The 57,671-nt window shown below is 43.1% G+C and carries 38 protein-coding genes and 1 pseudogene (1 of these 39 running past the window's edge); 28 read left to right on the top strand and 11 right to left on the bottom strand.

What is annotated here, in order from left to right; translation table 11 throughout:
• A protein-coding gene (gene fabD / locus QZ076_RS08265) for an ACP S-malonyltransferase (RefSeq protein WP_293712323.1) crosses the window boundary here: on the bottom strand, window positions 1-126 show its beginning. 756 nt of this gene lie to the left of the window's left edge; only the first 126 of its 882 coding nucleotides appear in the window; its start codon is at window positions 124-126; its stop codon lies off the left edge, out of view.
• Window positions 127-266: 140 nt separating this feature from the next.
• Between fabD and tatA the strand changes: the two genes are divergently transcribed.
• The 4 genes from tatA (at window position 267) to QZ076_RS08245 (ending at window position 4,730) form a co-directional block, all read left to right on the top strand.
• Window positions 267-461 carry a twin-arginine translocase TatA/TatE family subunit gene (gene tatA / locus QZ076_RS08260; protein WP_007652767.1) on the top strand — a complete coding sequence of 65 codons (195 nt, stop codon included), beginning with the start codon at window positions 267-269 and terminating at the stop codon, window positions 459-461.
• A gap of 3 nt (window positions 462-464) precedes the next feature.
• A complete protein-coding gene (gene tatC, locus QZ076_RS08255) occupies window positions 465-1,325 on the top strand; it encodes a twin-arginine translocase subunit TatC (RefSeq protein ID WP_293712319.1) in 861 nt (286 codons plus the stop codon).
• A gap of 99 nt (window positions 1,326-1,424) precedes the next feature.
• Window positions 1,425-3,641, top strand: a complete 2,217-nt coding sequence (locus QZ076_RS08250; RefSeq protein WP_293712316.1) for a GH92 family glycosyl hydrolase — start codon at window positions 1,425-1,427, stop codon at window positions 3,639-3,641.
• Window positions 3,642-3,731: 90 nt separating this feature from the next.
• Window positions 3,732-4,730 (top strand): isoaspartyl peptidase/L-asparaginase, encoded by a 999-nt coding sequence (locus QZ076_RS08245; RefSeq protein ID WP_293712315.1) that lies wholly within the window; start codon window positions 3,732-3,734, stop codon window positions 4,728-4,730.
• Window positions 4,731-4,737: 7 nt separating this feature from the next.
• Here QZ076_RS08245 and QZ076_RS08240 read toward each other — a convergent pair whose 3' ends face one another.
• Window positions 4,738-5,604: an alpha/beta hydrolase family protein gene (locus QZ076_RS08240; protein WP_293712314.1), complete on the bottom strand. Its 867-nt coding sequence runs from the start codon at window positions 5,602-5,604 to the stop codon at window positions 4,738-4,740.
• 135 nt (window positions 5,605-5,739) lie between these two features.
• Between QZ076_RS08240 and QZ076_RS08235 the strand changes: the two genes are divergently transcribed.
• The 12 genes and pseudogenes from QZ076_RS08235 to QZ076_RS08180 all read left to right on the top strand — a co-directional run bounded on the left by QZ076_RS08235 (window position 5,740) and on the right by QZ076_RS08180 (window position 32,693).
• Window positions 5,740-8,001 carry a cation:proton antiporter gene (locus tag QZ076_RS08235; RefSeq protein ID WP_293712312.1) on the top strand — a complete coding sequence of 754 codons (2,262 nt, stop codon included), beginning with the start codon at window positions 5,740-5,742 and terminating at the stop codon, window positions 7,999-8,001.
• Window positions 8,002-8,112: 111 nt separating this feature from the next.
• Window positions 8,113-9,747 (top strand): annotated as a pseudogene (locus QZ076_RS08230) (IS1182 family transposase).
• A 277-nt stretch (window positions 9,748-10,024) separates the two neighbouring features.
• A complete protein-coding gene (locus tag QZ076_RS08225; RefSeq protein ID WP_293712310.1) occupies window positions 10,025-11,446 on the top strand; it encodes a hypothetical protein in 1,422 nt (473 codons plus the stop codon).
• A 359-nt stretch (window positions 11,447-11,805) separates the two neighbouring features.
• The gene (locus QZ076_RS08220; protein ID WP_293712307.1) at window positions 11,806-12,630 is read left to right on the top strand and encodes a DUF5032 domain-containing protein; all 825 of its coding nucleotides are present in this window, start codon (window positions 11,806-11,808) and stop codon (window positions 12,628-12,630) included.
• 219 nt (window positions 12,631-12,849) lie between these two features.
• Window positions 12,850-14,016 carry an alginate lyase family protein gene (locus QZ076_RS08215; RefSeq protein ID WP_293712304.1) on the top strand — a complete coding sequence of 389 codons (1,167 nt, stop codon included), beginning with the start codon at window positions 12,850-12,852 and terminating at the stop codon, window positions 14,014-14,016.
• Window positions 14,017-14,066: 50 nt separating this feature from the next.
• Complete coding sequence (locus tag QZ076_RS08210) at window positions 14,067-15,311, top strand: glycoside hydrolase family 88 protein (protein WP_293712301.1); 1,245 nt, start codon at window positions 14,067-14,069, stop codon at window positions 15,309-15,311.
• Between the two features lie 29 nt (window positions 15,312-15,340).
• On the top strand, window positions 15,341-17,809 hold the full coding sequence (locus tag QZ076_RS08205) for a glycoside hydrolase family 2 TIM barrel-domain containing protein (protein WP_293712298.1): 2,469 nt from the start codon (window positions 15,341-15,343) through the stop codon (window positions 17,807-17,809).
• Window positions 17,810-18,007: 198 nt separating this feature from the next.
• Entirely contained in the window at window positions 18,008-22,126 is a 4,119-nt protein-coding gene (locus QZ076_RS08200; RefSeq protein WP_293712295.1) for a two-component regulator propeller domain-containing protein, read from the top strand.
• Between the two features lie 159 nt (window positions 22,127-22,285).
• Complete coding sequence (locus QZ076_RS08195; RefSeq protein WP_293712292.1) at window positions 22,286-25,423, top strand: TonB-dependent receptor; 3,138 nt, start codon at window positions 22,286-22,288, stop codon at window positions 25,421-25,423.
• 14 nt (window positions 25,424-25,437) lie between these two features.
• Window positions 25,438-26,919 carry a RagB/SusD family nutrient uptake outer membrane protein gene (locus QZ076_RS08190; protein WP_293712289.1) on the top strand — a complete coding sequence of 494 codons (1,482 nt, stop codon included), beginning with the start codon at window positions 25,438-25,440 and terminating at the stop codon, window positions 26,917-26,919.
• A gap of 220 nt (window positions 26,920-27,139) precedes the next feature.
• Window positions 27,140-31,129, top strand: coding sequence for an SUMF1/EgtB/PvdO family nonheme iron enzyme (locus QZ076_RS08185; protein ID WP_293712286.1), 3,990 nt, complete (start codon window positions 27,140-27,142; stop codon window positions 31,127-31,129).
• Window positions 31,130-31,169: 40 nt separating this feature from the next.
• Window positions 31,170-32,693: a hypothetical protein gene (locus QZ076_RS08180; protein ID WP_293712375.1), complete on the top strand. Its 1,524-nt coding sequence runs from the start codon at window positions 31,170-31,172 to the stop codon at window positions 32,691-32,693.
• A gap of 59 nt (window positions 32,694-32,752) precedes the next feature.
• Here the strand turns inward: QZ076_RS08180 and trmD are convergent, their stop codons facing one another.
• Window positions 32,753-33,433, bottom strand: coding sequence for a tRNA (guanosine(37)-N1)-methyltransferase TrmD (trmD, locus tag QZ076_RS08175; RefSeq protein WP_293712283.1), 681 nt, complete (start codon window positions 33,431-33,433; stop codon window positions 32,753-32,755).
• A gap of 169 nt (window positions 33,434-33,602) precedes the next feature.
• Between trmD and nrfA the strand changes: the two genes are divergently transcribed.
• Complete coding sequence (gene nrfA, locus QZ076_RS08170; RefSeq protein ID WP_293712280.1) at window positions 33,603-35,090, top strand: ammonia-forming cytochrome c nitrite reductase; 1,488 nt, start codon at window positions 33,603-33,605, stop codon at window positions 35,088-35,090.
• On the opposite strand, the gene QZ076_RS08165 is transcribed toward nrfA, so the two are convergent.
• On the bottom strand, window positions 35,062-37,353 hold the full coding sequence (locus QZ076_RS08165) for a sensor histidine kinase (protein WP_293712277.1): 2,292 nt from the start codon (window positions 37,351-37,353) through the stop codon (window positions 35,062-35,064). The genes nrfA and QZ076_RS08165 overlap by 29 nt on opposite strands.
• A gap of 286 nt (window positions 37,354-37,639) precedes the next feature.
• On the opposite strand from QZ076_RS08165, the gene pheT reads away from it, so the two are divergent.
• From pheT to QZ076_RS08150, 3 genes are all read left to right on the top strand, one after another.
• Window positions 37,640-40,102 carry a phenylalanine--tRNA ligase subunit beta gene (pheT, locus tag QZ076_RS08160; protein ID WP_293712274.1) on the top strand — a complete coding sequence of 821 codons (2,463 nt, stop codon included), beginning with the start codon at window positions 37,640-37,642 and terminating at the stop codon, window positions 40,100-40,102.
• A gap of 35 nt (window positions 40,103-40,137) precedes the next feature.
• Window positions 40,138-40,869, top strand: coding sequence for a YebC/PmpR family DNA-binding transcriptional regulator (locus QZ076_RS08155; RefSeq protein WP_028730397.1), 732 nt, complete (start codon window positions 40,138-40,140; stop codon window positions 40,867-40,869).
• A 148-nt stretch (window positions 40,870-41,017) separates the two neighbouring features.
• Window positions 41,018-41,755, top strand: a complete 738-nt coding sequence (locus tag QZ076_RS08150) for a hypothetical protein (RefSeq protein ID WP_293712269.1) — start codon at window positions 41,018-41,020, stop codon at window positions 41,753-41,755.
• A 128-nt stretch (window positions 41,756-41,883) separates the two neighbouring features.
• Here the strand turns inward: QZ076_RS08150 and QZ076_RS08145 are convergent, their stop codons facing one another.
• On the bottom strand, window positions 41,884-42,930 hold the full coding sequence (locus QZ076_RS08145; protein WP_293712266.1) for a 6-bladed beta-propeller: 1,047 nt from the start codon (window positions 42,928-42,930) through the stop codon (window positions 41,884-41,886).
• Window positions 42,931-43,010: 80 nt separating this feature from the next.
• Window positions 43,011-43,775, bottom strand: coding sequence for a peroxide stress protein YaaA (gene yaaA, locus QZ076_RS08140; protein ID WP_293712264.1), 765 nt, complete (start codon window positions 43,773-43,775; stop codon window positions 43,011-43,013).
• Window positions 43,776-44,025: 250 nt separating this feature from the next.
• Between yaaA and QZ076_RS08135 the strand changes: the two genes are divergently transcribed.
• On the top strand, window positions 44,026-44,664 hold the full coding sequence (locus tag QZ076_RS08135; RefSeq protein ID WP_293712261.1) for an HU family DNA-binding protein: 639 nt from the start codon (window positions 44,026-44,028) through the stop codon (window positions 44,662-44,664).
• Between the two features lie 191 nt (window positions 44,665-44,855).
• Window positions 44,856-45,284 carry a helix-turn-helix transcriptional regulator gene (locus QZ076_RS08130; RefSeq protein ID WP_293712258.1) on the top strand — a complete coding sequence of 143 codons (429 nt, stop codon included), beginning with the start codon at window positions 44,856-44,858 and terminating at the stop codon, window positions 45,282-45,284.
• Window positions 45,285-45,507: 223 nt separating this feature from the next.
• Here the strand turns inward: QZ076_RS08130 and QZ076_RS08125 are convergent, their stop codons facing one another.
• The gene (locus tag QZ076_RS08125; protein ID WP_293712255.1) at window positions 45,508-46,095 is read right to left on the bottom strand and encodes a DJ-1/PfpI family protein; all 588 of its coding nucleotides are present in this window, start codon (window positions 46,093-46,095) and stop codon (window positions 45,508-45,510) included.
• A gap of 86 nt (window positions 46,096-46,181) precedes the next feature.
• A complete protein-coding gene (locus tag QZ076_RS08120; RefSeq protein WP_293712252.1) occupies window positions 46,182-46,367 on the bottom strand; it encodes a hypothetical protein in 186 nt (61 codons plus the stop codon).
• 177 nt (window positions 46,368-46,544) lie between these two features.
• Between QZ076_RS08120 and QZ076_RS08115 the strand changes: the two genes are divergently transcribed.
• Both QZ076_RS08115 and QZ076_RS08110 read left to right on the top strand, forming a co-directional pair.
• Window positions 46,545-47,060 carry a phospholipase D-like domain-containing protein gene (locus QZ076_RS08115; RefSeq protein WP_293712249.1) on the top strand — a complete coding sequence of 172 codons (516 nt, stop codon included), beginning with the start codon at window positions 46,545-46,547 and terminating at the stop codon, window positions 47,058-47,060.
• Window positions 47,061-47,108: 48 nt separating this feature from the next.
• The gene (locus tag QZ076_RS08110; protein WP_293712246.1) at window positions 47,109-47,870 is read left to right on the top strand and encodes an ADP-ribosylglycohydrolase family protein; all 762 of its coding nucleotides are present in this window, start codon (window positions 47,109-47,111) and stop codon (window positions 47,868-47,870) included.
• Window positions 47,871-47,893: 23 nt separating this feature from the next.
• Here the strand turns inward: QZ076_RS08110 and QZ076_RS08105 are convergent, their stop codons facing one another.
• The 3 genes from QZ076_RS08105 to QZ076_RS08095 form a co-directional block, all read right to left on the bottom strand.
• The gene (locus QZ076_RS08105; protein WP_293712243.1) at window positions 47,894-48,760 is read right to left on the bottom strand and encodes a hypothetical protein; all 867 of its coding nucleotides are present in this window, start codon (window positions 48,758-48,760) and stop codon (window positions 47,894-47,896) included.
• Window positions 48,761-48,828: 68 nt separating this feature from the next.
• Entirely contained in the window at window positions 48,829-49,419 is a 591-nt protein-coding gene (locus tag QZ076_RS08100) for a hypothetical protein (RefSeq protein ID WP_293712240.1), read from the bottom strand.
• A gap of 6 nt (window positions 49,420-49,425) precedes the next feature.
• A complete protein-coding gene (locus tag QZ076_RS08095) occupies window positions 49,426-49,926 on the bottom strand; it encodes a sigma-70 family RNA polymerase sigma factor (protein ID WP_293712237.1) in 501 nt (166 codons plus the stop codon).
• 109 nt (window positions 49,927-50,035) lie between these two features.
• On the opposite strand from QZ076_RS08095, the gene QZ076_RS08090 reads away from it, so the two are divergent.
• The 4 genes from QZ076_RS08090 (at window position 50,036) to QZ076_RS08075 (ending at window position 57,090) form a co-directional block, all read left to right on the top strand.
• On the top strand, window positions 50,036-50,614 hold the full coding sequence (locus QZ076_RS08090) for a Crp/Fnr family transcriptional regulator (protein WP_293712234.1): 579 nt from the start codon (window positions 50,036-50,038) through the stop codon (window positions 50,612-50,614).
• A gap of 69 nt (window positions 50,615-50,683) precedes the next feature.
• On the top strand, window positions 50,684-53,056 hold the full coding sequence (locus tag QZ076_RS08085) for a TonB-dependent receptor (RefSeq protein WP_293712231.1): 2,373 nt from the start codon (window positions 50,684-50,686) through the stop codon (window positions 53,054-53,056).
• A 229-nt stretch (window positions 53,057-53,285) separates the two neighbouring features.
• The gene (gene clpB, locus QZ076_RS08080; RefSeq protein ID WP_293712228.1) at window positions 53,286-55,874 is read left to right on the top strand and encodes an ATP-dependent chaperone ClpB; all 2,589 of its coding nucleotides are present in this window, start codon (window positions 53,286-53,288) and stop codon (window positions 55,872-55,874) included.
• 649 nt (window positions 55,875-56,523) lie between these two features.
• Complete coding sequence (locus QZ076_RS08075; protein WP_293712225.1) at window positions 56,524-57,090, top strand: phage integrase SAM-like domain-containing protein; 567 nt, start codon at window positions 56,524-56,526, stop codon at window positions 57,088-57,090.
• The last annotated feature ends 581 nt before the right edge of the window (window positions 57,091-57,671 follow it).

Genomic DNA, 57,671 nt, shown 5'->3' with positions numbered 1-57,671 from the left:
GATGCGGAAACCAAGGATATCGTTTGCTTTCTCAAACAACTCTTTTGCAAGGGGATTGTTATCGTAAAGGTCTTTTCCCATTCCGACAAACTGTGCACCCTGACCGGGAAATACATAAGCTTTCATCTTTCTAATCTTTTTCTAATTTCAGTTTTTTAAGACGGTGCAAAGGTAATAAATTTAGAATAAGAGAGTGACTATTCGTTACAAATAGTATCTTTGCCCCATATAAAAGGTGAATATTTAATGACTAATATTATAATATCATGAATGAATTACTGTTTTTAGGAAATTTAGGTACGGGCGAAATTGTTATCATCGCCATTGTTGTGTTGTTACTTTTCGGTGGAAAGAAGATCCCTGAACTGATGAAAGGTATCGGTAAAGGCGTGAAGAACTTTAAAGACGGTGTAAAAGGATTAGAAGACGACATTAAACTCGACGACAACGATAAAAAGTAAGAAATGGAAGAACTGGAACAAGATGAAATGTCCTTTTGGGATCACCTGGAAGAACTTCGTTGGACTTTATTCCGTTCTATATTAGCACTCTTTGTCTTTGCTATCGGTAGTTTTGCCTTTATGCGTGATATTTTCGATCACGTCATCATGGCTCCCTGTTACTCCGATTTTGTTCTTTATAAATGGTTGTGTGAGTTAAATGTATGGCTTATCGGTATAAGCCCCTGGTTTGATGTTCTGCCTGACTTCTGTAACGATAGCTTTCACGTAGATATAGTCAACATTAAGTTGGCTTCCCAGTTTTTTACTCACATGTCAACCTCATTCTGGCTGGCCCTTGTACTGACTTTCCCTTACTTAATGTATGAGATCTGGAAGTTTGTAAGCCCGGCTTTGTACGAGAATGAAAAGAAGAACATCCGGTGGGTATTCTTTTTCGGAACGATTATGTTTTTCCTGGGTTGTGCCGTAGGCTATTTTATGGTATTCCCGATGACACTTCGTTTCCTGGCAACGTATCAATTGAGTGCTAACATTACTGAACAAGTCTCTCTGGATTCGTATATGGATAACTTCCTTATGCTGATCTTCGTGATGGGAATTGTCTTTGAGATGCCATTGGTATCCTGGTTGCTATCGAAACTGGGACTGTTGCACAGAGGATTTTTCCACAAATATAGACGACATGCTATCGTCGGATTATTGGTTGCTGCGGCATTCATTACTCCAAGTAGCGATCCGTTTACATTGAGCGTAGTGTTCTTCCCATTGTACGGATTGTACGAATTAAGTGCATTCTTTGTCAGAAAAGCTCCTGTAGAAGAGCCTGACGACGACGATGAAGATGAAAATAGTGGTCAGTAAACTATAAACACTGGAAAATAGTTATAGGAAGAGACGTACATGTTGAATGTTACGTCTCTTTTTTTGTATATTTGTCAAGACTTAAACAATTATAAGCAAATGAGGCACATATCATTATTGGCGGTCTCCCTGCTGGCTCTGGTAGCCTGCACGCCTGAGGAACCAAAGGAGGCAGATTATGCACAGTATGTTAATCCTATGATCGGTACCGATTTCACCGGGAATACCTATCCGGGAGCACAGGCTCCATACGGTATGGTGCAACTTAGTCCGGACAACGGATTGCCGGGGTGGGACCGTATCTCCGGCTATTTCTATCCTGACACGACGATTGCCGGTTTCAGCCATACCCATCTTTCCGGTACAGGGGCAGGAGATCTGTATGATATATCTTTTATGCCGGTGACACGTCCTTATAAGGAAGCTCCGGCTCCCCTCGGTATTTATTCTACTTTCTCGCATAATGAAGAAGCGGCTTCAGCCGGTTATTACCGTGTGTTGTTGCAGGACTATAATATTAATGTAGAGTTGACGGCTACCGAACGTTGCGGTATCCAGCGCTATACCTTCCCGAAAGCGGAAGCTTCCGTATTCCTGAATCTGAAGAAAGCGATGAACTGGGATTTTACCCTCGACTCTTATATAGAGGTGATCGACTCGGTTACTATCCGCGGATATCGTTTCTCACAGGGATGGTCGCCTAACCAGCATGTTTATTTCCAGACACGTTTCTCCAAACCGTTCGTAGCTTACCACATGGATACGACAGCTATCGTGACAAAGGATAAGGGGCAGATCGGAACCGCTTACATCGCCCGTTTCGATTTTAATACGGAGAAGGATGAGGAGATACTGGTTAATACTGCTATTTCGGGTGTGAGCATGGAAGGGGCAGCGAAGAATCTTCAGGCAGAAGTTCCTTTGAATGATTTCGACAAGTATCATAAAGAAGCGGTGGCCCGTTGGAACAAAGAACTGTCTAAGATAGAGGTGAACGGAAATAATACGGATGACCTCGTGAAGTTCTATACCGCAATTTATCACACGATGATCGCCCCGACCATTTTCAGTGATGTCGATGGTTCTTATTATGGCCCCGACAATCAAATTCATAAAACGGATGGTTGGAATAACTATTCGACCTTCTCTCTGTGGGATACTTACCGTGCAGCTCATCCGTTGTACACTTATACAGATCCGAAGCGTGTAAACGATATGATCCAGGGCTTCCTGAAATTCTATGAACAGAATGGCGCGCTTCCTTTGTGGAACCTCTACGGCCATGAAACAAATATGATGATTGGCTATCATGCTGTTCCGGTCATTGTGGATGCTTATCTGAAAGGTATCGCGACATTCAATCCGGAACTTGCTTTGCAGGCATGTGTTGCTACTGCCAACCGCGATGACTATCGGGGTATCGGAGAGTATAAGAAGTTAGGATATGTACCGGCTAACAGCGATCCGGCCAAATGGGAAAACTGGTCGTTGTCTAAAACAATGGAATATGCTTACGACGACTATTGCATTGCCCGTATGGCAGATAAGATGGGAAAGAAAGAGATAGCGGATGAATTCTACAAACGCTCACAGAACTATCGGAATGTGTACAACCCCGAAACAACCTTTATGCAGCCGCGTAATGAAAAAGGAGAGTTCGTAACTCCGTTCAATGCCAAAGACTATACCGAAGATATTTGTGAAAGTAATGCATGGCAGTATTTCTGGTATGTGCCGCAGGATTTGGACGGTCTGATCGGCTTGTTGGGCAGCAAAGAACGTTTTACGGAGAAACTGGACAGTATGTTTACCTATGCTCCGGATGCGAAAGAGGATCTGCCGATTTTCAGTACAGGTATGATCGGGCAGTATGCACATGGCAACGAACCGAGCCATCATGTGATCTATCTGTATAATAAGGTAGACCAGCCCTGGAAGACGCAGAAATATGTAGCCCAGGTATTACACGACTTGTATCTGAATGCCCCCGACGGAATTTGTGGTAACGAAGATTGCGGACAGATGTCTGCCTGGTTCGTATTCAGTGCGATGGGCTTCTATCCGGTCGACCCTGTAAGCGGGCAGTATGAGATCGGTACACCGTTATTCCCTGAAGTGAAAATGCACTTGGCAGACGGTAAGGTCTTCACGATCCTGGCTCCGGGTGTGAATGCGGAGAATATTTATATCCAGTCGGTTAAACTGAATGGCCAGCCTTATGATAAGAGCTATATCACTCACGAACAGATCATGGGTGGTGCGACGCTTGAATTCGAGATGGGTAACCAGCCGGGGCCGGTATGGTATAAGAAATAGATCTTTAAATTTAGAAATAATGGAATCTATGAAGGTGTGTCTTCTGACGCATCTTCATATTCTTTTTTGTAGACTTAACTTTATCGTATTATGTTAAAGAACTTCATTTTTATAACAAGCTTATTGACCTGTAGCTTTCTGGCGCAGGCACAAAACCGCGAATATGTAATCGTTGTACATGGGGGAGCGGGGGATGTCGCTAAAGTGGAAAGCGATCCTGTGCGTTCAGCCCAATATTATGCAGCCCTCGATTCGGCCCTGACGATCGGTGACCGTATTCTTGCCGCTGGTGGCGAAGGCCCCCAGGCTGTCATGGCTGTGATCAATTATTTTGAAAATAATCCGTTATTCAATGCCGGAAAAGGTGCCACCTGCACGGCCGACGGTACTTTTGAACTGGATGCCTCTATCATGGAAGGGAAAGACCTCTCTGCCGGAGCCGTTGCCGGGGTTAAGACGATAAAGAATCCGATCAATGCTGCTTATGCCGTCAAGACAAAGAGTCGCCATGTGATGCTGAGTGGCACGGGGGCGGACGATTTCGCTGCCGAACAGGGATTGGAGTTGGTCGATGATAATATGTATTTCGCCACTCCCAAGACGATGGAGTGGATCGATAAGCTGAAGAAGGAAAGCAAAAAGAACGGGACAGTCGGTTGCGTTGTCCTGGATAAACAGGGAAACCTGACGGCCGGAACCAGTACCGGCGGTACGTTTAAAAAGAAATGGGGACGTATCGGCGATTCTCCGGTGATCGGTGCCGGAACGTATGCCGATAATCAGAGTTGTGCCGTTTCGTGTACCGGTCATGGCGAATACTTCATCCGTCATGCCGTAGCTTTTAATCTGTGTGCCCGATATAAATACCTGAAAGAGCCTGTAGAACAAGCAGCCGATTACATTATCCATATGGAATTGAATGTCAATGCAGGCGAAGGAGGTCTGATTGCAGTCGATAAAGACGGAAATATCGCCCTGCCTTTTAATACTACCGGTATGTTTCGGGGGTATCTATATAAGGAAAAAGGCCGTTCCGGTATAGAAAAGAAGGTGGGCATCGGTAAAGCTATGGTTGGCTTTACCGAATAGGCTGTCTTTATTGTTGGTTTCTGCGGAATGCCCCGCTCACGAAACTGAGTACTTCCGGGAGGGCGGTGCGCCAGTATAACCAGGTGTGTCCGCCGCCGCGTACACGAAACTCGTGTTTCATCCCTTTCTCCTGCATAATCTTATGGGCCTGGAAATTACCTTCCAGCAGGCCGTCTTTATCACCGCAGTCGATATAATAACGGATACGGGGCAGATTGTCTTTGTCCAGTTCGGATAGCATTTTCAATACGCTGTTCTGATGCCAGTAATCGAGTCCGGGACCGAACAAGCGGCTGAACAGGTCTTTATGCGATTGGGCTTGACGTTTTTCCATTACGCTGTCGTCGAAAACTGCAGCGCTGAGCGGTGCACAGGCGGCAAACATTTCCGGGTGATGCAGCGAGTAGAGGAACGAACCGTAGCCACCCATCGAAAGTCCGGCAATGGCGCGGAACTCCTGACGGCTGCGGGCGCGGTAAGTCTTTTCGATATAGGGGATCAGCTCTTCAAAGAACATATCTTCGTAAGGTGCTTTGCCGTCGTATTGGTTGATGTACCAGGTATCCCAGGCATTGGGCATCACGATGATCATTTGTGAAGCGTCGCCGCTGCCGATCGCTTTGTCGGCAATTTCTTTCACTTCACCGGTCTGGATCCACATGGTTTCATCGTCGGTGTAGCCATGCAACAGGTAGAGCACCGGATAATTACGTTGCGAGGTGTTGTAATCTGACGGCAGGTAGATCGAGTAGGATACTTCTTTACCTAGTTTCTTACTATCGAATTTCAGCGATTCGAAAACAGCGCTCTGGGCCATTCCGTTCAGACTGAACAGGATGCACAGAACCAGACTGAGTAATAATTTGTTTTTCATATTGACAAGTATTAAATGAATAGTTCTTTGTTTGTAAATACGGAAAGCAAAGTTAGAAAAAACGGAGAGCTATGCTTGATAAAACGTCAGAAAATGTTATTTTTGTTTACGAAACTTACTAATCAATAATTACATATGTCGCATTTACCCGATTTGATTTCCGATCTGGCTTTGATCCTTATATCCGCAGGTGTAATAACCTTATTATTTAAATGGCTGAAACAACCGCTTGTGCTGGGATATATCGTAGCCGGGTTATTGGCCGGGCCTTATATCCATATCTTTCCGACGGTAGTCGATGTAGAAAATATTAATCTCTGGGCGGAGATGGGAGTCGTCTTCCTGCTGTTTGCACTGGGGCTCGAGTTTAGCTTTAAAAAGTTGATGAATGTGGGATCTACCGCTTTTATCACGGCGATGACGGAAGTGATAACGATGCTGATCGTGGGGTATCTGATCGGGCATTTGCTGGGATGGTCTACGATGAATTCTATCTTTCTGGGAGGAATGTTGTCGATGTCGTCGACTACCATAATTATAAAGGCGTTCGATGACCTGGGATTACGGAGCCAGCGTTTTACGGGAATTGTCTTTGGCACGTTGGTGGTGGAAGATCTGGTAGCCATCATCATGATGGTACTGCTTTCGACGATGGCAGTCAGCCAGGAGTTTGCAGGAGAGGAGATGATCGGTAGTATCCTGAAGGTCGCCTTCTTCCTGATCCTCTGGTTTCTGGTGGGGATCTTCGTTATTCCGGCTTTGCTGAAAAAGGTCAGGAAGCTGATGAATGATGAGACGTTGCTGGTAATAGCCCTCGGCTTGTGTCTGGGAATGGTGGTGGTGGCAACCAAGACGGGGTTCTCGGCTGCCCTGGGTGCTTTCATTATGGGATCGATCTTGGCGGAAACGATCGAGGCGGAACGTATCGAGCATATTATCAAACCGGTGAAGGATTTGTTCGGTGCTATCTTTTTCGTATCGGTGGGTATGCTAGTCGATCCGGCTGTCCTGGTCGAGTATGCATGGCCGGTTATTCTTATCACATTGGTTACTATTATAGGAAAGGCTTTCTTTTCTTCTTTTGGTGTCTTGTTATCGGGACAACCGCTCAAAACTTCTATACAATCGGGTTTTAGCCTGGCACAGATCGGGGAGTTTGCTTTTATTATTGCAGCCCTGGGCGTATCGCTTAAAGTGCTTGACGATTATGTGTATCCGATCATCGTGGCGGTGTCGGTGATAACTACATTTACTACTCCTTATTTCATTCGTTTGTCGGGGCCGTTTGCAGAATGGTTATACAATATACTGCCGGATAAGGCACGCGACTTCCTGGACCGGTATTCGTCGGGATCGAAAACGATCAACCATGAGAGCGACTGGAGAAAGCTATTGAAGATTTATGCCGGAAAGATATTGATCTATTCGGTCTTGTTAACGGCTATCCTGCTGTTGTCTACCCGGATTATTCATCCGTTGCTGGTGGAAAAGTTCCCGGCGATGGATATGTGGGGAAGCATTGTCATGAGTGTGCTGACACTTCTTCTGATGACTCCTTTCTTGTCGGGATTGGTGGCTAATAAGAATAATTCGCCTGAATTGTTTATGAGCTTGTGGAAGGATAACAAATATAATCATGGTAAGTTGGTGGCTCTTGTGTTGTTCAGGGTGTTTGTGGCTATTCTGTTCGTTTCGATCGTATTGATCAAGTATTATCATGTGCAGTATGGTATCGGTGCGATTATTGCTGTGGGAGTCATGATCCTGATCATTCTGTTCCGTCGCGATCTGAACCAGTATTCCAAGCTGGAAGCCCATTTCCTTACCAATCTGAACCGTCGCGAAGAGGTAGACAAGAAACGAAACCCTCTGAAGACCAGTTTTAACAAGCAGTTGAGCGATAAGGATATTCATCTGGCCATAGTGCCGGTTTCTCCCTGCTCTCCCTATGCCGGAAAAGCATTGGCCGAGTTGCCTCTCCGAAAGGATTTCGGAGTAAGTATCGTAGAGATTATCCGGGGTGATCATAAGATTTATATTCCCGGAGGTTCCGACCATATCTATCCGCAGGACAAGGTGGTTGTGGTAGGAACGGATGAACAGCTGAAAGCCTTTCAGGCTAAACTGGAGGATCAGGAATACGGTGATGATTGTTGCGGCAGGCAGCCGGAAGAGATTACGGTGAATTCATTTATTGTGGATGAGAATTTTCCGTTTCTTGGTCAAAGTATTACGCAGTCGAATGTCGGACGCCGGTATAATTGCCTGATCGTTGGCCTCGAGCGCAATGGCAATCCCCTAATAACACCGGACAACGATACGGTTTTCGAATCGGACGACCTGGTATGGGTTGTAGGGGATAAGAGTAAGATACAGGAGTTGATAAAAGGAGAATAACGGATATAGGTAAAGAAGAAAGGGGCTGTCCCAAAAGTCGGATAGCCCCATTCGCTATTGTTTATTTCGGTAAAAAGTATTATCTTACCGTTGCAAAAAAACATTATAGCAATGGCTAAGATAGTATTTAAAGAGTTTACTTCCAACCAAAATGTACTTTTTCCGGTTAGTTTATCGGAAAAGATAGATCCCAATCATCCCGTTCGTGTTGTAAACAGTGTTGTAGATGCCTTGGATATTAGCAGTCTACTCTCAGCCTATAAAGGAGGAGGCACCAGCAGCTACCATCCCCGTATGATGCTCAAGGTCTTGTTTTATGCGTACCTGAACAATATCTATTCCTGCCTCAAAATAGAAAAGGCCTTGCAGGAGAATATTCACTTCATGTGGTTGGCAGGTAATAGTACTCCCGATTTCCGTACTATCAATGATTTCCGTGGCAAACGTCTAAAAGAAGGTATAAAATCATTGTTTTCAGCCATTGTTCTGCTGCTACAGGAATCCGGCTATGTTAGTTTGAATGTACAGTATGTGGATGGCACCAAAGTGGAATCAGCATCCAACCGCTACATATTTGTCTGGCGTGGCAGCGTGGAAAAGAACAAGGCAAAACTGGAATCGAAAATACAGGCAATCCTTAGTGAGGTTGACAAACATATCGAACAGGACAAACAGGAAAGAGCACCGGATGCCTTACCCGATATGGATTCCTGTGGTTTACGAGAAAAGGTGAGTGCTTTAAACAAACAGCTCTCCGGGATGAACAAAGTTGAGCAAAAGCAAGTTAAAAAGCTACAGGAAGAATATCTGCCCCGGCTGGCTAAATACGAATCGCAATTGGAGAAATTAGCAGATCGTAATTCTTTCAGTAAGACAGATGAGGATGCGACCTTCATGCGCATGAAAGAAGATCATATGAAAAACGGACAATTGAAGCCCGCCTATAACATACAGATTGCTACAGAGAACTAGTTTATTACCAATCTTGGGATTTACAGGCGTGCCGGAGATACGGCAACTCTAATTCCTTTTTTGAAAGATTTTCGAGAGACTTATCATAGACAATCCTCTATATTAGTGGCCGATGCCGGTTATGGAAGCGAACAAAACTATGAGTTTATGGAGAATGTGGGTATAGAGGCCTTTGTCAAATACAATCATTTCCACAAAGAGCAGAAGCGAGCCTGGAAGAAGGATGCTTTTGCCATACAGAACCTTTACTACAACCGGGAACAGGATTATTACGTATGCCCGATGGGACAACATATGGAATGTACAGGCCAAAGGAAAAGTAAATCCGATTTAGGATATGTATTATCCGTACTGAAGCGTTATCAGACACAGAACTGCGAGGTGTGCCCGCTGAAATCCAGATGTCATAAATCTAAGAAGAACAGGATCATCGAAGTCAACTGTAATCTAAACAGGTACAAACAAAAAGTACGCGAAAGGCTCTTGAGCCAGGAGGGTATTTATCATCGGGGCAGACGATGTATAGAACCAGAAGCCGTCTTTGCACAAATAAAGCATAACTCAGCGTGGAATCGGTTTAGATTAAGAGGACTGGAGAAGGTAAAAACAGAGTTTACCCTGGTTGCTATTGCACATAATCTAAGGAAACTGGCTAAAATAGTCAGCTTTCTTTTGTTTTTTACTTATTTCTGTAGGATTACTTCTCTAAGAGAGATAATTGAGAAGGACAAAGATGTTTTTAAATTAAAAATGAATAATAAACTGGCTGCATAACAAAAAAAGAAGGCATTTTTTTCAGACACCTTCTTAACCTTTGTAAGAACTTTATTTATTATTTATTCCACCAGACACGTGAGGTCATCTTGTCGTCGCCATTTATGTGGCTGATTGTCTTGGTATAATATTAGACGAATGTGATTTGTTTTTATACATTAAATAATATACATATAAATAAACATGAAATATTTTCTGTTTTTATTATTTATTTAGTATATTGCGAACACTTGCTGATCAGTAGTATTATTTTGTGTATAATTTAATATTACAAGTTATGAAAAAAAAAATATTTTTAATATGCATTTTTTTATGCATGTTGTCTAATTTTATGCTTACAGCTCAGTCATATCCTTATCTTTCTGGCCCTGGAATAGATCAGGGAACAGTTGCAAAGGTTGGAGTGGAACAAACTTATAAAGTGAAATATAGTAGTGGGAGTACAACAGAATCTCAAAACCAACTGGTTCAATGGGAGATTGATTCTAATCAATGTGATATTGTTACAAGACATGGGACAACTGCTTCTATAACTCTGAAATGGAAGGTTTCAGGACAAAAAGGTTTTATCAGGGCCTATAATGTATATACTACGAATGTAGGCATGACAGAAGTTTCTACAAATGTGAATATTGAATCAACAACTGTGAGTGATATAATTATTTCTGCTCCTGATGGTGCAATAGTTAGCAGTTCAATAGTTATTAATGTTAGTTTGAAAGATGATCTTCCAGGTAATTATAGCGGAATTCTAACTGGGACCGATTTTATAAAAACAGAAGAAGGTAATAATATTATTAAAGGATATTTTACATCTTCAGGATTAAAAACTTTAACTGCAACAATTTATAATGAGAGCTCTGAAAAGGTGGCGGAAGCAAAAAAATCAATAGCTGTATTACCTAATAAAATAACAGGTGATGATGCCTTAGTCGCTAATGCTCGGGGAATATATAGTTTACTGAATGCCCCGAGTGGAAATTATACATGGACTGTTTCTAATAATTTGAGAATTGTATCAGGACAAGGTGGTCCTAGTATTACAGTAGAAGCAATTGGTTCTGATGCAAATGCTTCTATTTATGTTTCTGCATTTGGACTTTCTCTTTCCAAAAGAATAGCAGTGGGAGTTCCTGATATTAATTTGGTGAATGTAACATTAGGATCAAACAATACACTTTATGCTTATTTTACGAATCGAAATGAATGCCGTGCAACTTATAGTGGAAGTGGTACTATTTTAGAATATGAATGGAGTTCTACAAGTTGGGAAGTTTTTAACCCTCTTACTGCTAATAAATCCGTAGTGTTCTTAAAGTCTCTATATACTCCAGCATCTTCCACAGCTAATATTTTAGTTCGTGCGAGAAATGCTGCTGGTTGGAGTAATAAAGTGTTGCTTGGTGCTCAAGTTAATAATTCAACTTCAGGCTATTCTAGTTATAATATTAAGAACTTAAAAAATGGGACTATCGCAATTACGAAAAATGAGCAAGAGAATTCTCAAATTTTGAATAATAGGACAGATCCTATTTATGAGCTCTATAATCAATTTACTGGTATATTGGTAAAAAAAGGAAAATTAACAAATAGTGGAGGTGTAATTGATGTAAGTAGTTTACCAAATGGTATTTATGTTATTTCATTAATTGTAAATGCTTCAAATAAACAAACTGAAAAGGTTATAATACAACATTGATAATATCTTAATATAATATCAACCTTTCTATACAATGCTATGCTAATAACTTATTTAGCATAGCATTTTTAACTGTATCATGAATGGTAATTAATTGGATGGTGAAAATCTACGTAAGAGAAGTACTTTGAGTGTTCAATGTTTCATATCCTTATTGTTAAAATTTAGATATTGTTTATGATATGTTCTTTTTTGTAGTAAGCTATTTGTTTATAGTGTTTTATTCTGGAAATATCTTGGACATCTTTTGGGGAAATATAGGCTTTATTCATACATGATTGCTTAAAATTGGTTACTTCAGTCTTTATTTCTCCAAATGTTCTAATTTTGTCACGTTGAATAATAAAAACGGAAGAGAGATGAAAAAGTATGCATTTTTATTGATGATAATGACTATCGGATTATTATCATGCGGAGATGATGATAAACCTGTTGTTCCTAAATTAGACAAACTATCCCAAGTAATATGCTCAGAAGGGACGGATGTCGTATTTTTTAGCTATATCAATTATACAAGCGACGATAAAATTGCCTCTATCGATTTTGTTAAGGGTAATAAGATACCTTTTATATATGTAGATAAAAAGATTACAATGATAAATCCGGAAGACGGCATTGAACGGATTGAATATGATATGCGGGGTAGTGTCATTATCGAAAAATCCGTTAAAAAGGATAATCCTTATAATAAAGAAGTTTATGTAAGTGACAGATATGATTATACTTATAGTGGCTCCAGCCTGATTGGTGCTTCGCGGATAATGACATGGCCTAAAGAAAAGGGTGGATATGAATCGCAAACATTTGACAAAGAAGAAACTTATTCGTGGGAAAACGGGAACATTATCCTTTTTACTCAGGATAAGAAAAGAATTGAATATAAATATAGCACAGACTTGACTCCTTCCAATTTCCCCTGGCGTGTAATACCTTCTTTCAGACCGGTAAGTTTTGATATTGTTTCTCCGGTCAATCTGCTTTATGGCAATCCGAGCAAAAACCTACCCGAATCGGCTACTTATTACAGCCTTTCCGAAGATGATGATACAACTGCAAGTTACAAATATCATTTTACGACCACTGGCGATTATATTACCAGTATGACTATCGAAGAACAGATTACTTCGGGCGAAAAGGCGACAGAACAGCATACATATAATTATCTGTTTACCTATTCGAAGTAGTAAAAGATTCTTTCTGTACATTAAAAGACTGTTCATATAAGTTGTTAAACCGCATTTAATAATATGTGATGCGATTATCTGTCGGTATTGTATAAATATCTTACAAATATCCCTTTTGCAATAAATCTACAAGCTTTTGCGATAATATTAAAAACGATAAAAGAGGACAAACAGTATTTTTGAGCAAAAATACAAGTCTATCTATTGAGACCTCATGCCATGAATACAAAGTTTTTATTATTGATTTCAATTGTCGCATTTGCTTTTTGTTCCTGTTCTAATAAATCACGATTGAAGAAACAGGTATCTGACTTGTTGTGCTCTGAAGTTGTCCTTCGGGGAAATGAAGCGTTGGAAGAGGACCCTGTCACAGTGACTTCCTTTGTGGCTGAACGAAGTGTCGGTGGAATTCACGATTTTTATTCCGAAGGCGATTACTGGTGGCCGAATCCGGCCAGTCCGGATAGTGCTTACATCCGTCGTGACGGGGAAACGAATCCCAATAATTTTGTGGCCCACCGTCATGCAATGATACGCTTCAGTACTATCGTTGGCGATCTTACTTCTGCCTGGATCATTACCCAAGATAAAAAATATATTGAGCAAGCTCTAAAACATATTCATGCCTGGTTTATAAATCCTGAAACACGCATGAACCCAGACCTTCAATATGCTCAGGCTATCAAAGGAATCGCAACAGGTCGTGGAATCGGTATTATCGATACGATTCATCTATTGGAAGTCGTCCAATCCCTGATCGTGATGGAGCAGAATAACTTACTCCCGGAAGAAGATATAGTTGCAACAAAAGGCTGGCTTTCAGAGTATTTGTATTGGCTAACCAATCATCCCTATGGAAAAGATGAAATGAACGCAAAGAATAATCATGGTACTTGCTGGGTGATGCAGGCTGCCTTGTTTGCTAAATATACAGGAAATACAGAGGTCCTGGATTTTTGCAGAGATCGTTTTCAGACGGTTCTGTTGCCAGATCAAATGGATACGGATGGTAGTTTTCCGTTAGAATTGAAACGGACAAAACCATATGGATATTCCCTTTTTAACCTGGATGCGATGGCAACGCTCTGTCATATCCTCTCTGATGAGAATCATAATCTATGGCAATATACAACGGAAGACGGACGAAATATGCAGAAAGGGGTAGCGTGGCTCTTCCCTTATATAAAAGATAAATCAGTATGGCCTTTCGACAAAGATGTAATGTATTGGGATGAATGGCCTGTGGCACATCCGGCCTTGTTGTTCAGCTCTTACGATACACCGAATGAAAACTATGTGTCTACTTGGTCGACGTTAGAACATTTTCCGGTACATGATGAAGTCGTCAGGAATTTACCTATTCGTCATCCATTACTGTGGTTGTGAAAACAATGTCTTACACTATATAATCGATTTACTTTATTAGTTGAAAAAATATGAAGCTCAAAACTCCTGTCTTATTTTTATTGGTTGTCTTAGCCTCTTGCGGAACCGATAAACCTGACCTTGTTCAGGATAATTTTTCTTTTGCTTCAACACAGTTAAAGCAAGCTTTTGCAGAAATGGATGCTGTCCGTTCCGCAGAACCCAGAGAGAAGCAAGTCTTGCGTGATAAGCAGAATCAGGGTCCATTGGCCAGTCCGCGTAATGTTGAAGCCGACGGCACACTGCATATGGTAGTTTCCCGTGATTGGACCAGCGGATTCTTTCCCGGTGAACTTTGGTATATGTATGAATACACCAAAGATAACTTCTGGAAAGAAAAGGCCCGGGAACAAACCGCTTTGATAGAGCGTGAAAAGATGAACGGGGGAACGCACGACATGGGCTTTAAGGTATATTGCAGTTTTGGGAATGGCTATCGTCTGACTGGAGATGCTGCTTATAAAGATGTTTTGTTGCAGGCCGCTTATACATTGACTACCCGTTATAAAGAGAAAGTAGGAGCGATCCGTTCGTGGGACCATAGCCGGGATAAATGGGATTGCCCGGTTATTATTGACAATATGATGAACCTGGAACTTCTTTTCTGGGCATTCAGGACGAGTGGTGATTCTTTGTTTTATAACGTTGCTGTAAATCATGCCCGTACGACCATGAAGAATCATTACCGTAAAGATTATAGTTCTTATCATGTGGTTGATTATGATACGATTACAGGGGATGTGTTGCATAAACATACTCATCAGGGGTATGCACATGAATCAGCTTGGTCGCGTGGTCAGGCATGGGGATTTTACGGCTATACCATGTGCTACCGTGAAACAGGTTTACCTGAGTTTTTGGAACAGGCGAAACATATAGAGAACTATATCTTTTCACATCCGAACCTACCGGAAGATCAGATACCTTACTGGGATTTCAATGCGCCGGGAATACCAGCCGAACCTCGTGACGTATCGGCTGCAACCGTAACGGCTTCCGCTTTATACGAATTAAGTATGTATGATACCACCAATCGTCAAAATTATATCACAAAAGCAAATACGATCCTGGAGAACCTATCCTGGGAGTATCGTACTGCGCCCGGTAAAGACAGAGGTTTTCTGTTATTACACAGCACGGGCTCTAAAATGCATAATGTAGAAGTGGATGTCCCGATCGTATATGCCGATTATTATTATCTGGAGGCTCTTCTTAGAAAACATAAACTGGAAAAGGAGGGGACTGCGATATTATAAATGAGTAATCAATAAAACAAATAAACATAATGAGAAACATTCTTTATACCTGTCTTTTCCTGTTTTGCTGTTTGTCGATGGCAGGAAAAGTACCTACTAATCAGAAAATACGGTTAACGGAAAATTGGGAATACCTGAAAGGTGACCTGGGAGGAATCTGGGAGGCTGTACGCCCGGCTTCACCGGGAAATCCGGAAACCGTACCTGTCTGGCAGAAAGTTACGCTGCCCCATTGCTTCAACGCAGAAGATGCCGTAGATCCCGACGTCAATTATTATCAGGGTCCGGGTTGGTACAAGACATTATTGACCATTGATAATCCATATGCCGAAGGTCGTGTTGTACTCGATTTCGAAGGTGCCGGGCAGAAAACGAAAGTCTATATTTATACGACTTTGGTTGGCGAACATGTAGGTGGTTATGATGAATGGAGTGTCGATATAACCGACGCTGTAAAATCCTTTATGGCAGATGATCAGTTGGTGAAACGTTTCAAAGGGAAAGTGCCTTTATCTATCCGCTGTGATAATTCACGCGATTTGGAAATGATCCCGTCCGATCTGTCCGACTTTAACCTGTATGGTGGTCTTTACCGTTACCTGAATCTGGTCTATTTGCCGAAAACATCCTTTGAACTGATCCGGCTGGAACCGGAGCTTTCGGCCGGGTGGAAAGAGGGAACCGTTCGTATAAAAGCTTCTTTCTATAATCCGGAAGATATTCGGGATGCCGATGTCTCCGTAGCTATATATGATGCAGATCGTAAGCAGGTCTATTCACAAACGATTGACAATATCCTGCCCCTCGGAAATCAGTTGCTGGCAGAAGCAAAGATCAAAAATCCAGCTTTATGGGATGTCGACTCTCCGACTCTTTATACATGCGAACTGACTGTCAAGGCCGATGATCAAATCCTGACTGTCAGTGAACGTTTTGGCTTTCGCCAATTTGAATTCAAAGAGAAGGGTCCGTTCTTCCTGAATGGCCGGCAGCTTTTGCTTCGCGGAACTCACCGGCATGAAGATCATGCCGGAGTGGGACAGGCCATGACTGAAGAAATGATGCGAACTGAAATGCAGATGATGAAAGATATGGGTGTCAACTTTATCCGTCTCGGGCATTATCAACAATCGGATATAATCCTCCGGCTTTGTGATGAACTGGGTATTCTGGTCTGGGAAGAAATCCCCTGGTGTCGTGGTGGCCTGGGTGGAGATACTTATAAGGAGCAGGCACGTCGTATGTTGACAAATATGATCGACCAGCATCATAACCATCCGTCTGTTATTATCTGGGGATTAGGTAATGAAAACGACTGGCCGAATGATTTCAGTGAGTTCGATAAAGGAGCTATCCGTGCTTTTATGAAAGAGCAACACGACCTGTCACACCGTTTGGATGATACCCGTATGACCGCTATACGCCGTTGCGAGTTTTGCAGCGATATCGTCGATGTTTATTCTCCTTCCATTTGGGCGGGATGGTATCGGGGGATATTTACCGATTACAAATCTGTTTCCGAAGAAGAAATGAAGAAAGTAAAACATTTCCTGCATGTGGAATGGGGAGGTGACAGCCATGCCCGTCGCCATTCAGAGAATGTTTTTGCCAATCTGAAAGGCATTGAATCGGGAAAAGGAGCAGACGAACGCGAAGGCGACGCCTCTTTATACGGAGGAGCCGCCCGTGCTTCGAAAGACGGCGACTGGTCTGAAAGTTATATTGTCCGTCTGATAGACTGGCATTTGAAGGAACAGGAAACAATGCCGTGGCTAACCGGTACCGCCTACTGGCCGTTTAAGGATTTCTCGACACCTGTCCGTCCTGAAAATCCGGTTCCATACGTGAATCAAAAGGGTGTTGTCGAACGCGATTTTACGCCGAAAGAAAGTTATTATGTATTCCAGTCCTACTGGACAACCGAGCCGATGGTACATATCTATGGTCATAGTTGGCCGGTACGCTGGGGGAATAAAGGCGATCGTAAAGAGATTCTGGTTTACTCAAACTGCGAAGCTGTCGAATTATTTGTTAACGGCATCAGCCAGGGCGTGAAGAAACGCAACAGCCAGGATTATCCGGCAGCCGGACTGCGTTGGAACTGTGTATATGAAGAGGGAAAGAATGATATTCGTGCTGTTGCCGTGAAAGGAAAAACTGAGGTGACGGATGAGATCAGCCAGGAATATCAGACGGCCAAGTGGGGCAAGGAGACATACGTTACATTGTCTGTCGTTTCCCGTGAAGGCGATACCGTTCTATTGGAAGCGCAGCTTTTCGACAAAGATGGTGTTCGCTGTCTTGATTCAAAGGAATATATCGAGTTTGAAATAGCCGGTGACGGTTCGTTGATCCAGAATCAGGGAACATCTACCGGTAGTCGCAAGGTACAGGCTTATAATGGAAGAGCCCGGATTAAGGCGAATCTAAATAAAGGTAAGAGTATCGTTGCTGTAAAGTCGGATGGCACTCCTACTACTTTTATAGAGTTGATGTAGACGGAAAGGCACTAATACAATTGTGCATTTAAAACGCAATATTTTGCCTAAGGGAATGCAAACCTTTGCCATTACGGTGGCAAAGGTTTTTTATGCCATAAAACGATTCTTCAATAAAAATAAACCTATTCCCTTCTATCGGATTTTTTATTATATTTGTGGTTGATAACAAAAATCACTGTTGAAACTACTACATGTATGATCAGGATATTTTTACCTACACTATTCATAATCATTTCCGTATTAATTACACATGCCGAAAAGACAAACTATTTGTATTCTTTTAATTCGGATTTGAATGAAGGCATTTCTCAGCTTTCCGTCATGGATATATACCAGGATTCGAAAGGGTATCTGTGGTTTGCCACCAAGAACGGGCTGAACCGGTTTAACGGAAAGGAATATGTGATTTATCGCCGGGAAGACGGAAATGATCAAAGTTTATCCGGCAATTCCATCACTTCGATTACTGAAGACCGGGAAGGTTATCTTTGGGTAGCTACCAATAAGGGATTGAACAGGATAGATTTGAATACTGATCAGATTAAAAGATATACTTCGACAACTGACGGATTGACTCAGGGAGGTGTCACTAAAGTATATACCGATGCTGCCGGTGATCTCTGGGTTGAGATCAGAGGAAGTTTAAACCGTTATAATAGAGAAGAAGATCGTTTTGAACAAATCCTGTTGGACGATGAATTTAAAGGTACTACTCTATCCACTATCTTTGAAGACAGCTCGGGCAGGTATTGGATTGGAACGAGGGAAAAAGGTGTATACTTGTGTGATCATAATATGAATGTAATCAGCCATTTTACCCGTGAGTCGAAAAATATGTCGTTGAATAATAATGATATCACCTGTATATATGAAGATGTATATAAGCAAATATGGATCGGTAGCAAGTACGGATTAAATAAGATCGATTTACTTAATAATGATGTTCTCTCGTTTACAAGTGAAAATAGCGGGTTGAGCAATAATTCCGTCCGGTGCCTGATAGAGTGGCAAGGAAAACTGTTAGTAGGAACTTTCGACGGAATATTCTCTGTTGAACTCAAGTCCGGACAGGTAGTAAAAGTGTCCGGTTATGATGATGTTAACCATTCGTTGAGTCATTATTCCGTCTATGCTTTTTATGTGGACCGCGATCATACGTTATGGGTCGGCACATTTGCAGGCGGTATCAATTATCTGAATAAATTCACCAATCGTTTTGTGCTTCACAGACCTGAAGATGAATTGAATATCCGCACCGGTATTTATGGAGCAATAACCTATGAGTCTCCTTCGGATTTATGGATTGCCACAGAAGGATACGGGCTCTTGAATTATAATAACCAGACGGGGAAGTCACAATATTACCTGATAGATCCTTCGGCTAATTTTGCTTTTAATACGAATATCATCAAATCTGTTTTGTATGAAGACGGATATGTATGGTGCGGAACCACTAAAGGGGAGATCTATAAGTTTAATATCAAGACAAAGAAGTTTACTCTTTATTATCAATATCCGGTGGAATATTCCATCTACTCCATTATGCGAGACCATAAAGGGTATTTGTGGGTAGGAGGGGCATCGACGGAATTCGGCCTGACTTGTTTTGTGAACGATCAACTGGTAACGACTTTTACCAATAATCAAGATGAACCTTTTTATCTGTCAAATGTCCGTTGTATTCTGGAAGAGGAAGATGGCATTTTGCTGTTAGGCTGTACGGCGGATGGGCTACTCCGTTTCGATACGAATAAGAAACAGTTGATGAAATACTCCAACGAAGCATCGGTGGAAAGTTTCCGTATTCCCAATAATTATATATCAGCTATTATCCGTACAAAATCGGGTGAAATATGGGTATCTACTTATGGCGGTGGTATTTTTAAGTTTGACAAAACAAACCATATCCAACGGATCATGACCGCTAAACAGGGATTGCTGGATAATAACATCTGTACCTTGGTAGAGAGCAGCGACCAAAAACTGTGGATGAGCACCGTAAACGGATTAATCATGTTTGATCCCGCGGATGGAGAAGTCAGAAACTACCATCGTCATAACGGGATTGATATCCGCGAGTTTACATTGCATAGTGGAATTGCTTTGCCGGATGGTAATCTGTGTTTTGCCGGAAGCAATGGCTTCGTTACTTTCCAGGTGACAGCAATGGATAAAAATGAAAACATCCCGTCTGTGGTATTGGAACAACTTTCCGTCAATAACCAGCCGATAGCAGTGGGCGATGAATCGGATATTCTGGATAAAGTGCTGGATAGTATGGATACGATCCGTTTACATTATAACGAGAATAACTTTTCGATCGCCTACCAGGCATTGAACTATATTTATTCTACTCAAAATCAATATGCTTATAAACTGGAAGGATATGATAACGATTGGAATTATGTAGGAGGACGTCATTCGGCATTTTATACCAACCTGAGTCCGGGTAAATATGTCTTTCATGTGAAAGGCTCTAATAATGACGGGGTATGGAATGAACAAGGACGTTCGTTGACTATTATTGTTCAACCACCTTTATGGAGAACCTGGTATGCCTGCTTATTTTATATGATCGCATTGGCAGCCATCGGTTATGCTATCCTTCGTTATGTGAGCATCAAGCGTAACCTGGAAGCCGGCTTGAGAATGAAGCAGTTGGAGAAACAAAAACAGGAAGAGTTTCATGATGCCAAGATCCGCTTGTTCACGAACTTCTCCCACGAATTGCGTACCCCTTTGATGTTAATCATCACTCCGTTTGAAGAATTGGTCAAGCGTGTGGATATTCCGATGGAACTACATCAGAAACTTTCTATAATCTACAAGAATGCCCAGAAACTTTTACTTTTGGTGAACCAGTTGATGGATTTACATAAGAATCAGGCGGGAAGCCTTGAGTTGAAGGTCAGTGAAGGGGATGTTTGCGAATATATAAAAGAGATTTATTATGCTTTCAACCAGATTGCTTTAACTAATGAAGTTGCTTTCTCGTTGAACTGTACCCCTAAAACGATCCGGGCCTGGTTCGATAAGTCCCTTTTAGAGAAGGTAGTATTTAACCTTTTATCGAATGCGTTCAAATATACTCCGTCCGGTGAGACCGTCACGATGGAAGTTACGGAAACCTCATTGAGCGGATTGGACCCGAAACGTACCGATAGCTTGTATAAAGAAGAGAATGCGAACTATCTGGTATTGAAAGTAAAAGATTCCGGGAAAGGTATCGAAGAAGGGGAGCTAGATAAGATATTTACTCCTTTTTATCAGATCCCGGAAACATCCGGGATTAACCTGTCCGGTACGGGAATAGGCCTGAGTCTTGTATATACGATCGTACAGCTCCATCATGGGGTTATCTACGTGGACAATACTGAGCAGAAAGGGGCTTGTTTTGTTGTAATCCTCCCGATTTCCCGCTCAGCTTTCACGGAAGATCAGATTGAAAACATGGAGTTTGATAAAATATCGGAAGTAACGAATACGGAAGATGTATCTGCATCACTTCCAGCTCCTGAAAAAACGGAAAATACGAAATACAAAATCTTATTGGTCGAAGACGACAAGGATGTGCGTAGTTATTTGAAGAAGAGCCTCGAAACCGAGTACACCGTTATAGAAGCAGCGGACGGAGTAAAGGCATACGAAAAGGTGATCCAGGATTTTCCCGATCTTGTCCTCAGCGATATCATGATGCCGAAGCGTGACGGGCTGGAGCTTTGTACCATGATTAAGAACGACATCCGGGTAGGACATATCCCGGTGATCCTGATGACGGCACGTTCCATGGTGGTACATATAAAGGAAGGATTCCAGGCCGGAGCAGACGATTATATCGTCAAACCGTTCAATATGGATGTGTTGCAAACGCGTATCCGCAGCCTCTTGGCTTCCAGGGAGCAGTTGAAAAAACTGTACGGAAAACGTTTCTCTCCGGAAGTGATGGGGATAGAAGTCAAATCGGCCGACGAACGTTTCTCACAGAAATTGTTTGATGTGATTGAACGGAATATTTCCAACGAGAAGCTGGATGTGGAATTATTATGTACGGAGATCGGTATCAGCCGGGCTAACTTATACCGTAAACTAAAATCCATTACCGAGCTTTCCCCGATGGAACTGATCCGTAACAAACGTTTGGAAATGGCAGCCAGATTATTGAAAGAATCGGAAATGAATGTTTCCGAGATAGCGACTCATCTAGGATTTAACAGCCATTCTTATTTCTCGAACTCCTTCAAAGCTTTTTACGGTTACACCCCGACAGAGTTTGTACAGATGAAAGATAATGATAATCTGCAACAGGGCAGCTGATAAATTTGTATCACTTTCCTGTCACTTTTGTATCAATCTATTCATATAGAATAATTTAATATTAAATTGGAAGTCTGTTCTCTTTTGTAATAAAGGGAATACTTTTCTTTGTATCATTGAATTTGTTGAAATTTTAAGTCTAATTAAATCCATGAATGCATGAAAAAAGAAATCAAAAAGGCCACACAATCGTTTAGACGATTACTATTATTAATGGTGGCATTTACTTTAAGTCTAAGTTTGTTTGCGCAAACACAGACGGTCTCCGGAATCGTTTTGGATGAGTTCGGAGAACCGATGATCGGTGTATCTGTACTAGTGAAAGGAACAACCACAGGGATCATTACAGATGTAGACGGAAACTTTTCCGTTCCGGCTAAGATCGGAGATGTTATCTTGGTAAAGTATCTGGGATACAAAGACCACGAAGTGAAAGTGGCCAGTAATGCTCGTTTGAAAATTACTCTTCAGGAAGATACTCAGAATCTGGACGAAGTGGTTGTTGTAGGTTACGGTACGCAGAAGAAGGTAAACCTGACCGGTGCTGTTGCAGCCGTCACGGGTGAAGAAATATCCAAACGTCCGGTAGCTAATACCTCGACAATGTTGCAAGGACAGATGCCTGGGTTGCGTATCACTTCTGATAAAGGACAGCCGGGTAACGAAAACGTTCAGATCCGCGTGCGTGGACAGGGTACATATTCCAGTACCGGTTCTAACCCGTTAATCCTGATTAACGGTGTCGAGGGAGATCTTGCCTCCCTTGATCCTAACATTATCGAAAGCGTTTCGGTATTGAAGGATGCTGCATCGGCTTCTATCTATGGTTCGCGTGCTGCAAATGGTGTGATCCTGATCACTACAAAGAACGGTTCGGATGTGAAAGATCGCGTTTCTATCCGTTACAATGGAAACTTTGCCGTTCATACTCCGACCAACCTGTTGGATTTGATCTGGGACTCTCCTACCTATATGAAGTATTTCAATATGGCAAAAGATAACTCGAATGCTCCGGCAACCGACCGTTATTCACAGGAAATGATTGCGAACTATACGAATCCGTCCGATCCGAACAAGTATCCGAGTTTCGACTGGGTCGATTACATGTTTGATCCGGCTTTCGTACACCAGCACAATCTGAGTGTTTCCGGTACAAGCGGAAAGACTTCTTACAATGCTTCATTAAGTATGGTTAACCAACCGGGTACCATGAGAGGACAGGAGTTTCAGCGTTACAACGCAACACTTGACCTGACTTCAAAGATAAACGACTGGATGCGTTTCGGTATGTACTTTACTGGTAGCCGCAGTAACCGTCAGGAAACCCGTCAGGGTGATTCGGATGCTTATCTGTCGACGATTTCACAGGCACCGACTTATATGCCCTGGCTGCCGGACGACGGAACAGGCGTGAAACGTTATACTTCCAAAGCATTTACTTTTGAAAGCAATAACAAAAACATGGTGGCTATTGTAGAAACGGAGAACTTCAAAAAGTATGTCGATACCGATGTCAATGCGCAGGCCTGGCTGGAAGTAAATCCGATCAAAGGACTGAGCTGGTACACCAAAGGAGCTATGCGTTACAAACAGCAGCATGTAAAGGATTGGGGGGCACTTCCGACACCGGTTTACTATTATCACGACGGTGTTCAGAACGGTACCTTGAATACAAACGGTACAGGTCTGACCAGTACGATGGACAACAGTTCTTACTATAACTTATATACCTATTTGAAATACGACTGGACAACACCGAATAAAGAACATGATTTTTCAGTAATGGCCGGTTACAACCTGGAGTATTATAAGTTGGATAATCTGGAAGGTTATCGTCAGAACTTCGATTACCCGTTATATGAACTGAATGCCGGATCATCTGCAGTCCAGACAAATAAAGGTAAATCGGAAGAGTGGGGGATCATGTCTGTCTTTTTCCGTGCCAACTATGCTTTCAAACAGCGTTATCTGTTAGAGGTGAACGCCCGTTACGATGGTAGCTCCCGTATTGCTTCCGAAACTCGCTGGGGTCTGTTCCCTTCCTTCTCTGTGGGATGGCGTGTGACTGAAGAAGAATGGATGAAGGATCTGGACTGGAGTTGGCTGAATAGCTTGAAACTACGTGGTTCGTGGGGTATCTTGGGTAATCAGAATGTGGATCTTTATGCCTACTATGCATCGGTTACGACCGGTAAGGATTACAGTTTTGACAATTCGAACCTGCAATCGGGAGTGGCACAAACTAAGATCAGTAACCGCGACCTGAAATGGGAATCTACTTCTATCGGTGACTTCGGTGTCGATATTACGGCATTCAATGGTTTTAATATTACATTCGACTGGTATAAGAAAAGAGCTTACGATATTCTTCGCGAGGCACAGGGCAATTCGCTGTTGGGTTTGACTCCTCCGAATGTCAATATCGGGGAAATGGTAAATAAAGGTGTCGAAGTTACGTTGGCTTATAACGGATATATCCGGGAAGGTGTCTTCAAAGGCCTGAATTATAATGCAGGTGTTTTCTTCGATCGTACTAGAAACGAATTAACGAAATACGGTGCTGACTTTATTGACTCTTCCAAGGGTTTGATCTATAGCGAAGGCTTGCCTTACGAGTCATTCTATGGTTATAAAGCTATCGGTATTTTCAAAGATGAAGCAGAAGTGACTAGTTCACCGAAGCAATTTAATGACAACACATTGCCGGGAGATATCAAATACGCTGATATCAGTGGCCCGAACGGAGTTCCCGACGGTATTATTGATGAGAATGACCGTACTGTACTTGACGGCCGTACTCCGAATTTCGAATATACAGTGAATCTCGGTGCCAGCTGGAAAGGGTTTGACCTTTCTTTGATGGGACAAGGTGTGCAGGGTGCAAAGCACTATGCTACCGGTTGGGGATTACGTCCGTTCTATCAGGGATCACCGATCTCTCAGGATTATATCGACAATATGTGGACGGAAGAACATACCGATGCGAAATATCCGCGTTTGTATTTTGCCGATATGGGTGGAACAAAGAATCAGCGTGAAAGTACTTACTGGTTGCACAATGCCTCTTATTTCCGTTTGAAGAATCTGACATTCGGTTATACATTGCCGAAAGAAATAACAAGCAAAGCGAAGATCGAACGCCTGCGTTTCTACTTCTCGGGTGATAACCTGTTGACATTTACCAAATTCCCACAAGGAGGCGACCCGGAACGTAACTATAACTCGACGAAAGGTACGCGTTTGGTATATTACCCGCAGAACCGTATTATCTCATTTGGTGTAAATCTTGAATTCTAATTAAATCATAAGTTATGAAAATGAATAAACTATTATATATCTCTTTATTGGTTGCCGGTATGATGACAGTATCTTCCTGTTCAGACATTCTCGATACTCCCCCGACAACCTCTCCGTCAGAAAGCATCTTCTGGCAATCCAAATCCGATTTCGACTCGGCTCTGGCCGGTTGTTATAATATTATGCAAGCCAAGACATTATCATATGGTATGGTTGTTTACGACTGTTTGACCGATAATGGTTACGGTAGTTCCGGTTCCAGTTATGTCTATAAGACAGACCTGATACAGGCCGACAATATCGATGCTGCGATGGAAGGGTTTGTTCCTGATCTTTATAAGGAAGCCTATGCTGCTATCGCCCGCCTGAATATCTTTTTGTATCAGTTGGAAAACTATGAAGGAGGCGATATGAGCAGCATACGCAACCAGTACGAAGGTGAAGCGATGTTCCTGCGTTCCTATTGTTATTATTTGCTTTATCTGTGTTACGGAGAAGTACCGTATCCAACCGTGCCGTTGGATATCACTACCCAGAATATGCCGAAAGAAACGCTCGATAATGTATATAAGAACCTTATCAGCGATTTGCAGACTGCTATTGATAAGATGGATGACAAAACATTCAAGGGATCGGGCGGCCATGCAACAAAGGGCGCAGCTAAGGCTTTGAAGGCACGCGTATTGATGTTTCATGCTTTTGGAGAAGATGGAAAAGTGACCAACCGTGAAGAGGTGCAGGAAGCTTATAACTTGCTGAACGAGATCGATGGTTACTCCCTGACCGAACGTTATGCCGACAACTTCACTTATGATACACAGGAAGCCAGTAATGAGATTGTTTTCTCAATCAAGTTCCTTGCTCCGAACAACTATAATGATTTCGATCATAAATATGGTAACTATGCCGGAGTTCGTCCGGTAGCTGATTTGACAAATTGCTATGAAGACGGCGATAATCGTTTGAATCAGATTGTAGCATTCGATGATCAGTATCAATGGCCCGGTGGAGAAGTCGTTTCGCTCAATAAGAGTTCTTTAAAGAAGGCGATGGTTAAATGGTTGACCCCGCTGATGAAAGACGGCGATTCCTGGGAAGCCAGTAACCGAAGCGATCAGGATTGGGGGATCCTGCGTTGGGGTGAATTGTTATTATTGAAAGCCGAAGCTGCCAATGAGTTAGGAATTGCCGGTGCTGCGGAAATGGTGAACCAGGTGCGTAACCGTGCAGGACTGGGTGACCTGGCTGCTAATCTGACTCAGGATCAGATGCGTGAAAAGATCCGTCAGGAACGCCGTGTGGAAACTCCTTTTGAATTGATCCGTTACTACGATATGAAACGTTGGAAGATGATGGATAAACTGAACGGACTGGAACTCGACCCGCTATTGGCCGGACATATCACAGCTTGGTCTAAAGCACACGAATATTTTCCGTTGCCACAGGTACAGATCGACTTCTCCAATGGTGTATTGATCCAAAATCCGAACTATTGATCGTTCGATAATAACTTAAGTATGGGTGAGGAGCCTCGCCGTTATTGGCGAGGCTTTCTTTCCTTCTCTGGTGAGACGGTGTCACTAACGTTAGTAAGACATCGTTACCAACATTAGTAAGGGACTGTCACTAGCGTTAGTGACACACTGTTACCAACAACAGTCAGAGATTATATTAAACCGGTAGTGCAGCCGATAGTAAAATATAAGAGATAGAATCATGGAAAAGAAGTTAATTATTTTGTCAACCTGTCTGGCCTTTTCACTTTTCGCCTTTCCTCAAAAGCCGGAAAATAAAGGGACTGCATCAGCCTCCTGGTCAGAGAAAATTGCTGCAGCCAAGCAGAATGCTTATGAGCAGATGAAGAAAAACAGCCTGCCGGTTTCTTCTAAAGTAATAAAAGCGAAACAGGCAGTCGAGAAATTCACCGCCGATGTCACCGGACTGGATGAGATGGTACTTTATACCTGGGGTACCGTCGACGGGACAGCCGACGACCAGGCCGTATGGGCAAACGCCCGGTTGATTGCTGCCGACGGCTCTTCCGTCTGGCTGAACGACCTGAAAGACACTTTTAAGGATACCGGTACAGGCCGCCTGGTCTTCAATGCCAATGCCAAAGATGTTCCGGTCGTTATGAAAGAGAAAACATACGAACGGACGATCATGGCCAATGCCAACGCCCAGATCGTGGTTCCTTTGGGTAAGAAATATGTCCGTTTCGAAGCCGAGATCGGACTGGAAAACCGCTCTTCCGCAGGAACCGTTATTTTCCGCTTGCAGGGGATAACAGGCAAAGAGTTATCTGAAGATATTATAGCCGGCTATCCGGCAGAATCGGCGCAATTCCTTCCGTTTGCCGGAAGCGACATGAAAGCGTTGATCACTACTTATGATGCAAATATAGAAAAACATATTGCCCGGTCCGTTGTAGATCTGCTGGCAGACAGGAATTACTTTACCTCCCGTATTACAACAGCCGATCGGGAAAAAGAGCTGGATAAACAAGTAGTCGCTTACCTGAATATAGCACAGGATGCCATGAAGGTATACGAACTGCAAGAGTCTTTGAGCTGGCTTAACATACAAGCCATCGAAGAGGCTTTCAATGATATGAAAAGGAATAAGTCGTTTGATCGGACCGCCAATCAGTCTAAACTTTCAACTTTGAAAGAACTGGCAGGGAAAGGTTTCTCCGGTATCTATTCGAACGATGAAAATACAATAAAAGAAGCACAGCAGGCTTTACGTTTAAAACGGGAGATACTCTTGGCCAATCCCGAACTGGATATGGATAAGATGATCGTAGGCCGTTACCGTATCGGAACGTCTGCTCGTCAGATCAATCCCCGGTCGTTGGGAACGCAAAACAATAACTGGTCGAATCAGACTTCCGCTGCACGTGGCGGGTTTGATGCGGAGATCGTCGAGCTTTCCAATCTTCGCGGCAATATCCAATCGCGTACTGTCTTTAAACCGGATAACGGATCTTCCGTCCCCGACCTGAAATTGCATTGGGACGCCGATCGTATCATGTTCTCTATGGTAGATACAGATAAGCGCTGGCAGGTTTTCGAAGTCGGCCTGGATGGGAAAGGTTTGAAAAAACTGATCGACTCGCCGGAAAAGGATCTGGAATTTTTTGATGCAACCTGGTTGCCTTCGGGAAAGATCATGGCTATATCCAATATCGGTTACAATGGCGTTCCCTGTGTGAACGGGAATGATGAAGTCGGTAATATGGTGCTTTATAACCCGGAAGACCGATCGTTGCGTCGCCTGACATTCGACCAGGATGCCAACTGGTCGCCTGTATTGATGAACAACGGTAAGGTAATGTATACCCGCTGGGAATATACCGACCTGACGCATTATTTCTCCCGTTTCGTGATGCACATGAACCCGGACGGAACAGAACAGAAAGCTCTTTATGGCAGTGGCTCTTATTTCCCGAACAGTACGTTTGATGCCAAACCGATTCCCGGACAGGCATCCGGTTTTATCGGAATAATCTCTGGTCATCATGGCGTTGCCCGTTCAGGCCGTCTGATCCTGTTCGATCCGTCTAAAGGACGTAAAGCAGAACTGGGCATGGTACAGGAATTACCTTTCCGCGACCGTAAGATAGAGCCGATCGTAAAAGACCGTTTGGTAGACGGAGTATGGCCACAGTTCATTAAACCTTATCCGTTGAACGATAAATACTTTCTGGTAGCTGCCAAGTTGAATCCGAATGCATTGTGGGGAATCTATCTGGTAGATGTATTCGACAACCTGACGTTGATTGCAGAATATGAGGGAGAAGGCCTGATCCATCCGATACCGGTCAGAAAAACACCGGTTCCTCCGGTTATACCCGATCGAACGAAGCCCGGGACGAAGGAAGCGACTGTCTTTATTCAGGATATCTATGAAGGGGAAGGGTTGAAAGGCGTACCGCGTGGTACGGTGAAAGCCTTCCGTGTGCTTTCTTATGAATATGCTTATAATAAAACCCCGTCCGACCATTGGGCACAGGGGGTACAGAGCGGCTGGGATATTAAACGCCTGCTGGGGACTGTCCCGGTGGAGGAAGATGGTTCCGCCTTGTTCTCCATACCAGCAAACACGCCGATCTCGCTTCAACCGCTCGATTCGTGCGGACGGGCCGTACAATGGATGAGAAGCTGGCTGACCGGTATGCCGGGTGAAACCGTATCTTGTATCGGCTGCCATGAAGATCAGAACCAGATACCTATTCCGAAACGTGTAGTTGCATCGACAATTAAACCGCATGCGATTACTCTACCCGAAGGAGGACAACGTCCGTTCACGTTTGAACTGGAAGTCCAACCGGTTCTGGATCGTGCATGCATCGCTTGCCATGACGGTTCCAACAAATTAGCCGATTTTACCGGTGGTCGTATCGATGAATTTACCGGATTCGGTAAAAGTTATCTGAATCTGCATCCTTATGTTCATCGTCAGGGGCCGGAAGCTGAAATAGAAGTATTGAATCCGTATGAGTATCATGCATCTGCCAGTGATTTGATCAGGATACTCAGAACCGGACATCATGGAGTAGAATTAACAGATAAAGAGTGGAAAACCCTTTATAACTGGATTGACTTTAATGCTCCTTATCACAGTAAATTCAAGGCCAATCTCTTTAAAGGTGTGGAGCAGATCAGCCGCCGTACGGAACTGACGGAAAAATATGCCGGTTCAGGTGTAGACTGGCAGGCTGAGATCCGTGACTATGCCGACTATCTGGATAAACAGCCGAAACCCTCTCCCGTAAAACCGGAACGTCGGGAATATAAGGATAAAGAGGTGAAGGTAAAAGGCTGGCCGTTTAATGCCGGTGCAGCCAGGGAAATGTTGGCAAAAGAACGGGAGACAAAGAAAAGTATCGAACTGGCTCCGGGTGTCGTGATGAACTTTGTCCGTATTCCGGCAGGTACGTTTGTAATGGGAAGCAACCGGGGACATTCCGATTATTCGCCCGCAAACAAGCAGGAAGTAAAGAAAGCTTTCTGGATGGCAGAGATTGAAGTGAGCAACGAACAATTCCGTACCGTTTTCCCGGATCATAACAGCCGCTTCATCAATCAGCTTTGGAAAGATCATGTACATGAGGGATATCCGGCAAACAATCCGGAACAGCCGGCTATCCGTGTCAGTTGGGAAGAAGCTATGGATTTCTGTGAGAAGTTGAGTGCAAGAACCGGATTAAAGGTAGCTTTACCGACCGAGGTGCAATGGGAGTGGGCTTGCCGGGCCGGTAGCGACAGTGACTTCTGGTATGGTGCATTAGAAACTGATTTTGCTGCGTATGAAAATATGGCGGATAAGCAATTGAATAAATTAGCGGTAAGAGGTGTCGATCCCCAGCCGATGAGTTCAACAGATCCCTGGTATAAATATTATACTTTCCAACCGAAAGATAATGGGGTGGATGACGGTAATATGTTGATGGTGAAAGGTGGCGGTTATCAGGCTAACCCCTGGGGATTATACGATATGCAGGGGAATATTGCCGAATGGACCCGTTCCGATTATCTGCCTTATCCGTACAACGAAAAAGAACAGGGACGCGGAGCGGAAAAAGTGGTTCGTGGCGGTTCATGGATAGATCATCCGAAAACGGCGACAGCTTATTTCCGTAAATCTTATCTGCCCTGGCAGAAAGTGCATAATGTAGGTTTCCGTGTGATCATTGAAGATTAAGATTATAGTGAGCGCTTTTAAACAATTTATAGTAGGATTGATGGCCGGAGTGGCAGTAGTTTGTTGTCATGCACAGACGAAACTGCCTCCGGCCTGGCAATCCGGTTTGATAAAGATCAGTGATGAGGGTACGTTGACTTATATACCCGATAAGGAGGGAAACACTATACCTGATTTCAGTAGAGTTGGGTATCATCATGGTAATAAAAGTATTCCCTGTTATCCGGCTGTAAAAGTAGTATACCCGGTTAAGAACGGAGATAGCCGCGCAGTTATACAGCAAGCTATCGACGAGGTATCCCGTAGGAATCCGGATGAGAACGGGCATCGGGGTACGATCCTTTTAAAGCGTGGCGTTTACCGGATAGCCGACTCGATAGTAATTAATAACAGCGGTATAGTCCTTATGGGAGAAGGGGATAATATCAATGAAACTTGTTTGATCGCTACCGGTAAAAAACGACGTTCGCTTATTCAAGTGAGAGGTTCCGGCTCTATGCAGGAAATGCAGGGAACGAGAATGAAGATAACAGACGATTTTGTTCCTACCGGTACCCATTCGTTTCGTATATCATCAGCAGATAGTTTCCGGGTAGGCGACCGTATAATAGTTTTTCGTCCCGGCACGCAGGAGTGGATACATGCTATCAGGATGGATCAGATCGTGGAACGGAAAGGAACCCGCCAATGGACCCCGCAGGAATATAATTTGGCTTTTGAACGGGAGATCACCGGAATAGAAGGAAATAATATCTTTATCGATAATCCTGTCGTTATGCAGATGGATAAGAAGTTTGGGGGAGGCGAGGTCTATAAATATACTTTCGATGGGCGTATCAGTGAAGTCGGAATATCCGATATGTGTATAGAATCTGAGTTTGAAGATTACGAAGATCTCGAACATGGTTGGATTGCCGTAGAACTGGACAAGGTGGAGAATTGCTGGGTAAAAAACATTACGGCCCGTTATTTTGCCTACTCGGCTGTCAGTTGCGAACGTTTTGCAAAAAATGTTTCTGTTATCGATTGTCGTTGCCTGGAACCGAAATCACTGATCACGGGAGGATATCGCTATTCTTTCAATAACTGGGGGCAGCAAAATCTCTTTATGAATTGTCAGGCGACAGAAGGCCGTCATGACTATGTCACCGGTGCGCAGGTTTGCGGACCGAATGTTTTTTACAATTGCACGGCTTCGCAAACATTTGCCGACATTGGTCCGCATCACCGTTGGTCGATAGGCACATTATATGATAATATCATTACTGATGGAGAAATAAATGTGCAGGACCGGGGACAAATGGGAAGCGGGCACGGCTGGGCCGGCGTCACACAGGTTTTATGGAATTGCCGGGTGAAACGTGCTGCGGTACAGAATCCGTGGACTTCCGGAAAGAATTATTGTATCGGACTGAAAGGAGAGAAGTATCCCGGTCATTTTACAGATCGTCCGGAAGGTGTCTGGGAAGGACAGAATGAGATCAATATCTTTCCCCGTTCTTTGTATGTCGCGCAGTTGATGGCACGCCAAAAGGAAAAAGATTTGTGCTTTTTAATTAAATAGGTAGTTAACAATGTGAAAGGGCGGAATCCATTGGAGTCCGCCTTTCTTTTTCAATGATATTATTTATCTTTCAGTAGGTCCGGCCGTAGGCGTGCAGTTCGTTCCTGTGCCTGTTGTAACCGCCATTCTTCAATCTTCCGTTGATGGCCGGAGAGAAGGACGTCGGGTACTTTCCAACCTTTATATTCTGCCGGACGGGTATATACCGGAGGTGCCAGCAAGTCATCCTGGAAAGAATCGGAGAGGGCACTTTGTTCGTCACCGATCACCCCGGGGATTAAGCGTACCACTGCATCGGTAATAATAGCGGCAGCCAGTTCGCCGCCGGTCAGGACGTAATCACCGACAGATATCTCTTTAGTGATCAGATGTTCGCGTATCCGGTAGTCAATGCCTTTATAATGGCCGCATAGAATAATCATATTATTCAGTAGCGACATACTGTTCGCCATGGGTTGGTTGAGCGTTTCTCCATCCGGGGAAGTATAAATCACTTCATCGTATTCCCGTTCGCTTTTCAATGCTGATATAGCCCGGTCGATCGGTTCGATCTGCATGACCATCCCGGCTTCTCCGCCAAAAGGATAATCGTCCACACGCCGCCATTTGTCGGTCGTGTAGTCTCTTAGGTTGTGCAGGTGTATTTCTGCCAGGCCCTTGTCCTGTGCTCTTTTTACGATGGAGCAATTGATCATTCCATCGATCATTTCCGGTAATACGGTCAGTATATCAATACGCATAGAAGTTCATTTATTTACGGTGCAAAATACGGTATTATTTTATAGTTATCAAAATTCTGTTGGTTCATAATATCTTTTTCTTACATTTGTAATCCGAATTAAACGGCTGGTAAATCAACAGTTTTTGCAAGATTTAAGGTGAAATTCGGTATCAGCAAATAAATATATAATGAAAAACACACTAGGTATAGGGCATTTTATCATATTACTGATTGCTGTCGCAATAGCCATTTTAATAGTGACTACCGCATATTCTTTTGTAAATGAAGGGGAAATAACATTTGTAGATGAAATAGATAATGTAGAGACGGGTGAAAGTTCTTCGTCGGATGAACTGTATTTGTCGAATTCCAACGAATATAAAAGTTGGAAGAACACAACCGATACTACTTTTAAAAGTTTATATAACGGGAATCAGGCGGAAGACATCCTTGCGATGCGTCCGGATATGGTTATCCTGTGGGCAGGCTATGCTTTTTCTAAAAGTTATTTATCCCCGAGAGGACATATGTATGCTATTGACGATCTTCGTTATAGTCTACGTACCGGAGCCCCGCGGAAAGCGGGTGAAGGTCCTCAACCAGCTTCATGCTGGTCATGTAAAAGCCTCGATGTTCCGCGGCTGATGGGTGAAGTCGGTTCGCAAGGTTTTTATAGAAAGAAGTGGTACGACTGGGGATCGGAGGTTGTCAATCCTGTCGGTTGTGCCGATTGTCACGATCCCGAGAGCATGGAGTTGAGAGTGCCGCGTCAGTTTTTGTCTGACGCATTGAAACGGGCGGGTGATGCGATAGAGAATGCTTCCGAGCAGAAGATGCGTTCGCTGGTTTGTGCTCAATGCCATTCGGAATATTATCTGAAAGGAGAAGATAAAGAGATTGTTTTACCCTGGGACTCCGGCTATACGGTAGAAGCGATTGAAAACTACTATGACCGGATAGACTTTACGGATTATACCCATAAATTAAGTAGAACTCCTATGCTGAAAGCCCAGCACCCGGATTATGAACTGGCTCAAATGGGAATTCATGCCCGCCGTGGAGTCTCTTGCGGGGAATGCCATATGCCTTTTGTGGAAGAGGTGGAAAGAGGATATAATAATCATCATATTCAAAGTCCGTTGGCGATGATAAATAAAACATGCCAGTCCTGCCATCGTGAAAGTGAGGAAGAACTCCGTCAGGATGTATATACCCGTCAGAATAAAGTGATGGAATTACGGAATCATGTCGAAAAAGAATTGGTGAAGGCACATATCGAAGCCAAATGTGCCTGGGACAGGGGCGCAACGGAAAGCCAGATGCAACCGGCTCTTAAACTGCTTCGTAGTGCCCAGTGGCGTTGGGACTTTGCTGTTGCTTCCCATGGCGCTGCTTTCCATGCTCCGCAGGAAGTTGTACGCATATTGGGAGACGGCCTGTATAAGACGATGCAAGCACGTATGATAATCAGGAATGTATTGGATAAACACGGTTACGGCGGAGAGGTTCCTATACCTGATCTTTCTACTAAAGAGAAAGCACAGAAATACATCGGTCTGGATATCCGTTCGGAAATGGCAGCGAAAGACGAATTCCTGAAAACCGTCATACCGGAATGGATTGAAGAAGCCAAAGCCAATAAACGTTTTATTGAGGAGTATGGGGTAGCGAAATAGTGAATTTGCTGCCTTTCCCTTCTTCCGATTCGAGCAGGATCGTCCCGTTGAATGTTTTTATGATACTCAGGCTGATAGCCAATCCCAAGCCTGTTCCTTTGGCGAACTCATCCAGCTTTTGGAAGCGTTCGAACACCTGGTTTATTTTATCTTTAGGAATTCCCTTTCCGGTATCTTCCACAGAAAGTAAAATATGTTGATTATATGTGTCGTATTCATATTTGACTTTGATATATCCATGTGATGTGAATTTGGTCGCGTTGTTGATAAAATTGGTCACCACCTGCGTCAGCCTGAAACGGTCTGTGTAGATGATAGCCGGCTTCTTCGGAGTCTCTTTGATCAGTTCGACCCCGTCGGGCATCAGCAACTTATGTGTATTGAAAATTTCATCCACCAGCTGGCTCAGGTCGCAGTCTGCATAAGTAAAAGAGATCTGCCCGGATTCGATACGTGATAAATCCAGAATGTCGTTGATCAGTTTAAGCAGTAGCGTATTGTTCGTGTTTATCAGGCTGATGAACTCGTTCTTTTCTTCCTTGTCCAATTCCATATCCGAACCCAGCAATTGGGAGAAGCCGACGATCGCATTAAGCGGCGTACGTATCTCATGACTCATATTGGCCAGGAAAGCAGACTTCATCTTATCTGACTCTTCTGCCTTTTTCAGGGCATTCGTCAGGTCTAGTTCCGTATCTTTGATTTGCTGGATATTGAGGCAAAGACCGTTCACTTCAACCGAATATTCATCGGTCGGTGACGCTTTTATGTTTGTATTTTGGGCATATCTGAACTCCCACCATTCATGCCCTTTTTTATTGAAATCATATCTTCTTCTGGTTATTTGCCGGGAAGGGAAACCATGATCCAACTTGTAGCGGTTAAGCAGGAAATCAGCCTGTTCATCTGCATGGATGGCATTGCTGAATTCTTCCGCACTAATCGGTTTTTCGGGCATACCCAGGTAATGATAGAATTCTTTATCGAAATAAAAGACTCCGTTTTTATAACGGAACGTGAAGATATTACCGCTTTCCAGAGCAAAAGACATAAACTCTTTTTCGTGTTTCAGGTTTTCCTGTATCTCTTTTTTACGTGTGTTTTCCCTTTTGTATAATATGCGTTGATAGATAATGATTATCAGTAACACTATACCTAATATAATGCCTATACATATAATATATGGCTGATACTGGACATAGAAAGGAATGTTTATAATCTCACTTCCGGCAGGAAGTTTACCGGGACTGATATTCCACTGGTCGAGAATTTTATAGTCGAAGATATACTTTTTGGCTGTTTCCGTAATTTGAGGAAAATCACTTACTTCTGCTCCCTTCAATATATCGGCTATGCGATTGGCTGCCACGATCGTTTGCCTTTCCTGTGTGGTCACATATCCTCCGATTACCCCGTAGTTATGACCGATCATATCGGAAATGACGGAAAAACCTGGAAAAGAACTGAATCGTCCCAGGGAAAGTGTCAGGTAGTCTCTCTTAACAGCCAGGTAAGCTTTGTTATAATAGTTCTCGCCCAGGCCTTTCAGTAGTGACCGGGTCGATTTCCCGTTGATCGTACTGATATACATGGCATCCGGTATGATCTTTTTATCTTTGGGCAGTGAGATACCGTTTTTCCCCGACAGCCGTATTTTTTCGGTAGAGAAGATATTATTTGTCTTGCAGATATCTTTTATTTGCTGATCCATATCATCCAGAATGATTTTATCTGAATAGATATCGTCGGTAACCCGTACTACGATACATTTCCCGATAAGCTGTTCGATCAGTTCGATATTCGTTTTATAATCCGGCTTGTCATGAAAACCAGTAATGTTGGGATACTTCTGAATAAATGATAGGTTGGGATAATTGACACCGGTAAAGACTACCGGAGTTGTTTTGACGGAAGGATGATCGCAGGTCAGTAATGCGTTCAGTGCCTGGTCGTCGTAGGCCAGGATAATGTCGGGATAGAGGGATGACAACGTATTCAACTTCTCATAGAGGAACATTTTTTGTTTCTTCTCTGTCTTTTTTATACAATCCAGGTAGATGGAATGCACTTCTGCCTGAATCTCTCTTTTCTGCAACTGGTCGGCAAATATTTTCTTTATTTCTTTATAGGCGGGGAACCCGGCTTCGTATGACTGGATTATTATTATCTGCTTTGGGCTGGTTGTTTGCTTGCAGGAACTATTCAGAAAGCAAAACAGGACAAAAGTGAATATATATGATACATGGAGAAGTCTATTTGACATTAGAATGATGATTTAGAATATGTTTTACCCCTAGTGTGTTATTGTTTATGACCTCGATCATTAATTTACGCCTCTAAATTAGACTGAATTTTTATATTGAACAAAGATTTAGGGAATGAAATATTATAATAACTATTGATTTATATGGTTTTTTAGAATCGTGCAAGAATAAAGTCGGTACACACGTTGAATAATTATTCTATTATTTGTACTTTTGCCAGTCAAATTGCCGCTGGCGGTGAAGGCCGCAGACGCATAGTAACTTGATTGAATAAATTTTAGAACAATGAATATATCTTACAACTGGCTGAAAGAGTATCTCGATTTCGATTTGCAGCCTGAAGAAGTATCAGCAGCACTAACCTCTATCGGTTTGGAAACCGGCGGAGTGGAAGAAGTTCAAACTATCAAAGGTGGACTGGAAGGACTGGTTATCGGTGAAGTTCTTACCTGTGTGGAACATCCGAACTCCGATCACCTGCATATTACAACAGTAAATGTCGGTGGTGAAGAACCTTTGCAGATCGTTTGTGGCGCACCGAATGTGGCAGCAGGCCAGAAAGTGGTTGTTGCTGTGAACGGTACGAAACTGTATGACGGTGACGAAGTCTTTACGATCAAACGTTCAAAGATACGTGGTGTCGAGTCGAACGGTATGATCTGTGCGGAAGATGAGATCGGTATCGGAACAGACCATGCCGGTATTATCGTTCTCCCGGCTGATGCGGTTGTAGGAACTCCTGCCAAGGAATATTATAATGTAAAGAGCGACTATGTATTGGAAGTGGACATCACTCCGAACCGTGTGGACGCAACGTCTCATTTCGGTGTTGCCCGCGACCTGGCTGCTTACCTGAAACAAAACGGTAAGCCGGCGGAACTGAAACGTCCTTCCATAGACGCTTTTAAGATCGACGATGAAACTCCGGCTATCGAAGTGATCGTTGAAAATACGGAAGCCTGTCCTCGTTACTCAGGGGTTACTATCAAAGGCGTAACCGTAAAGGAAAGTCCGGAATGGTTGAAGAACCGTCTGAATATAATCGGCCTGCGTCCGATCAATAATGTAGTGGACGTAACTAACTTTGTGTTGCATGAACTGGGACAACCTCTCCACTCGTTCGATGCTGGCAAAGTAAAAGGAGATAAAGTAATCGTAAAGACGATGCCGGAAGGAACGAAGTTCGTTACCCTGGACGGTGTTGAACGTACGTTGACCGATCGCGACCTGATGATCTGCAACACCGAAGATGCAATGTGTATCGGTGGTGTGTTCGGTGGTCTGGATTCAGGTGTAACGGAGCAGACAACAGACGTATTCCTGGAGTCAGCTTGCTTCCATCCGACATGGATTCGTAAGACAGCCCGTCGTTTCGGTCTGAATACGGATGCCTCTTTCCGTTTCGAACGTGGTCTGGATGCAAACAATACAATCTATGTATTGAAGCGTGCCGCCCTGCTGATACAGGAAGTGGCCGGCGGTAAGATCACCGGATCTATTCAGGATGTTTATCCTGATCCGGTACAGCCTTATACGGTTGAACTGACCTATAACAAGATCAATAGCCTGATCGGTAAAGATATTCCGGTTGAGACGGTTAAGAGTATTCTTGCCAGCCTGGAAATGGAGATTGTTTCGGAAACTCCCGAAGGTTTGACGATCCATGTTCCGGTTTACCGTATCGACGTACAGCGTGATGTAGACGTGATCGAAGATATCCTTCGTATCTACGGATATAATAATATCGAATTCAGCGACAGCGTGAAGTCGAACCTGAGCTACAAGACTGCAACAGACCGTAGTTACGATCTGCAAAACCTGATCTCGGAACAGCTTTGCGGTTCAGGATTCAATGAGATCATGAACAACTCGCTGACCCGCTCGGCTTATTACGATGAGTTGACTACTTATCCGGTGTCTCATTGCGTCATGCTGATGAACCCGCTGAGTGCCGACCTGAACGGTATGCGCCAGACACTGTTGTTCGGTGGTCTGGAAAGTATCGAGCATAATGCCAATCGTAAGAACGGCAATATCCGTTTCTTTGAATTCGGAAACTGCTACGATTACAATGTAGAAAACAAAAGAGAAGATGCGACACTGGCTGAGTTCTCGGAAGACTATCGCCTGGGAATGTGGGTGTGTGGTAACCGGGTAGAAAATAGTTGGGCACATGCCGACGAAAAGTCTACCGTATATGAACTGAAAGCTTATGTAGAAAATATCCTTGTGCGCCTGGGAGTAAACCTGAAGAAAGTGATTTTCGGAAACCTGAGCAATGACATCTATTCGACAGGCGTTAGCATCACAACTGCTTCCGGTCGTCAGTTGGGTACTTTCGGTATCGTGAGTCGCAAGATCTGTAAGGCGATGGATATCGACTTCGAAGTTTATTATGCAGAATTGTCATGGACGCTGCTGATGAAAGAAACGAAGAAGAACAAAGTTACTTTCTCCGAGATCTCCAAGTTCCCGGCAGTGAAACGCGACCTGGCTCTTTTATTGGATAAGTCGGTTCAGTTTGCTGAAATCCGGAAGATCGCGGAAGACAGCGAACGTAAGTTGTTGAAGGAAGTATCCCTGTTCGATGTTTACGAAGGCAAGAACCTGCCCGCAGGTAAGAAATCGTACGCCGTAAGTTTCTATCTGCAGGATGAGACAAAGACATTGAACGATAAACAAATCGATGCAATCATGCAGAAGATCCGGAAGAATCTGGAAGACAAGCTGGGTGCGTCATTAAGATAAGACATAAGTTTATAATAAAATAAATAGATATAAATATGGGAAGAGCGTTTGAGTTCCGTAAAGCAAGAAAATTTAAACGTTGGGGTAACATGGCCCGCGTATTCACAAAACTGGGTAAGGAAATCACTATTGCAGCGAAAGCTGGTGGCCCTGATCCGGAGAATAATCCCCATTTGCGTGCATTGATGCAGAATGCAAAGAAGGAGAATATGCCGAAGGACAATGTGGAACGTGCCATCAAGCGTGCTGTAGAAAAAGACTTTACCGGGTATAAGGAAATGAACTATGAAGGATACGGCCCGTTCGGTATCGCTATCTTCGTGGAAACAGCTACTGACAACACAACCCGTACGGTTGCCAACGTGCGTAGCTACTTCAACAAACACGGCGGTTCATTGGGTACAAGCGGTAGCCTCGAATTCCTGTTCGACCATAAGTGCGTATTCCATATTGCAAAGAAGGAAGGCATTTCACTGGAAGACCTGGAACTGGAACTGATCGACTATGGTGTGGACGAAGTGGATGAGGACGAAGACGAAGTAGTCATCTACGGTGAATTCTCACAGAACTCTGCTATCCAGAAATATCTAGAAGAGAACGGTTACGAAATCACAAGCAGTGAGTTTGTACGTATCCCGAACGACCTGAAAGAAGTGACAGCCGAACAACGTGAAACATTGGATAAGCTGATTGAAAAGCTGGAAGAAGATGACGACGTGCAGAATGTGTTCCATAATATTAAGGAAGACGACAGCGAAGAAGAGTAATCTTCTGTCTTATATGTTAAAAGGAAGTGATATCGGGGTAATTCCGGTATCACTTTTTTTATGTCATTTGGTTTTTTTGTACTTTCGCGACTGATAAATACATCTTATTAATTTCTGAACTAGTATATAATATTAAACTCTATCAAGTATGAAAAAGATCATTTTTCTTTGGGCTATTCTGTCCATTGGTATGATGTGCAATCATGTTTCTGCTCAAAAGGAGCTGGGCATTTTCAATTCTCTTTCTGTTGGTGTAAGTGCAGGTACAACAGGTATCGGTATAGATGTGGCAACCCCTGTCACTCCCCATTTTGCTATCCGCGGAGGTGTTTCTTTTATGCCGGGTTTCAGCTTTGATACGGATGTGGATGTAGATCTGAAAGACTCAAAGTTAGAAGAAAACTCATCCCTTAATCTTACAGGTAACATGAAGCGTGCATCCGGTGAGTTGCTGGTAAATTATTATCCGTTCCTGAGTTCTTCTTTCTTTGTTACTGCCGGTGCTTATTTCGGTGGCAACAAGCTGCTGAAGGTCAAAGGGCATAGTGATGAATTGGCCGAGTATGTACAAGAAGGTGGCCAGGCAGGTATTATTATCGGCGATCAAGTAATCCCGGTCGATAAGAACGGTAATGTATCCGGTGGCTTTAAGGTATCGGGATTCCGTCCTTATATCGGTGTCGGTTTCGGACGCGCTGTTCCTAAAAAGCGTATAGGCGTACAGTTTGAACTGGGAGTACAATTCCACGGATCACCTAAACTTTACTCAAGTGACGGAGATTTGAGTGGTGCGTTAGCAGACAGTGACGATGATTTCACAAAGGTCATGGATAAGCTGACCGTTTATCCGGTGATGAAGGTTCGCTTCTGCGGCCGGTTATTCTGATCCTGTAAATAGTTTATCCGGACATTTGCCTTCAGCATTCATTTCTTGAAGGTAAATGTCCGGATATTTGTTTTTTATAGATGGGGCAGTGACGGCAGAGCCTTCATTTCGCTTTCATTCCCCTTTCATTATGCTTTCATCCGGACGATGAACAAGACCGGATTATCCTCTTCCGTACGATCCGGGAAAGCCTTCTTCACCTCTTCCCCCGAACGGCAATAACAGAAAGAATTGTTATAGGCATCCAGCGATTTCAGGTCGGGTACTCTTCCCGTGTGGTAGAAATTATCTTCGAAACCTCCTGTTACATTATACGAATAATTCTCCCGGCGGTCGTAGCAGAATGTATAATTCAGCTCTTCCTCGGCGGCATTCGAGTAGGTGGAAACCAGATAGCGTCCGGCAATGCACAACGGCAGGATCGATGAATAATCTTCATGGATATTCAGTTTGTTCCGGTTAATCAGATAGAGCGTGTCCGCCAGCAGTTCATCGGGCTGGGTGGAAGGCGAGTAAGCATACACATTCCCGTCGGCAACAGACAATTCGGCAGGGAAGCAGGCTCCGAGATAGAAGCGTCCCAGATCGGCAGCCGTCAGTCGGCGTGCATCCTGCAGATTAAATGTCGTATCGAACTTGTATAGCCACTGGTTGACGCATTGTTTACCGGGTTCATTTGCGGAAGGCGACAACGATTGTGCCGTCATCCAGATATGGCGGTTGTGATACATCAGCCGGGTAGGGGTATTCAGCGGATTGATTCCGGCAAGACTTTTTCTTTCCAGCAGCGTCCCGGCGTAATCATAATAATAGACATTTTCCTTGTCGTCCATAATGATCAATTGTCTTTCGATCGGATCGATCACATAGTCGGCAACCAGGAAATGCTGATTGCTGGTAACCCGGCTCAGGAACTTACCGGAACAGTCGAAATGGAAAAGCTGTCCGTTGCTTACCAGGAACAACTCATTCCTGTCGCGCTTGATCTGCGTGGCATGTTTCAACCGGCAGTCGGAGGTCGTTTCCAACGGGATGGCGATCACCTCTTCGGCAATGTCCGACAGGGAACCTTCAGTGGTACTTTTCACCGGCATATCTTCGCTTATAATCTTATAACCTTCGTTTATGTAGATTATTCCAACGAGCAAAAGCAATAGTAAACAGGTCTTTTTCATTTCATCATTCATTTAAAAAGGAACATACATATAACGCTTTTCCCTCCGGTTTATTGAGCGAAGCGGCGATTTCTTTACTCCTAGCTTTGCAGAAATACCCAGTTGTCGCCCTCCGACAGGCTCGCATCCCAGGTGTAGCCTTCCCACGAGAAGTTTTTCAATTCTTCCGGATCGGTAATCCGGTTTTTAAGTATGTGGCGGGTCATTTGTCCGCGAGCCATCTTGGTATAGATCACGATGGTTTGTGCCTTTCCGTCTTTCCATACCTTAAATTCCGGGGTGATGATTCGGACTGCTTTGCCTACCTTTTTCCAGTCGTATGCCCCTTGTATTTCGTGACTGGCGAGGTTTATCAGGATATTGTCGTTCTTCTTCACCTCGTCGATCAGCAGTTTCGTCTGCCGTCCGCGCCAGAAGTTGTACATATTCCCTTCGCCCAACTCCGGTAATTTCACTTCATATTCCATCCGGTAAGGCTTGATCCGGTCGAGCGGACGCAATAATCCGTAGCAGATAGAAGCGATCCGCAGATGATCGTTCGCATACAGGAAATCTTCTTCCGTGAAATCTTTGGGGTTGATATTCTTGAAAACCACTCCGGTATAAGCCAGCAATGCCTGGAGCGCGTGAACCTCTTCGGTATGGAACTCCTGGAACCGGTTGTAATTCTCCAGTGCCAGTTTTGGGTTCAGCTTCAATATCTTTTTCAGTTCGTCGGTAGAGAACTGCGCCATATTCAGGGCAATTTCATTCGCTTCCTGAGCAAAACGGGGCGTTGACCCCGCAGGAGCTTTTATTTTAGAAGTGCCGGTCATTGTCTTGGCCGACGTGAGGATGATTAGCATATTTACTTGTTGTTTCTGGTTTATCGGGTAAAATTAATGCTTTCTTCTTTATATTCTAACTCAAAGCATACGAATAACTACTATTTTTCTCTGCTATTTTTTTACTTTTGAGCATGCTCGAAATTAATTTTTAGCATGGTCGAATTTAATTTTGAGCTAGCTCAAAATTGAATTTATGCTTGCACAAAAGAATAATTATTCGTATATTTCGAACTAAATAATAAGGACTTAAAACTTAAATCTATTGCTTATGTGTGCTAAATATACGTTCTATAAGAACCCGCCGAACCGTGAGACGGGCGAAACAGGTTCATTGTATGCGAAAGTCGTCTCCGGTGGAAAAGTTACGACCGACAATCTGGCTGATGAGATAGCCGATCTCTGTTCGTTCAGTTCCGCAGATGTGAAGGGGGTGATCCGCGCATTGTCGGACAGGTTGGCCTTTCATTTGAAATATGGCGAAACCGTTGATCTGGATGGTATAGGTAATTTCTCCGTTACCTTGAAAACCCCGAAAGACATCACTAACCCGAAGCAGATCCGTGCCGAGTCGATCAGTTTCAACAATGTAGTCTACCGTTCTTCCCCCCAGCTCAAACAGCAATTGAGATCAATACCTCTGGAACGCGCCGTCCTTCCCAAACGCAAAGAACAGGCCGAAGAGGAACGTCTGCAACGCATCCTCACCAAACTGGAAGCCAAACAGCTCATTTCCTCATCCGACTGTATGTGTTTCAATCAATGCAGCCGCTACCAGGCCCTGAAAGACCTGAAGAAACTCCACGAAGAAGGTAAATTGCTCCGGCTGGGAAGAGGAAAGCAGAAGTATTATGTATTGAAGGATAATTGGCAGAAAGGGATGCAGGAAGAGGAAAAAAGCAATGAGTAGGCTTTTTAAGTTCAGCATCTAATTTTGAATAGGTGTAGAAGATCTACTTGTAAAATACAAGTACCAGCTTGTATTTTACAAGTTTGTACAAGGAGCAGAAAGACCGGATATTCTGTTATATCCTTACATCTTCATCGGAATATGGAGATTTGTTTATATATTTGTTTCACTTTTAAAAGAAAATAGATAGCATGGAAACAGAAAACGTAAAGGATAAGAAAGTTCATCAGGGGCTAAATGTCAGTAAGATACGCCGGTATGAAGATATAAAACAAGAGGATCTGGCAGAAAAACTAGGCGTTAGTCAGCAGTTTATTTCTCAGTTGGAAAAACAGCGTGAAATAGGAAGAGATTATCTGGTAAAAATTGCAGCTATCCTGAAAGTCGCACCGGAAGTTATTGAAAATATGGAAGAAACTCCGATTTCTGTGGTTTTTGAAAATAATAGTTTTGAAGATGGAAGTATAGGATATATTGGTGAAGTTAATGAATTAAATCAGCACCCTGTCAAAAAGATTCTTGAACTAAACAAAGAGAATGCCTCTTTATACGAACGTATGCTGGCTAATGAAAAAGAGAAAGTAGCCTTACTTGAAAAGCTATTGAACGAAAAGAAATAAATGATTCTGTCCTTCAGCGGTTTATGCAGCAATCAAACTATATGTAGGACGGGGGGTACAAGAAGGTTCACACAACAAAAGTTTTACAAAATAAATGAAGGTTTTATTTTAGAAAACTTTTGTTGAGATATTCCGGGATAATAAATAGTATGGTTGAAGACTGCAACACAGAAACACTCACATCTGTAAGAAATGAACCATACAATAATTCCAAAACAGCTTCTTAAAATCCCATAGCTTTTTTTATTACCGCAGTATCTTCTTCCGAGGTCAGCATCTTTAATAATTCGAATGCAACTTTGGGAGCTGTCTCCGGGCAATAAGAAGTAATAATATTGTCATCGACTACTACTGGTTCGTTCACTACATTCACTCCAAATTCTTTTAGTTTATTTTGCCAATAGCCGTCTCTTAAGTGGTAAGTAGTAGCTCTCCGGTTCTTAAGGATTCCACTTTTTCCTAACGGGAATGCTCCGGAACAAACTGATGCAATAATTTTGCCTTTTGCATTAAACTCCCGGACTAAGTTTAAGAATCTTTCGTCATATACCTCTTCATAAAAACCAAATTCATCAAATCCACCGGGTATTACTAATGCGTCATATTCGTCGACGTTTATTTCTTCAATGGTTTTATCGACTATAACAGGTATATTGAAAGTGCTTATGACCTTTTCAGTAAAACCACAAGTGTCTACGAACAAATTATGACCATAATCAACTCTGGCCCAACCAAGAATATCTATAAAAGCACTAAATTCCATCGTCTCGAATGCCTTTGCCAGAAACACTAATACTTTCTTGTTTTGCATACTATTCTATATTATTAATTTGTTGAATTTACTATCCGTTTTACTCTTTTCATTAATATATTCATTTAGGAATAAGGTCTAACAATTTAAGTGGCTTCCGCGGACTTTAAAGGAATAGGCGAATCTATCTCATATCGTTGTGTATCCGGATCGGCAATGATGATTTCGGTTGTGCCGGCTGCACCGCCAATGATTGTCGGTTGCTTTTGTTTGTTGGTACATCCGGAAAGAAGAAAGCAAAGCAGCAGGCTATATAATATGACTGATCTCATAGGTTCATGTCTTTCTTTGGGTATGTCTGTAAAAGTATGAAATTAATCTGAGAACTGATAGAATGCGTGATTTTTATTTCTTATCACTCGCTTAATAATTGTCGGAATGGAATTTATCCTATATATTTGAATAGTCTATGGTGTGACACCAGGGTTTCATCAGAGAAATTATTATTTATGCTCCGATACATTAAAAACGAAGAACATTACTCTTTCCTTATCGAAGCGATCCGGCAGGCCAAACGAACAGTCTGGATCGGTACGGCTGATATTAAAGACCTGTATATTAAGGAAGGAAAAGAGGCTGTTCCCTTGCTGAAGCTTTTGGAACAGAAGGTAAAGGAAGGAGTGGAGATCCGTTTGATCCATGCCAAAGAGCCGGGACAGAACTTCCGCGATGACTTCGATAAGTACCCGCTGCTTTGGTGCCGGATGGAACGTGTGCTGTGTCCTCGCGTCCATTTCAAGTTATTGATATTCGATCTGAAACAGGTCTATATCGGATCAGCTAATCTGACGGGTGCCGCTTTAGGCATGAAAGGAAAAGATAACCGGAATTTCGAAGCGGGAGTTTTTACTTCGGTAGAGGAGTTGGTAAAAGAGGCGGTTGAACAGTTTGATTGTCTGTGGATGGGCGTTCCGTGTAAGAGTTGTAAGCGGAAGAGGTTTTGTTCGGATAGGATTGTTTTGTAAGTGTCTGCAGTTGAAACTGTTTTAAGAATAATTGTAAATCAGAATATTATGATAGGTGCAATAGGAGGAGACATCATCGGCTCCGTTTACGAATTCGATAATATTAAGACGACGGACTTTCCGTTGTTTACGAACGAAAGTGATTATACGGACGACACGATCATGACGGTTGCTGTAGCTGACTGGTTGCTGAATGGGGGAGACCTGGCGAAAGTCATGCAACGATACGGACGTGAATATCCGTATCCCACAGGTGGTTATGGTGGACGTTTCAGCGGTTGGCTTCGTGAAAAGGATCCGCAACCGTATAACAGCTGGGGGAATGGTTCGGCGATGCGGGTAAGTGCTGTCGGATGGAAATTCGATTCGTTGGAAAAGACGTTGGAGGTAGCAAAGGATACAGCCGTCGTTACTCATAACCATCCCGAAGGAATAAAAGGGGCACAAGCAACTGCGGCTGCTATCTATCTGGCACGGACAGGTAAAAGCAAGCAGGATATCAAGCAATATATCGAAACGACTTTCTCCTATGACCTGAGTCGTACCTGCGACGAGATACGCCCTAATTATCATTTTAATGAAAGTTGCCAGGGCACCGTTCCCGAAGCAATCATCGCCTTCCTGGATAGTACAGACTACGAAAATGCCATCCGCCTGGCCGTCTCTTTAGGTGGCGATAGCGATACGCTGGCCTGTATCACCGGAGGGATAGCCGAGGCTTTTTATGGGGTGCCGGATACGATCAGAGAAGAAGTCGTAAAAAGATTACCGAAGGAATTTAATAGATTACTTATGTTTTTCTTTTCCTAAGGGAAACTTTTTCTTTTTGTTGTTCAGTCAGGCATCTGACTCCATACTTTGTTTTCTATTTCTTCGATGGAAAATGTATCTTTCTCTTTGTCGTAAGATAAGGAGAACTTGTAGTATGTGTCGTTTTTTACGTGGCGGAGTGCACCCGGGAACATCCCGTTATCGTCATCAGACAGGTTTATGGTAGGGATTAATTTGACGACATAAGTCCTATCGTCTATCGCGATATGAACTTGCGAGTTATCTTCTCCCCAATAAGCAAATACGATTGCTTTGTAATGTTGTAGGTTCGCTTTGTCCCTGAAGGGATGGATAAGTACCTGGTTCTCTACTAAAACGTTAGCCGATTCAGGCACGTTTTTCAATTCGAAATCCAGAAGAGCATTGTAATGAACTAACATGTCGGAAAGAACTGTTGATGCTTTTCCTATATATTGGCAAGACAGGCAATCGGCGGCCAATAACTTTTCTTCGGTTGTTTGATCGAAGAATGTGGGTGGTGTATTATCCGTACTTCCGGATATGAATTCGGAGTAATAGCCGGGTGACGCAAAGAGTATAAGCGGACCTGAGCCCAGACCGACCCAGGGGTTTCCGCTGTTGTCTTCCGTTATAAATGAACCGGGAATGTAGCAGGGCTCATCTTTAGGAAAGGATTTGATTCTTTTGCCGTCTATCGTATAATCATATATGTAGTAGTAATTCATTGTCAGTATCCAATTGTTCCGATTGGACAGGTCCACATTTGAAACACCTTCAAATGACTCGATGAAAATATTCTCCTTTTCTTCTTCTTTGTCTTTTTCGCTCAGGAGATATTTATTACATGAAATATTTCCTGATACACAGAAAATAGCAAAGAGCAAACCGAATACATTCTTTCTCGTCATACCTGAAATTTGCATATTAGTGGTTGACAAAGATAGTAAATATTGGATAGCCGGACAGGATTACGCCTTTATTCTTCTTCTATCCTCCGAATCTCTTCCATCTCCTTATTCAACCGTTTGAACTGTGCCGGTAAGATATATTTCAGATTTATGAATATGGATGCAGCCATGACAGCCATGATAAGTAGTAACATGATAGCTCCTTCAGTAGTAGTAAACAGAGGCGCATTGATCATCAGGAAAATACCGATTATTCCCACTGGGCTGCAATAGTAATTCCTTTTCGTCACATTCAGTTTATATAACTCCAGTTCCCGTATAGTCTTTTTATTTTCAAGATATGAATCTGTTATATCCAACTTTCTCAGATTCAGATAATATTTTATCAGTCCCCATGAAGCAAAGCAGGCAAAAGCCAGAAACAACACTATTCCAATATAGAAATTAACCATGTTGTGTATATGAAGGTGTGAAAATAGCATGGCAAGGATAACTACCGGGAAAGGGATTCTGAACAATAAGAGTAACAGATTCTTTCTTTTCATACGGTTTGTTTCTGCCAAGATCTTTTTCATCAAGGTCGTTCTATTCAGATGTACATTCGCAGCAATTTCCTGGTTTTCCTGTTTCCAGCTGTTTTTTATATTATCAAGTTCCATAACGATTCATTTATTGGGGTTCATTTGTTTTCTTAATTGCTCTTTTATCCGGTTCAAACGTGTACTGACGTTCGTCCTGGACAGACCGAGGATCTGAGAGATCTCTTCGTACGATTTATCATCCAGATAAAGCAGGATAATCGCTTTGTTCTGTTCGGATAAACTTTCGATGCACTGATAGAGTTGGCCGATTTCAGAGGAGTTGTCGGTCGGTACTTCGAGGATGTCACTGCCGTCCGATACCTTCAGCTCATCGAAAAACAATACCTTGTTGTTATCCCGCTTTCGTTTGGTGTTTAACGCCACGTTCAGCGAGACACGATAGATCCAGGTCGATATTTTGGAGTCGCCTTTGAATTTGGGGTACGACTTCCACAACTCGAGGATGATATCGTTGATCAGGTCTTTCCTGTCCTGGGTGGTATAAGCATACACCCGGGCAATCTTGATGAGGATGCTTATATTCGACTCCAGAATGGAAAGGAAGTCTGTTTCACGTTTTATCATATTCTTTTCTCTTTTAGTTTGTATAGGATTAGTACCCCGGCGAATGAAAAAGTTACAGTGCACGATCTTTTTTATTGTATGGCGAATATAATACTATATCTTTGTATGTATGATTGATTTGAAAGAGTTTGTGTCCCGCCTGAATATTTCTGAAGAGCTATCCAATGTATTTATGGAAATGGGGGAGATCGTGAACCTTAAACGTAAGGAGTACTTTGTCCGTCAGGGAGAACCATGCCGTTACCTGGGAGCCGTATTGGACGGCGAATTTCGTTTCTGTCATTGTGATGCGGACGGTGAAGAACGGACGATCGGCTTCAATACCAACGGCTTTGTAACAGAATATTATGCCTTATTGAATCATACCCCAGCCAGATACTCCATACAGGCAATCTCTGAAACAGTTATTTACAGGATATCTTATCAGCAGGTTATCGACTTTTACGAATATAGTATGGAAGGTCAGCGTTTCGGACGGCATATCGCTGAGCAACTATTCTTTCGTCGTGACGAACTGATCTTTTCCTTTCGTTGCGACACGCCGGAAGAACGTTATAAGAATTTACTGAAAGCCGTGGATCATTCCATGAATAAATTAACACTGAAAGATGTAGCTTCACTGATCGGTGTAACTCCCGAAACCGTTAGCCGTATCCGAAGAAAACTATCGGATGAGGACGAGTCTTGACAATTGTCAAGAACTTTCAAACCGAGACCATCTACCTTTGTCGCGGATTAATTAACGCGATAAACAAAGATGAACTATTTAAGACACCTTCTACTTGCAGGAGTTTTACTCCTGTTTTTACCTCTTGGCATTCAGGCACAACTCACACAAACCGTCCGCGGACAAGTAATAGACACAGAAACAAAAATACCGCTGATTGGAGCAACCGTCGTACTGGCTGATAACGGTACAGGCGTAACCACCGATGTCGATGGTAATTTCTCCCTTACCAATATCCCTATTGGTAGAATCAGCCTTCAAATATCCTATCTGGGATATGTGCCACAACAACTCTCTGAACTGCAACTAACCAGTGGTAAAGAGTTGGTACTAACCATCGAAATGAAAGAGAGCCAGCAGGCATTAAACGAAGTCGTAGTGATAGCCCACCGGCGGAAAGATCTTCCCCAAAACGAAATGGCCTCTGTCAGTGCCCGTACTTTCTCTGTTGAAGAGGCTCGCCGTTATGCCGGAGCGGTAGACGATCCTGCCCGTATGGCGGCTAACTTTGCCGGAGTAACGAGTGGTTCTGCGGAAACAAATGTTATTATTATCCGTGGAAATGCTCCTTCCGGGGTCTTGTGGAGAATGGAAGGAGTGGATATTCCTGTTCCGAGTCATTTCAATGGTGGTGATGATGTACCGGGCGGAGGGGCATTTACAATGTTCAGTAGCTCCATGCTTGCCAACTCGGATTTCTATACCGGAGCATTTCCTGCAGAATATGGGAATGCAGTTGCCGGTGTGTTCGATTTGAAGTTTCGCAACGGGAATGACCGGAAACATGAATTTGCGGCACAATTGGGTATACAAGGTGTGGAGTTTGCTGCCGAAGGCCCTTTTAAGAAAGACTATAACGGCTCTTATCTTTTTAATGTACGCGTATCTACATTAGGTATTATCAAGTCTTTCATATCGGAAATGTCCGGTAAACAATCTATACATTACGAAGATGTGGCTTTCAAAATCAACTTGCCTACACGTAATATAGGCACTTTCTCCCTATGGGGGATCGGCGGAAATTCACAATCGGAAAGGGAAGCAGAGGATGATCCGGTTGAATGGACAACACCGCCGGTAAGTACGGATATGAAAATGACTTATCGGGCCGGTGCAGCCGGTATTTCTCATAAGAAATCAATCAATTCATCCCTGTATCTGTCCACTACGCTTGCGGCTACTTTGTCGGATACTGATTTCAAATTCGGCAGGCGCAGGGTTGAGCAACCGGCTGTTTCTATTCCTGATATCGATAATTTGAACCGGAGCTATAAACTCTCGTTATCTTCCCGGCTGAATCAGCGTCACTCGTCCCGATGGCACAGTCGCTACGGTATCCGCTTGGATCAATTGTTCGATAAGATAGATTACCGGAAATCGGATGATAAAAATACCATGCAAACCGTTACCGATAAGCGCAGTAATACGCAGCTGCTACAAGGTTATGCACAAACTAAATACGCTTTTAACCGTTCTTTCTCATTGACAGGTGGCCTTAATACATCTTTATTTGCACTGAACGGGGATTTCTCCATTGAGCCACGTTTATCGGTTGAATGGACTATCGACAACCGTCATTCTCTTATGTTGGGTACGGGGCTTCATTCGCAGGTAGCGCCTCTTTATATCTATTTCATGGAGATTCCGGCAACAGACAGAGAAATTTCAACTCCTAATAAAGACCTGAAGATGACTCGTTCCTTACATAATGTACTCAGTTATAACTGGGCTATCTCTCCGCTGTTAAGGCTGAAGATCGAACCTTATTTTCAATATTTGTATAATGTCCCTGTATTACAGGGCGGGACATATTCTATTATTAATACCACTGTTCAGCCACCTTTATTCTACCAGCCTTTCGTAAATACCGGCAAAGGTGTGAATATGGGTATTGATTTTACACTGGAGCGTTTCCTGCAATCGGGATATTATTATATGGCGACTTTCTCACTTTTCAACTCCCGTTATAAAGATGATAACGGTAACTGGCATAATACGATGTTCAATACACGTTATGTTGCAAATATCCTGGGTGGGAAAGAGTTTACTTTCCGTCGAAAGAATGGTTTGAGCAGGGTGTTGGGATTGAATGCCCGTATCGCTCTTTCCGGTTATCGTCCGACTTCGCCGGTCGATTTGGAAGCGACACTGGAGCAGCAGGAGATTATGTACGACGAATCCAGGCCGTTTATCCATCGCCGTAAAGGTATCAGTCCCGTATCGGATATCTCCCTGACTTACCGGGTAAACTATAAACGGTGTTCCGGTACTGTTGCCATTCAGATAAAGAATCTGGTGGGAAAACAGTATATGGGGCAGTCGTTCAATCAGGCTACACAGCAGGTGGAGGATTTTTATTTTGACAGTATAATTCCGTTTATCAGTTATAAGATGGAATTCTAAGTAAAGTAATCTGGCGTAATCCCGTTTTTGTGCAAACCTTTTTTGCTTCCCTGTTGTTTTCTTACCGAAAGTGCAAAATATGTCGTTAATCCCGACTGATCGGCATAACATCTTTCTCTTATGATTGAATAATACTGACAAAATGACTTGTTTTCGATATGGTATTTATTTTGTAGAGTTATCAGTGAAAGTTTAAAATAAAGAAGATAACAAGAAAGTAATATAAGGTATGAATTTAAACAATTTTACAATTAAATCACAAGAGGCTGTTCAGCAGGCGGTGCAGTTGGTTCAGAAGAATAACCAACAGGTGATCGAACCTGTTCATTTGCTTAAGGCTGTCATTATGACGGGTGAAAGCATCACGAACTTCCTCTTCCAGAAGCTGGGTGTAAATATCCAGAATCTGAACATGGTGCTGGATCGTCAGATAGAATCCTATCCGAAAGTATCCGGTGGCGAACCTTACCTGTCGAGCGAATCGAATGCCGTTTTGCAGAAAGCAATCGATTATTCCGGAAAGATGGGTGACCAGTATGTTTCTCTGGAACATATCATTCTCGCTTTGTTCACTGTAAAAAGTACGGCTTCTCAAATATTGAAAGATGCCGGCGTTACGGAAAAAGAACTGGAGAAAGCAATCGAGGAATTACGTAAGGGAAATAAAGTAACGAGCCAGTCGGCAGAAGACACATACGACTCTCTGAATAAATACGCCATCAACCTGAACGAACGTGCCCGTAGCGGTAAGCTCGACCCGGTGATCGGCCGTGATGACGAGATCCGTCGTGTACTTCAGATACTGAGCCGTCGTACAAAGAATAACCCGATCCTGATCGGTGAACCGGGTGTCGGTAAGACTGCTATCGCCGAAGGCCTGGCACATCGTATCGTTCGTGGCGACGTTCCGGAGAATCTGAAATCGAAACAGATTTTCTCCCTGGATATGGGGGCTTTGATTGCCGGAGCCAAATACAAAGGGGAATTCGAGGAACGGTTGAAATCCGTTGTTAATGAGGTGACCAAGTCGGAAGGCGAGATCATCCTTTTCATCGATGAGATCCATACATTGGTAGGAGCTGGTAAGAGCGACGGGGCTATGGATGCCGCTAATATCCTGAAACCGGCGTTGGCACGTGGTGAATTGCGTTCTATCGGTGCAACGACACTGGATGAATATCAGAAATACTTTGAAAAAGATAAGGCGCTCGAACGTCGTTTCCAGGTTGTGATGGTGGAAGAACCGGATGAACTGGATACTATCTCTATCCTGCGTGGTCTGAAAGAGAAGTACGAAAACCATCATAAGGTACGTATCAAAGACGATGCCATTATCGCTGCCGTCCAGCTCTCGACGCGGTACATTACCGACCGTTTCCTGCCGGATAAGGCGATCGACCTGATGGATGAGGCTGCTGCCCGTCTGCGTTTGCAGGTGGATTCAGTGCCGGAATCGCTGGATGAAGTTTCCCGCCGTATCAAACAGTTGGAGATCGAACGCGAAGCCATCAAACGTGAAAACGATAAGACGAAACTGGAACAGTTGAACAAGGAAATCGCCAACCTCAAGGAAGAAGAAAAGAAACAGAAAGCCCAGTGGGAAAGCGAAAAGGAACAGATCAACAAGATACAGCAGAATAAGATCGACATCGAGAACCTGAAGTTTGAAGCCGATAAGGCAGAACGTGAAGGCGATTACGGCAAGGTTGCCGAGATCCGTTACGGCAAACTGCAGGCGAAAGAAGAAGAGATCAAGGAAATACAGGCCAAGCTGCACACCATGCAGGGTGCTGCCGCCATGATCAAAGAGGAAGTCGACAGCGAAGACATTGCCGATGTGGTATCCCGTTGGACCGGTATTCCCGTTAACAAGATGATGCAGAGCGAACGCGACAAACTGCTTCGCCTGGAAGACGAATTGCACACCCGTGTGATCGGCCAGGAAGAGGCCATTACAGCCATAGCGGATGCCGTGCGTCGTAGCCGTGCCGGATTGCAGGATCCGAAACGTCCGATCGGTTCGTTCATCTTCCTCGGTACGACCGGTGTAGGTAAGACCGAGCTTGCCAAAGCGTTGGCTGAATACCTGTTTGACGATGAGAACAGCATGACCCGTATCGATATGAGCGAGTATCAGGAGAAATTCAGCGCCACCCGTCTGATCGGTGCGCCTCCGGGATACGTCGGTTACGATGAAGGTGGCCAGTTGACGGAAGCCATCCGCCGTAAACCTTATTCTGTCGTTCTGTTCGACGAGATCGAAAAGGCGCATCCGGACGTATTCAATATCCTGTTGCAGGTATTGGACGACGGTCGTCTGACGGACAACAAGGGACGTGTCGTGAACTTCAAGAACTCGATCATCATCATGACCAGCAATATGGGTTCATCTCTGATTCGTGAAAGCTTCGAGAAGATCACGCCCGACAACCGCGAAAAAGTGATCGATGAAACCCGTATACAGGTACTGGAATTGTTGAAGAAATCGATTCGTCCGGAATTCCTGAACCGTATCGACGAGATCATTATGTTCACCCCGCTGAATGAGGAAGAGATCCGTAAGATCGTTACCTTGCAGTTGAACAGCGTGAAGAAGATGCTGGCCAACAATGGTGTTGCCTTGAGCTTTACGGATGCTGCTGTCGATTTTATCTCGGATGCAGGTTACGATTCTCAGTTCGGTGCCCGTCCGGTGAAACGTGCTATCCAGAAGTATGTCCTAAACGAACTGTCGAAGGAGATACTGGGTATGAAGATCGATAAGAACCGTCCGATCATTATCGATCGGGAAGGAGATGGACTGATATTTAAGAACTAAAGATGATTGGATTGATATAGTAAGTAAAAGGGGCTGTTTCTAAAAGACTCACCCCCTTTTTAGAGCAAAAAACTTAGTGATAAGTTAATGTATTGATAAATAACGTGTTAGTTTGATTTAGTCGTACGGAGTTTTACTCTAATCCTTGAAAAAAGGTAGAAAAGCTCTCGAAAACTAATTTTAGTTGAGAACCCTACTCTTATCATGTAGGCTTTCATGTAGGTGAATTGATGCCTACTAATACCAACTAATGTTTAATCAACTAACACATTATTTTTATGGCATATTCAATTCATATTAAAGGGGTACGGGATGAAGAAGACTCCAAGATGATTAAGTTACAATTGATTTTCTACAAATCAGGTTATAACAGGGTTCCCAAAGCAATTACTGTTACTGGTCTTTCTAAGAACTGGGACCAGAAGTCTGAATCATTTGTGGGCACAAATAACGGTAGCATTACCAAGAACCAAATATTGCTGGATTTAAAAACAAGTATATTAATGTCGTAGAAGAATGGGAAAAAGAAGGCCGTAATTGGTCTCCAATAGAATGGTCTCATTGTTTCGAACAAGAGGATAAAGCCGAAGTACCAGAAGTCAAGGTAAAGTCAGTTCTACAAATGATAGATTCTCTGGAAGAGAAGTTCATGAACAAAAAACGCATCAAAAATGGGCAAGTAATAGATAGTATCCCAAATGCAAAGAAGTATGGGCAGATGCGACGTATATTACAAGAGTTTACCAAAGAAAAATATAATAGAGCACTCTCTACATATTACTTTAAGGATATAACCGAAACCTTTCTACTTGATTTTGCATTTTCCATTAAAGAGAAAGGTATTAAGAATGGTAACAGGGCTGGATTAACTTCAAAGTTGCGCCTACTTCGTGCTATATGTAACGTGGCTGTGAAAGAAGGCATGTATGGAGCCAGCATAGAAATATTCAAGTGCTTAGGTAATGATATCAACATTCCGGAAACCAACTCTAAAGCCGTTGCTGATACGACTATTGCTAAAATAGAGAATATAGACCGCACACTATTTACTAAGAAAGAACAGATGTATTTGGATTTATTTTTATTCAGCTACTATTCTGGTGGAATGGCAAACATTGATGTATGTTATCTTACCTGGGATTCAATACAAGAAGATAGAATCGTATATGAACGTATCAAATTTCCTAAAACTGCTAAACCAATCTTACTAAACTAAAATGGTAGATGCTGGTAACAACCCTTATATTGTAGCAGAAATGGCAGGGAATAGCCCCATGACTATCTATAAGCATTATTACAAGAACACAAAACGAGATGAGTTGAAAACGGCTATGGAGGAAATGTTTTAATGCCTTTCCAAACAAATTTGGTTTTATAGTGCATACTAAAATGGTTGCTCGGCTTGCTTGTTGAACTGAGCAACTTTGCATTTTCCAACGCTTCGACCTGCTTCTATTATGGTATTCGTAGCCCTGCGCTGAGGATGAAAGTAATAGTATTGAGAAAATCCGTGAATTGCGATTATTTCAAACGATGAAGCGCAAGTCTAAAAAATCACGCTTCAACAATCTGTTTTAACGATTCTCGAATATCATTTCCCCGATTATTCCTATAAACTTTAGAGCGTTTCAAGTAATTTGATAAGACGTTCTACGTGTTCCACCGATGCGGCAAGATAATATCTTCTTCATATCGTTCCTTTTAGAGTTACTCTTATTACTTATTAGGATTGAACTGCTTATCGTAATTCAGAAGGAACTTCACCAGTTCCGGGTTACGGTGTGACCAGCGAAAGTC

The sequence above is a fragment of the uncultured Parabacteroides sp. genome (assembly GCF_905196875.1).
In the GTDB taxonomy this organism is placed as follows: domain Bacteria; phylum Bacteroidota; class Bacteroidia; order Bacteroidales; family Tannerellaceae; genus Parabacteroides.
Note: the sequence above shows the minus strand (reverse complement) of the source record. Positions and strands in the feature narration are given on the sequence as shown.

What these genes read in the sequence shown, in the direction of transcription:
- tatA (WP_007652767.1), top strand. Translation starts at nt 267, where the DNA reads ATGAATGAATTACTGTTTTTAGGAAATTTAGGTACGGGCGAAATTGTT.
- tatC (WP_293712319.1), top strand. Translation starts at nt 465, where the DNA reads ATGGAAGAACTGGAACAAGATGAAATGTCCTTTTGGGATCACCTGGAA.
- QZ076_RS08250 (WP_293712316.1), top strand. Translation starts at nt 1,425, where the DNA reads ATGAGGCACATATCATTATTGGCGGTCTCCCTGCTGGCTCTGGTAGCC.
- QZ076_RS08245 (WP_293712315.1), top strand. Translation starts at nt 3,732, where the DNA reads ATGTTAAAGAACTTCATTTTTATAACAAGCTTATTGACCTGTAGCTTT.
- QZ076_RS08240 (WP_293712314.1), bottom strand. Translation starts at nt 5,604, where the DNA reads ATGAAAAACAAATTATTACTCAGTCTGGTTCTGTGCATCCTGTTCAGT.
- QZ076_RS08235 (WP_293712312.1), top strand. Translation starts at nt 5,740, where the DNA reads ATGTCGCATTTACCCGATTTGATTTCCGATCTGGCTTTGATCCTTATA.
- QZ076_RS08225 (WP_293712310.1), top strand. Translation starts at nt 10,025, where the DNA reads ATGAAAAAAAAAATATTTTTAATATGCATTTTTTTATGCATGTTGTCT.
- QZ076_RS08220 (WP_293712307.1), top strand. Translation starts at nt 11,806, where the DNA reads ATGAAAAAGTATGCATTTTTATTGATGATAATGACTATCGGATTATTA.
- QZ076_RS08215 (WP_293712304.1), top strand. Translation starts at nt 12,850, where the DNA reads ATGAATACAAAGTTTTTATTATTGATTTCAATTGTCGCATTTGCTTTT.
- QZ076_RS08210 (WP_293712301.1), top strand. Translation starts at nt 14,067, where the DNA reads ATGAAGCTCAAAACTCCTGTCTTATTTTTATTGGTTGTCTTAGCCTCT.
- QZ076_RS08205 (WP_293712298.1), top strand. Translation starts at nt 15,341, where the DNA reads ATGAGAAACATTCTTTATACCTGTCTTTTCCTGTTTTGCTGTTTGTCG.
- QZ076_RS08200 (WP_293712295.1), top strand. Translation starts at nt 18,008, where the DNA reads ATGATCAGGATATTTTTACCTACACTATTCATAATCATTTCCGTATTA.
- QZ076_RS08195 (WP_293712292.1), top strand. Translation starts at nt 22,286, where the DNA reads ATGAAAAAAGAAATCAAAAAGGCCACACAATCGTTTAGACGATTACTA.
- QZ076_RS08190 (WP_293712289.1), top strand. Translation starts at nt 25,438, where the DNA reads ATGAAAATGAATAAACTATTATATATCTCTTTATTGGTTGCCGGTATG.
- QZ076_RS08185 (WP_293712286.1), top strand. Translation starts at nt 27,140, where the DNA reads ATGGAAAAGAAGTTAATTATTTTGTCAACCTGTCTGGCCTTTTCACTT.
- QZ076_RS08180 (WP_293712375.1), top strand. Translation starts at nt 31,170, where the DNA reads ATGGCCGGAGTGGCAGTAGTTTGTTGTCATGCACAGACGAAACTGCCT.
- trmD (WP_293712283.1), bottom strand. Translation starts at nt 33,433, where the DNA reads ATGCGTATTGATATACTGACCGTATTACCGGAAATGATCGATGGAATG.
- nrfA (WP_293712280.1), top strand. Translation starts at nt 33,603, where the DNA reads ATGAAAAACACACTAGGTATAGGGCATTTTATCATATTACTGATTGCT.
- QZ076_RS08165 (WP_293712277.1), bottom strand. Translation starts at nt 37,353, where the DNA reads ATGTCAAATAGACTTCTCCATGTATCATATATATTCACTTTTGTCCTG.
- pheT (WP_293712274.1), top strand. Translation starts at nt 37,640, where the DNA reads ATGAATATATCTTACAACTGGCTGAAAGAGTATCTCGATTTCGATTTG.
- QZ076_RS08155 (WP_028730397.1), top strand. Translation starts at nt 40,138, where the DNA reads ATGGGAAGAGCGTTTGAGTTCCGTAAAGCAAGAAAATTTAAACGTTGG.
- QZ076_RS08150 (WP_293712269.1), top strand. Translation starts at nt 41,018, where the DNA reads ATGAAAAAGATCATTTTTCTTTGGGCTATTCTGTCCATTGGTATGATG.
- QZ076_RS08145 (WP_293712266.1), bottom strand. Translation starts at nt 42,930, where the DNA reads ATGAAAAAGACCTGTTTACTATTGCTTTTGCTCGTTGGAATAATCTAC.
- yaaA (WP_293712264.1), bottom strand. Translation starts at nt 43,775, where the DNA reads ATGCTAATCATCCTCACGTCGGCCAAGACAATGACCGGCACTTCTAAA.
- QZ076_RS08135 (WP_293712261.1), top strand. Translation starts at nt 44,026, where the DNA reads ATGTGTGCTAAATATACGTTCTATAAGAACCCGCCGAACCGTGAGACG.
- QZ076_RS08130 (WP_293712258.1), top strand. Translation starts at nt 44,856, where the DNA reads ATGGAAACAGAAAACGTAAAGGATAAGAAAGTTCATCAGGGGCTAAAT.
- QZ076_RS08125 (WP_293712255.1), bottom strand. Translation starts at nt 46,095, where the DNA reads ATGCAAAACAAGAAAGTATTAGTGTTTCTGGCAAAGGCATTCGAGACG.
- QZ076_RS08120 (WP_293712252.1), bottom strand. Translation starts at nt 46,367, where the DNA reads ATGAGATCAGTCATATTATATAGCCTGCTGCTTTGCTTTCTTCTTTCC.
- QZ076_RS08115 (WP_293712249.1), top strand. Translation starts at nt 46,545, where the DNA reads ATGCTCCGATACATTAAAAACGAAGAACATTACTCTTTCCTTATCGAA.
- QZ076_RS08110 (WP_293712246.1), top strand. Translation starts at nt 47,109, where the DNA reads ATGATAGGTGCAATAGGAGGAGACATCATCGGCTCCGTTTACGAATTC.
- QZ076_RS08105 (WP_293712243.1), bottom strand. Translation starts at nt 48,760, where the DNA reads ATGACGAGAAAGAATGTATTCGGTTTGCTCTTTGCTATTTTCTGTGTA.
- QZ076_RS08100 (WP_293712240.1), bottom strand. Translation starts at nt 49,419, where the DNA reads ATGGAACTTGATAATATAAAAAACAGCTGGAAACAGGAAAACCAGGAA.
- QZ076_RS08095 (WP_293712237.1), bottom strand. Translation starts at nt 49,926, where the DNA reads ATGATAAAACGTGAAACAGACTTCCTTTCCATTCTGGAGTCGAATATA.
- QZ076_RS08090 (WP_293712234.1), top strand. Translation starts at nt 50,036, where the DNA reads ATGATTGATTTGAAAGAGTTTGTGTCCCGCCTGAATATTTCTGAAGAG.
- QZ076_RS08085 (WP_293712231.1), top strand. Translation starts at nt 50,684, where the DNA reads ATGAACTATTTAAGACACCTTCTACTTGCAGGAGTTTTACTCCTGTTT.
- clpB (WP_293712228.1), top strand. Translation starts at nt 53,286, where the DNA reads ATGAATTTAAACAATTTTACAATTAAATCACAAGAGGCTGTTCAGCAG.
- QZ076_RS08075 (WP_293712225.1), top strand. Translation starts at nt 56,524, where the DNA reads ATGAACAAAAAACGCATCAAAAATGGGCAAGTAATAGATAGTATCCCA.